This is a genomic window from uncultured Frigoribacterium sp. (assembly GCF_963515265.1).
Taxonomy (GTDB): Bacteria; Actinomycetota; Actinomycetes; order Actinomycetales; family Microbacteriaceae; genus Frigoribacterium.
In genome coordinates, this window is sequence record NZ_CAUPYL010000007.1 from 1 (window position 1) to 44,116 (window position 44,116).

Annotated in this window: 30 protein-coding genes and 1 tRNA gene; 13 read left to right on the forward strand and 18 right to left on the reverse strand. The window is 67.7% G+C overall.

Annotated features, from left to right (window positions below; translation table 11 throughout):
- Together RWM17_RS01750 and RWM17_RS01755 are read left to right on the forward strand one after the other, a co-directional pair.
- Positions 1-594: methyltransferase (locus RWM17_RS01750; protein ID WP_314100839.1), on the forward strand; the 594-nt coding region annotated here is incomplete at its 5' end.
- A 13-nt stretch (positions 595-607) separates the two neighbouring features.
- On the forward strand, positions 608-1,582 hold the full coding sequence (locus tag RWM17_RS01755) for a hydroxyacid dehydrogenase (protein ID WP_314100840.1): 975 nt from the start codon (positions 608-610) through the stop codon (positions 1,580-1,582).
- Positions 1,583-1,936: 354 nt separating this feature from the next.
- On the opposite strand, the gene RWM17_RS01760 is transcribed toward RWM17_RS01755, so the two are convergent.
- The 7 genes from RWM17_RS01760 to RWM17_RS01790 form a co-directional block, all read right to left on the reverse strand.
- Positions 1,937-2,671, reverse strand: a complete 735-nt coding sequence (locus tag RWM17_RS01760; protein WP_314100841.1) for a small multidrug efflux protein — start codon at positions 2,669-2,671, stop codon at positions 1,937-1,939.
- A 90-nt stretch (positions 2,672-2,761) separates the two neighbouring features.
- A complete protein-coding gene (locus tag RWM17_RS01765; protein ID WP_314100842.1) occupies positions 2,762-3,493 on the reverse strand; it encodes a GPP34 family phosphoprotein in 732 nt (243 codons plus the stop codon).
- Positions 3,490-4,368 carry a MerR family transcriptional regulator gene (locus tag RWM17_RS01770; protein WP_314100843.1) on the reverse strand — a complete coding sequence of 293 codons (879 nt, stop codon included), beginning with the start codon at positions 4,366-4,368 and terminating at the stop codon, positions 3,490-3,492. The genes RWM17_RS01765 and RWM17_RS01770 overlap by 4 nt, the downstream gene beginning before the upstream one ends.
- Before the next feature lie 279 nt (positions 4,369-4,647).
- The gene (locus RWM17_RS01775; RefSeq protein ID WP_314100844.1) at positions 4,648-6,012 is read right to left on the reverse strand and encodes a sugar ABC transporter substrate-binding protein; all 1,365 of its coding nucleotides are present in this window, start codon (positions 6,010-6,012) and stop codon (positions 4,648-4,650) included.
- A gap of 103 nt (positions 6,013-6,115) precedes the next feature.
- Positions 6,116-7,102 carry a carbohydrate ABC transporter permease gene (locus RWM17_RS01780; RefSeq protein ID WP_399539908.1) on the reverse strand — a complete coding sequence of 329 codons (987 nt, stop codon included), beginning with the start codon at positions 7,100-7,102 and terminating at the stop codon, positions 6,116-6,118.
- Positions 7,103-7,109: 7 nt separating this feature from the next.
- Entirely contained in the window at positions 7,110-7,997 is an 888-nt protein-coding gene (locus RWM17_RS01785) for a sugar ABC transporter permease (RefSeq protein WP_314100868.1), read from the reverse strand.
- A 107-nt stretch (positions 7,998-8,104) separates the two neighbouring features.
- Positions 8,105-10,282: an alpha-galactosidase gene (locus tag RWM17_RS01790; RefSeq protein ID WP_314100846.1), complete on the reverse strand. Its 2,178-nt coding sequence runs from the start codon at positions 10,280-10,282 to the stop codon at positions 8,105-8,107.
- A gap of 228 nt (positions 10,283-10,510) precedes the next feature.
- On the opposite strand from RWM17_RS01790, the gene RWM17_RS01795 reads away from it, so the two are divergent.
- Positions 10,511-11,740 (forward strand): ROK family transcriptional regulator, encoded by a 1,230-nt coding sequence (locus tag RWM17_RS01795; protein WP_314100847.1) that lies wholly within the window; start codon positions 10,511-10,513, stop codon positions 11,738-11,740.
- On the opposite strand, the gene RWM17_RS01800 is transcribed toward RWM17_RS01795, so the two are convergent.
- Positions 11,647-13,119, reverse strand: a complete 1,473-nt coding sequence (locus RWM17_RS01800) for a four-carbon acid sugar kinase family protein (protein WP_314100848.1) — start codon at positions 13,117-13,119, stop codon at positions 11,647-11,649. The genes RWM17_RS01795 and RWM17_RS01800 overlap by 94 nt on opposite strands.
- Complete coding sequence (locus RWM17_RS01805; RefSeq protein WP_314100849.1) at positions 13,112-14,140, reverse strand: 4-hydroxythreonine-4-phosphate dehydrogenase PdxA; 1,029 nt, start codon at positions 14,138-14,140, stop codon at positions 13,112-13,114. The genes RWM17_RS01800 and RWM17_RS01805 overlap by 8 nt, the downstream gene beginning before the upstream one ends.
- 172 nt (positions 14,141-14,312) lie before the next feature.
- Between RWM17_RS01805 and RWM17_RS01810 the strand changes: the two genes are divergently transcribed.
- Positions 14,313-16,817 (forward strand): FN3 domain-containing metallophosphoesterase family protein, encoded by a 2,505-nt coding sequence (locus RWM17_RS01810; RefSeq protein WP_314100850.1) that lies wholly within the window; start codon positions 14,313-14,315, stop codon positions 16,815-16,817.
- Positions 16,818-16,985: 168 nt separating this feature from the next.
- Here the strand turns inward: RWM17_RS01810 and RWM17_RS01815 are convergent, their stop codons facing one another.
- The 7 genes from RWM17_RS01815 to RWM17_RS01845 form a co-directional block, all read right to left on the reverse strand.
- Positions 16,986-17,693, reverse strand: a complete 708-nt coding sequence (locus RWM17_RS01815; protein WP_314100851.1) for a TetR family transcriptional regulator — start codon at positions 17,691-17,693, stop codon at positions 16,986-16,988.
- On the reverse strand, positions 17,690-19,762 hold the full coding sequence (locus RWM17_RS01820) for a CocE/NonD family hydrolase (protein ID WP_314100852.1): 2,073 nt from the start codon (positions 19,760-19,762) through the stop codon (positions 17,690-17,692). Before RWM17_RS01820 ends, RWM17_RS01815 begins: the two co-directional genes overlap by 4 nt.
- Entirely contained in the window at positions 19,759-19,905 is a 147-nt protein-coding gene (locus tag RWM17_RS01825) for a hypothetical protein (protein WP_314100853.1), read from the reverse strand. Before RWM17_RS01825 ends, RWM17_RS01820 begins: the two co-directional genes overlap by 4 nt.
- A gap of 119 nt (positions 19,906-20,024) precedes the next feature.
- Entirely contained in the window at positions 20,025-21,899 is a 1,875-nt protein-coding gene (locus RWM17_RS01830; protein ID WP_314100854.1) for an ABC transporter ATP-binding protein, read from the reverse strand.
- A 170-nt stretch (positions 21,900-22,069) separates the two neighbouring features.
- Complete coding sequence (locus RWM17_RS01835; protein WP_314100855.1) at positions 22,070-22,960, reverse strand: ABC transporter permease; 891 nt, start codon at positions 22,958-22,960, stop codon at positions 22,070-22,072.
- Positions 22,852-23,952: an ABC transporter permease gene (locus tag RWM17_RS01840; RefSeq protein WP_314100856.1), complete on the reverse strand. Its 1,101-nt coding sequence runs from the start codon at positions 23,950-23,952 to the stop codon at positions 22,852-22,854. Before RWM17_RS01840 ends, RWM17_RS01835 begins: the two co-directional genes overlap by 109 nt.
- An 8-nt stretch (positions 23,953-23,960) precedes the next feature.
- Positions 23,961-25,565 carry an ABC transporter substrate-binding protein gene (locus tag RWM17_RS01845; RefSeq protein WP_314100857.1) on the reverse strand — a complete coding sequence of 535 codons (1,605 nt, stop codon included), beginning with the start codon at positions 25,563-25,565 and terminating at the stop codon, positions 23,961-23,963.
- Positions 25,566-26,005: 440 nt separating this feature from the next.
- On the opposite strand from RWM17_RS01845, the gene dcm reads away from it, so the two are divergent.
- From dcm to RWM17_RS01865, 4 genes are all read left to right on the forward strand, one after another.
- Positions 26,006-27,373 (forward strand): DNA (cytosine-5-)-methyltransferase, encoded by a 1,368-nt coding sequence (dcm, locus tag RWM17_RS01850; protein ID WP_314100858.1) that lies wholly within the window; start codon positions 26,006-26,008, stop codon positions 27,371-27,373.
- A gap of 33 nt (positions 27,374-27,406) precedes the next feature.
- Complete coding sequence (locus RWM17_RS01855) at positions 27,407-29,308, forward strand: DUF262 domain-containing protein (RefSeq protein WP_314100859.1); 1,902 nt, start codon at positions 27,407-27,409, stop codon at positions 29,306-29,308.
- Between the two features lie 536 nt (positions 29,309-29,844).
- The gene (locus RWM17_RS01860; RefSeq protein ID WP_314100860.1) at positions 29,845-32,139 is read left to right on the forward strand and encodes a Z1 domain-containing protein; all 2,295 of its coding nucleotides are present in this window, start codon (positions 29,845-29,847) and stop codon (positions 32,137-32,139) included.
- Between the two features lie 12 nt (positions 32,140-32,151).
- On the forward strand, positions 32,152-33,222 hold the full coding sequence (locus RWM17_RS01865) for a PD-(D/E)XK motif protein (protein WP_314100861.1): 1,071 nt from the start codon (positions 32,152-32,154) through the stop codon (positions 33,220-33,222).
- A 268-nt stretch (positions 33,223-33,490) separates the two neighbouring features.
- Here RWM17_RS01865 and RWM17_RS01870 read toward each other — a convergent pair whose 3' ends face one another.
- On the reverse strand, positions 33,491-34,726 hold the full coding sequence (locus RWM17_RS01870) for a PIN domain-containing protein (protein WP_314100862.1): 1,236 nt from the start codon (positions 34,724-34,726) through the stop codon (positions 33,491-33,493).
- 958 nt (positions 34,727-35,684) lie between these two features.
- Here RWM17_RS01870 and RWM17_RS01875 point away from each other — a divergent pair.
- Together RWM17_RS01875 and RWM17_RS01880 are read left to right on the forward strand one after the other, a co-directional pair.
- Positions 35,685-36,392: a Hachiman antiphage defense system protein HamA gene (locus tag RWM17_RS01875; RefSeq protein ID WP_314100863.1), complete on the forward strand. Its 708-nt coding sequence runs from the start codon at positions 35,685-35,687 to the stop codon at positions 36,390-36,392.
- The gene (locus RWM17_RS01880; protein WP_314100864.1) at positions 36,376-39,870 is read left to right on the forward strand and encodes a DEAD/DEAH box helicase; all 3,495 of its coding nucleotides are present in this window, start codon (positions 36,376-36,378) and stop codon (positions 39,868-39,870) included. The genes RWM17_RS01875 and RWM17_RS01880 overlap by 17 nt, the downstream gene beginning before the upstream one ends.
- Positions 39,871-40,543: 673 nt before the next feature.
- On the opposite strand, the gene RWM17_RS01885 is transcribed toward RWM17_RS01880, so the two are convergent.
- A tRNA-Pro gene (locus RWM17_RS01885) sits at positions 40,544-40,617 on the reverse strand.
- Positions 40,618-40,825: 208 nt separating this feature from the next.
- On the opposite strand from RWM17_RS01885, the gene RWM17_RS01890 reads away from it, so the two are divergent.
- The 3 genes from RWM17_RS01890 to RWM17_RS01900 all read left to right on the forward strand — a co-directional run bounded on the left by RWM17_RS01890 (position 40,826) and on the right by RWM17_RS01900 (position 43,832).
- Positions 40,826-41,746 (forward strand): ABC transporter ATP-binding protein, encoded by a 921-nt coding sequence (locus RWM17_RS01890; protein ID WP_314100865.1) that lies wholly within the window; start codon positions 40,826-40,828, stop codon positions 41,744-41,746.
- 98 nt (positions 41,747-41,844) lie between these two features.
- A complete protein-coding gene (locus RWM17_RS01895; protein WP_314100866.1) occupies positions 41,845-42,912 on the forward strand; it encodes an aliphatic sulfonate ABC transporter substrate-binding protein in 1,068 nt (355 codons plus the stop codon).
- The gene (locus RWM17_RS01900; protein ID WP_314100867.1) at positions 42,909-43,832 is read left to right on the forward strand and encodes an ABC transporter permease; all 924 of its coding nucleotides are present in this window, start codon (positions 42,909-42,911) and stop codon (positions 43,830-43,832) included. Before RWM17_RS01895 ends, RWM17_RS01900 begins: the two co-directional genes overlap by 4 nt.
- Positions 43,833-44,116 lie beyond the last annotated feature (284 nt).

Consider the following 44,116-nt stretch of genomic DNA (forward strand, 5'->3'; position numbering starts at 1 on the left):
CCCGACCCCCGGCCCGCCGCCTGGCCCGCCGCCGGCGAGCTGCCCGTCGCGACGATCTCGGACGCGATGGAGCGCTTCGGCGTCGCCGACGGCATCCGTCCGCTCTGGCGCGGGGCGGCCCTGTCGGGGCGCGCCTTCACCGTCTGGACCCGCCCCGGCGACAACGCCGGCCTGCACGCCGCGTTCGAGCAGATCAGGAGGGGCGAGATCCTCGTCGTCTCCGGCGGCGGCGACGAGACGCGAGCGCTGATCGGCGAGCTCGTCGCCGAGAAGGCGCTCGCGCTGGGGGTCGGCGGCATCGTGCTCGACGCGGCCGCCCGCGACGTGGTCGAGCTGGAGCGGGTGGGAGTCCCCGTGTTCGCCCGGGCCGTGACGCCGGCAGGCCCGTGGAAGACCGGCCCGTACCGACTCGGCGAGACCGTGGCCGTCGGCGGCGTCGCCGTGGCTCCGGGCGACTGGGTCGTCGGCGACGACGACGGTGTGGCGATCGTGCCCGCGGGTCGCGTCGACGACGTGGTCGCGGCGACGCACGAGCTGCTGCGCGGCGAGGGCGAGCGACGCGAGGCGAACCGGCGGCTGGTGCCGCGTGGCTGAGGGCGGGGCTGACGTGAGCGCGGGCGGCGCCGCCCGGCCCGTCGTCTGGGTGCCGCGTCCGATCCACGACGCGGTGGTCGACTCACTGGCGGAGTGGGCCGACGTGCGCCTCGGCTGGGGCGTGACCGCCGCCTCCTGGGCTGACGTCGCCCCGGAGGTGCAGGGCGTCCTGCTCCGCACCGCCCGCGTCGACGGAGCGATGATGCGCGAGGCCCCGCAGCTGCGGATCGTCGCCCGTCACGGGGTCGGCCTCGACACCGTCGACGTGGCCGCCGCCGCCGAGCTCGGCATCGAGGTCACGACGACGCCCGCGGCAAACAGCCGGTCGGTCGCCGAGCTCGCCGTCGCCCTCCTCATGATCACGCGCCGAGGGCTCGGCCCGGCACTCGCGAGTGCCGATGCGGGAGCCGGAGCCGATCCCCGCGCGGCCGCACCCGGCGACCGCGCGTCGATGACCGGTCGTGAGCTCTCCGGAGCCACCCTCGGCCTCCTCGGCTACGGCCGCATCGCGCAGCTCGTCGCCGGCATCGCCCGCGACGGACTCGGCATGCGCGTCGTCGCGCACGACCCGCATCTCGATGACGAGGCGATCCGCGAGGCCGGAGCCGAGCCGGCTGGTCTCGACGACCTGCTCCGCGCCTCCGACGCCCTCAGCGTCCACGTGCCCCTCACCGACGCGACCCGAGGCCTGATCTCGGCGCGCGAGCTGGCGCTGCTCCCCGCGGGAGCGGTCGTGGTCAACACCTCGCGCGGTGGCGTCGTCGACGAGGAGGCGCTGGTCGCCGCCCTGGAGTCCGGTCACCTCGCGGGAGCCGGCCTCGACGTCACCTCGGTGGAGCCCCTGCCCGGCGACCACCCCCTGCGGCACCGCCCCGACGTCGTGCTCACGCCGCACGTCGGCGGCCAGACCCGCGAGGCGATGTCCCGCGTCGGCCACGAGGCCGCCGCCCACCTCCGCCGGGCCCTCCTCCCTCTCCCCCAGGAGTGAAGCGGCAGGAAGTGCTGCCCGCCGCCTCCTCGAGAGCACTCCTTGTCGGCTCACCGACCGACTGGACAGATACTGCTGACCTCGACCCTATGAGGAGCACTTCCCGACCACTCGACCCCAGCGCGGATGACCGGCGCTGGACGAGAGTCCCTGAATCGACCTCCCCGCACCTCCCGAGGTCGATCTGGGGCCTCTGATCCACCACGCCCCGCGCGTGGTCCGGATCAGGTTCCCCGGCAGCCCTCCCAGAGCGCTTCCTGCCGGCCCACGACCGAGTGGTCAGAAACCGTCCTCCAGGACCCCCGAACAACAGTTCCTGACCACTCGACCCCATGCGACGGCGAGCGACGCCGGCTAGCCGACGGCCGAGATCAGGCCCGTGGCGAGCAGAGTGATCAGCGTGGTCCAGACGACGATGGCGACGGCCTGCCACAGGATCACCCACCCCTTCGGCACTCCCGACCCGACGAACGTCGCCGCCGTGAACATGGTGGGCAGTGCCAGCGGGGCCAGGAGGCTCGCCCCGGGCACCCCGAACTTCACCAGCCAGCGTCGCAGCCGCGCCTTGCCCTTCTTCTCCGGCACCGCCTCCGTCGGCTCGACCGACCCGGCCGCGACCGGGTCGGGAGCAGCGCCGGGAGCCGGAGTCGACACGGTCGCCCCGGCCGACCCAGGAGCGGCGGCGTAGGCGACCGAACCGCCACCGGTCGCAGCGGTGCCGACACCGACGCCCGCGGCCGACGGCCTCGCATCCGAGGCTCCGGCCGACGCTGCACCGCGACCGGAACGCCTCCGCACGAGCGCCTCCCTGATCCGCGACCCCAGCAGCACCACGATCACGACGCACATCAGGTTGCCGACGATCCCGGCGAGCGCCGCGACGACAGGGTGCACGCCGCCGATGATGCCGAGCGCGGCCGACCCTTCGCCCTCGATGAACGGGACGGCTCCGGCGAGCGCGATGACGAGCGGCTGGACGACCTCGGGCACCTGGCCGACGAGGTCCTGGAACCAGGCGAACGGTCCGCCGGAGTTCGTTGCGGCCGAGGTGCCGGCAGCCGAGGAGGCGGTGTGGATGAAGCGGGACATGGCGGTCTCCAGAGGTGGGGGTCGTCAGGACGAGAAGAGGGGGAAGAGGGGTGAGGAAGGGGGACGGGAGCGGGAAGCAGGAGCGGCGGCTCAGTCGCGCAGCGACGGCAGCACGACGCTGACGAACAGCGAGTTCGAGAGCACGGCGGCGGCGACTGCGGCAGCCGACGCAGCCACGGCCTCGCCGGTGGCGGCGGCGCCCCACTCCCCGCGCTGCAGCTGCTGCCCGCGCGTGTAGAGGGCACCGGACCACGGCAGGTCGCGATGCAGCGCCGGCAACGCGCCGCTCGCCGAGAGCAGGGCGGCGAGCGCGCCCGACCTCGGCGACGGCTCCTGGTCGTCAAGCAGCACGGGCCGCACGAGGTCGAGCAACTCGTCGCGTCGCCCGGTGCCGCCGTCCATGAGAGCCGTGGTCGGGATGAACCCGAGCGTCTTGCGGTTCTCGCGGCGCAGCGCTCCGCGCTCGACGACGCGGTCGATCACCGGCCCGCGCAGTCGCGGGCCGATCTCGAGCAGCAGCGACCGCAGGTCGGTCGGCTTGTCGGCGAGGCGCTGCCAGGTGGTCGCGAGCAGCGGGTCAGCCGGCTCATGCCCTTCGACGGCGTGGACGAGTCGCCCGCGCAGCCCCGACCCGTGCTCGTCGATCGTGACCGCCCCGTCGAGGGCCAGCTCGGTGATCACGGCTCCGGCGAGGGTGTGCAGCAACGGCGTGCCCTCCGAGCGGATCGTGCCCGACTCCGGGTCGAAGAGCAGCACGAGCACGTCCTCGGCGAGCAGGGGCGCGGTGTCGAGGGAGGTGCGGGTGGGGTCGGTCTCGGTCATGGTCGTGTCCTCGGGTCGAGTTCGGGTGCGGTGTCGAGTGCAGGTGAAGGCGCAGGCGCAGGCCCGGGGGCAGGTGAAGACGCGGGCGCAGGTGAAGGCGCTGGCGCAGCGCCCTCCGCCGCGTCCAACGCGGTCTCCAGCGCCTCCAGGTCGTCGGACTTGCCTGCCGACACGAGGTACGCGCGGTAGAGCACCTCGAGCTGGGCCTGGTTGTAGAGCTCGGTGACGGCGGCGCCCACGGTGGCCGTCGAGGTCGCGGAACCGTGTTCGGCGTGCCCGTCCGGGTCGGCCAGCCACGGGTACTGCTCGAAGAGCCGGCCCATGCCCGGCGCCAGCGCCGCGCCGAGGCGACGTCGGGTCGCCCGGTCGGCGTCGGCGGGCAGCGCGTCGAAGGCGTCGTCGTCGGAGGTGCGGGGCTCGTCCCGCAGGATCGTCCGGAGGTCGTCCATCGCCGGCTCGTCGAAGACCCGCGACCAGATCATGACGAGTGCCCGGTCGGCCTCGCTGAGGTGGCCGCCGACCTCGCCGAACCCGGCGGGCAGGTCGACAGGCGCACGGTGCTGCAGGATCAGCGCGAGCTCGCCGCGGACGCGCTGCAGCCGCTCGATCGTGGCCTCGAGCTCGGAGTCGAGCACCCGCAGTGCCGCATCGGGGTCCTCCCCCGCACCGCTGACGGCCTGGATCTGCGCCAACGGCACGCCGAGGTCGGTCAGCCGGGTGATCTGCAGCAGGCGGACGAGGTGCCGCACCTCGTACTGCTTGTAGCCGTTGCTCAGCCGCGACGGCTCCTCGAGCAGGCCGAGCTGATGGTAGTAGCGGACGCTCTTGACCGTGGTCCCGGCCATCTCGGCCAGTTGGCGGGTGCTCCAGGCCACGGGCGCCTCCTCGGCGGTCTCGTCGTTCGCAGTGTCGTCGTCGGCGCTCGTCGCCGACTACCCACAAGTAGAGACCGTGCCCCTGGGGCAGGGTCAAGCGATCCCCCGAGAAGTCGCCGACCGGTCGAGCCCGCCCTCAGCCGAGTGGTCGAGAACGGTCCTCCGCCGACCGAAGGAGAACCGTTCCCGACCACTCGACGACGCCGCTCGACGAACGAGAGGAGGCGCGGTGCAGCAGCTGCACCGCGCCTCCCCGACTCGTCGCGTCGGCCCCGTGGCTCAGTCGTTCGCGAAGAGCTGGTCGACCTGCTCGGAGGCGTCCGCCAGCGAATCCGGCTCGGACTGCCCGATCAGCACGGACTCCATGGCGGGCTCCATCACGGCGAGCACGTCGAGCCAGTGGTTCGCGATCGGTGCCAGCTCCGTCTCGCCCGCGGCGACGGCGTCGTAGTAGGTCGAGACGTCGATGCCGGCGTCGGCGAACGCGGTGGCGGCCTTCTCGCTGGAGCTGTTCAGGGCGGGGAACACCACGGCAGCCTCGGCGACGACGTCCTGGCAGGCCGCCGACGAGAGGTAGCCGACCCACTTCTTCGACAGCTCGGGCTGCTCGGTGGTGGACAGCACCGAGTCGGCCAGGCCGTTCAGCACGCCGGCGCGCTCGCCGTCCGGGCCCTTCGGCAGCGGGGCGATGCCCGCCTCGACGCCCTCGAAGCTGAAGTACGTCTTGGCGTTCCAGCTGCCGTCCGTGGCGAGCGCGTAGCGACCGGCGCCGAACGCCTCCTGGATGCCGACGCCCGACGAGGCCGCCTGGTAGCTGGGCATGTAGCCCTTCTCGATCAGGCCCTGCCACCACTCGATCGACTCGGTGAACTTCTCGTCGTCGTAGTTGAAGTCGGTGCCGAACGGGTTCTTGTCGGCGTAGGTCCAGTCGTTGCTGAGCGCGTACGGGCTCCACTGCGTCTGCCCGAAGGCGCCGATGCCCGACTTGGACTTGAGGCCGAGGCCGTAGACCGCGACGTTCGAGGCGTCGAAGCCGGGCTCGTCGCCCCGCACGCCGTTCGCGTCGACCGACAGGTGCGCGATGGTCTGCTCCCAGGTGCCGCCGTCCTCCGGGTTCCAGCTGAGGTCCTGCAGCGACTCGGGCGTCAGCCCGGCGTCGGCGAGGTACTGGGCGTTGTAGATCGTCGCGACGGTGTCCCAGTCCTTGGGCAGGCCGTAGCGCTGGCCGTCCTCGCCGACCCAGAGCTCGGGGATGCCGGCCTGGTAGTCGTCGAAGTCGATGCCCTCGCTCTCGACGACGTCGTCGAGGGGCAGCAGCTGGCCGGTGCTCGCGAGCTGCGGGAAGAACGACGCGTGGTTCGTGATGACGTCGGGGGCGTCGCCGCCCACGAGGCTCGTCGTCAGGGTCTGGAAGTAGTCGTCCCAGCCGAACTGCTGGATGTTCACGGTGCTGCCGGGGTTGGCCGCGGCGAAGTCGGTCGCGCACTGCTCGTAGGCGGGCTGCTGGTTCGAGTCCCAGAGCCAGTAGGTGATCTCTCCCCCGGCGGAGTCGCCCCCGCCGCTGCCCCCTGCGCAGGCGGTGACGGCGAGCATCGGGAGCACCGCGATCGCGGCGGCGAGGCTCCTCTTCTTCGTGGTCTTCATTGCTGTCCCTTCGTCGTTGATGTGGATCAGTCGTGTCGGTGGTCGGGTGGTGTCGTGGGGTCTGGTGCGGGCGGCCCGCGTCGGCGGGCCGCCCGACGGGCGGCTACTTCGTGCCCGAGTAGCCGATGTTGTTGATCACGCGGCGCCCCAGGATCGTGAAGAGGACGAGGATCGGCAGCGCGGCGATCAGGGTCGCGGCCATGAGGCCCGCCCAGTCAGGCCCGCCCTGCGGCGTCTGCGAGCGGAACACGCCGAGCGCGACCGTCAGCACGCGCACCTCCTCGGTCCGCCCCACCAGCTGCGGCCAGAAGTACTCGTTCCAGGCGGTGATGTAGGTGAGGATCGCGAGGGTCGTGATCGGCGCGGCGCCGAGGGGCAGGATCACCTGGAAGAAGCGCCGGAACGGGCCGGCGCCGTCGATGACGGCCGCCTCCTCGACCTCCCGGCTGATGCCGAGGAAGAACTGCCGCAGGAAGAACACGGCGAACGGCGTCATCAGCAGCGTCGGCAGGATGATGCCGGCGTACGTGTTGAGCAGGCCCAGCTCGCGGATCGTCACGAAGTTCGGGATCGTCGTGAAGATCGGCGGCACCATCAGCGCGCTGATGAAGGCCGAGAACACGAGGTTGCGACCGCGCCAGCGCAGCCGTGCGAAGGCGTAGGCCGCCATCGAGCAGAAGAGCACCTGCCCGATCGTGGTGACGGTCGCGACGATCAGCGAGTTGCGCAGGTACGACCAGAAGTTGATCGAGGCCCCCGAGCCGCCCTCGGCGAGCGCCTCCTGGGTCGTGGCGAGGCCGAGCACCCGCTGGTAGGCGCCGAGGGTGAAGTCGACGGGCAGCAGGGAGCCGGGGTCGCTGCCCAGCGACACGGTGGTCGAGAAGGAGGTGCGGAGCATCCAGTAGAAGGGGAACAGCGTGACCAGCATCACGAGGCCGAGCACGGCCCAGCCGAGTGCCTTGCGGGCTCGTCCGCCGCTGTGGCCGCGGGGGCGACGACCGCGCGGCGGCCGCGGCGTGCGCCCGGCGCGGGTGCTGGTGGCGGGCTCGACCGAGGCGAGCTGGCTGGGGGGCGGTGTCATGGTCGTCATGGTCGGGTCATCCCAGGTCGGACTTGTCGGCGCGGGTGAGGCGCAGCTGGACGAAGGTGAACACGGCGAGCAGCAGGAACAGCGCGAGCGCCATCGCCGAGCCGTAGCCGAAGTCGAAGCGGTTGAACGCCATGTCGAAGATGTAGTAGTTGATGACGCGGGTGGAGTTGACCGGTCCGCCCTGCGTCGTCACCGCGATGGTGTCGAAGATCTGGAACGAGCCGGTGACCGTGACGACGAGCACCATCGCGAGCACCGGCCGGAGCAGCGGCAGCGTGATGCTGCGGAACATCCGCGCCTCCGAGCCGCCGTCGATCACGCCGGCCTCGTAGACCTCCTTGGGGATGGTCTGCAGGCCGGCGAAGATCAGCAGTGCCGTGTAGCCCATGTGCCGCCAGACGTTGATGAGCGCGACCGTGGGGATGGCCCAGGCGCTCTCGCCGAAGAAGGCGACCCGGTCGAGCCCGGTCCAGTCGATGATCTCGTTCACGATGCCGAGCTGGAAGTCGAACATGTAGAACCAGACCAGCGCGGCGACCACGTTGGCGATGAGGTACGGCAGGATCACGATGCCGCGCACGATCATCGACTGGGTCAGCCGGTGCATCAGCACCGCGATGCCGAGGGCGAGCACGGTCTGCAGCCCGATGTTGATGGCGACGTAGTAGCTCGTCGTGCCGATGGCGTTCCAGAACAGCGGGTCCTGCACCAGGCGCACGTAGTTGTCGAGGCCGATGAACTCGGGCGGCGTCAGCAGGTCGAAGTCGGTGAAGCTGTAGGCGAGTCCGCTGATGGCGGGCCAGACGAAGAACGCGAGGAACCCGATCAGCGCGGGGGCGACGAACACCCAGCCGGCGATCGCTTCCTGCTTCTTCATGCCGAAGGGCTTGCCCATGCCGAACGCGGCAGGGCGGCGACGAGGAGGCGCGGGTCGCGTGCCGCGTCCGGCGCCGGTCCCCGAGGCGCCTGCCCCCGCCTCCTCGCGGGTGGTGGTCGGTGCGGTCATCGTGCCGTTCCTTCCGTCTCGACGGCGGTCGCCCGGACGACGACGAGGTGCTCGGGGGCGAGCCCCGGCGCCTGCAGCCCGACGACGGCGAGTGCCGCGCCGCTCAGCTGGGCGCCCGTGGTCCACCACGCGGGGCCCGCGTGGTGGTTGTAGGCCTTGATGCGGTGGCCGGGCTCGACCACCTCGACCCGGTAGGTGCGCTCGGGGTCGAGACCCGGCAGGCGGACGGCGCCCGGCGGGTTCTGCACGGTCGTCGCGACGGCGACGAACGAGAACAGCGCGTGCGACGCGTCGGCGGACACGACGCCGCGGACCCAGTAGGCCGGGTCGGGGTGGTCGCCGCGCACGACCGTGCCGCGGTGCATCCACGCTCGCTCGGCCTTGTAGAGCTCGATCCAGCGGCTGAGCTCGGCCAGCTCGTCGGCGTCGACCGTCGTGAGGTCGAGCTCGAGTCCGAAGTGGCCGAAGAGCGCCGTGCCGGCCCGGAACGCCATCTCGTGACGTCGGTCGGTCGAGTGGGCGGGCGACGACCCGACGTGCGAGCCGATCAGCTCGGGCGGGACGACGACGCCGGTCCAGCGCTCGATGCGCTGGCGCTCGAGGGCGTCGATGCAGTCGCTGGCCCAGATGCGGTCGCTGCGCTCGAGCACCTCGAGGTCGGCGCGGGCGCCGCCCGACGAGCACGCCTCGATCTCGAGCGCGGGGAACCGGCGGCGCAGCTCGTCGACGAGGCGGTAGAAGGCGAGCGTCTGGTCGTGCACGCCGGCCCGGCCCGAGGCGGAGTGGCCGGCGTCGACGAGGTCGCGGTTGTGGTCCCACTTGACGAAGTCGACGTGGTGGCGGCCGATCAGCTCGCTCATGCTCTCGAGCACGTGCTCCCACGCGCCGGGGGCGGTGAGGTCGAGCACCTGCTGGAACCGCTGGGTCGGCGGCTGCCGGTGGCCGGGCGACATGACCCAGTCGGGGTGCGCGCGGGCGGCGTCCGAGTCGGGGTTGATCATCTCGGGCTCGAACCAGAGGCCGAACTGCATGCCGTGGCTGCGGACGCGAGCGACCAGGGGGTCGAGGCCGTCGGGCCAGACGGACTCGTCGACGGTCCAGTCGCCGAGTCCGGCCGACTTGTCGCGTCGGCCCTTGAACCAGCCGTCGTCGAGCACGAAGCGCTCGACGCCGACCTCGGCGGCGCGGTCGGCGAGCGCGAGCAGCGTGTCGAGCTGCTGGTCGAAGTAGACGGCCTCCCAGGTGTTGAGCACGACGGGACGCGGTGCCGTCGGGTAGCCGTCACGCCCGCGGAGGAAGCCGTGCAGGCGTCCGCCGAGGTCGTCCAGGCCGTCCCCCCACGAGGCGTAGAGCCACGGGCTGGCGTACTGCTCGTCGCGGCCGAGGCGCACCTCGCCGGGCAGCAGCAGCTCGCCGCCGCCGACGACGGCTCGTCCGGTCGGCAGGCGCTCGGCGTAGCTGCGGTGGTTGCCGCTCCACGCGACCTGCACGCCCCAGACCTCGCCCGAGCGGAAGCCGAATCCCCGGCGTCCCACCGCGTAGAGCAGCGAGGCGTCGTGCCCGGTCCGACCGTGACGCCCCTCCGAGGCGTGAGTGCCCACAGTGAAGTCATGGCGCTGCGGGCTCATCTCGCGCATGTGGCGACCGGTGAAGTCGAGGATCTCCTGCGCCTCCGCGGGCACCGGCAGGGCGAGGACGAGGCCGTCGAGCGTGTAGATGCCGTCGCCCGTGCTGGTGACGGTCGCCCGGGTCCGCAGCACGCCGCTCTCGGCGAGCTCGACCTCGATCGCGAGGTCGAGGGCGGCCGCGTCGTCGGCGAGCTCGACGACGACGCGGCGGTCGCCGACGCGCGGGTCGGAGGAGGCGGGGGTCGAGACGCGAGCACCGGTGAACGCGGCCGAGAAGTGGCGGCCGTCGCGGTGTCCGCTGAGGCCGGGGGTGCCGTTCCAGCCCGTGGTCTGGTCGGGCAGCAGCCCGAGCGGCACGGGCAGGTCGATGCTGTTCGAGACGATCTGCGGCACCGAGGTGCGGGCGAGCTCGGAGAGCTCGGAGTCGCTCACGACGCCGAGGTCGCGACCCCAGTGCACGATGCGGGGCACGGCGTCGCCGGCGGCGTCGAGGACGACGCTGACACCTCCCGATCGGAGGTGGAACAGGCGGCTGTCTTGTGTCACGGTGGCTTCCTTGCCTCGGACCCGGTCGGGTGATCGACGATGATCGCGGTGCGTCATTATTGCTACGGAAAACACTTGGCGTCAAGTTCGTCTGGTCCGAGCGATGAGACCGCCTCCGCTGCACGGATGTCGCCGCTATGGTTACCAGCAGGGAAACGACACTGTCCGACCGTGGCCAGTCAGCCGCGATGAGTCAGCCGCCACCCGTCAGCACAGAGGAGCACCACCATGGGGACACGCGAGACGACGCCGTCGACCATCGCCGTCGAGTCGGCCAGGAACGTCGCCCGGGAGGTCGTCAAGCACGGACCGCTGTCGCGCAGCGAGACGGCTCGTCGCCTCGACCTCTCCCCCGCGAGCCTCACCCGCCTCACCAAGCCGCTCGTCGAGACGGGCCTGCTGATCGAGGGCGAGGACAGAGCAGACCCGCAGCACGGCCGCGTGATCCGCCCGATCGACGTGTCCGCCGACCTGCGCTTCATCGGCGTCAAGGTCACCCTCGACGCCGTGCACGGAGTCGTCACGACCGCGCGGGCCGTGGTGACCGAGCGCCTGGAGGCGCCCCTCGAGGCCACGGACCCGGCGACGGTCACCGAGGCGGTCGCCGACGTCGTCCGCCTCCTGCTGGCCCGCGAGCCCCGCGCGGTCGCCGTCGGGGTCGCTCTCGGCGGCCACTCGAGCGACGGCCGGGTGGTCGACGTCTCGCGCTCCCTCGACTGGAACGGCGTGCCGCTCGGCGACGACCTCGCTCGCGCCACGGGCCTGCCGACCGTCGTCGAGAACGACGTGCTCGCCCTGACGCAGGCGCAGCACTGGTTCGGCACCGCGAGGGGCCTCCGCGACTTCGCGCTCGTCACGGTCGGCGTCGGGGTCGGCTGCTCGCTCGTCATCGCCGACCAAGTCGTCCGCCGGGAGGACCCGGACACCCCCACCGTCGGCCACTACGTGATCGACCGCAGCGGCCCCGTCTGCCCCGACGGCCACCGCGGCTGCGCGATCGCGTACCTCTCGTCGCCGGCGATGTGCTCGGCCGTGTCGCTCGGCCTCGGCCGCCCGGTGGGCTACGACGAGCTGCTGCAGCTCGCAGCGGACGGCGACGTCGTCGCGAGCCGCGTCGTCCGCGAGTCGGCCGAGGCCCTCGGCCGGCTCATCTCGGCGGTCTCGACGCTGACGGGCATCCAGAACGTGCAGCTCTCCGGCGAGGGCATCGGCCTCGCGTCGATCGCCCCCGACGCGGTCGAGGCCGGCATCGCCGTCGACCGCCCGGCCTGGGCCCGCCCCCTCACGACCACCATCCAGCCCATGGGCTTCGACGAGTGGGCACGAGGAGGCGCGGTGGTCGCCCTGCAGGCCTGGCTCGACCGCTACCCGGTCGCCTTCACGGCGGCGGCGCGGAACGCCGAGAGCGCCGCCCAGAGCGAGTCGTCGGTGCCCACGTTGCCCGGGAACACCGCGTAGGGCGTCCGCGAGGCGGGCGGGTCCGCACTCCTCTCGCGCGCCTCCTCGTCGGCCGAGAGCCAGACGGAGACCGCGCCGGGCAGGAGCGTGCCGAGCACGACCGCGCGGCGCAGCCCGAGGGCCTCGGTCGCGAGGTCGCTCGACGTGATGCCGCCCTTGCCGACGACGAACGACGGCCGGGCCCGGGCGTCGACCGCGCGGGTGAGCTCGACCAGCGCGCGCGACACCTCCCGGGCGATGCGGAGGCTGTCACCCCCGTCGTGACCGTCGACGCGCACGCGAGACGTGGTCACGACAACGTCGCGGTCGGCCATGGCCGAGACCGCCGCCGCCACGACCCGCGTGACCTCCGTGTCCCGCCGGTCGGCCCGCAGCAGGGCAGGCACGTCGACGACCACCAGCTCGATGCTCGGCCCGGCCTGCTCGTCCAGCCGCTCGACCTGCCGGGTCGTCAAGGGCACGTGCGAGCCGACGACGATCAGGCCGTGCGGCGTCGCCGGCCCGGCGGCGGCCACGTGGCCGGCCAGGTCGGAAGCGGCGAGCGCAGGCTGCGCGACCTGCCCGACGAGGGGCCGCAGGAGGCCCGGCCCGATCCGCCAGAGCAGGTTCCGCCCGGCTCTCTCGGCGAGCTCGCCTGCCTCCACGATCCGGGCGAGGTCGTCGTCCGTCTCGGCGTCGACGGCGACGTGGCGTCCGCCGCGCACGGCGAGCAGGGCGTCGGCGAGGGCCCGCACGGGCCCGCGGACGACCTCGAGGTCGATCGTCGCGACGTCGACCACCGCGATGCGACCTCCCGACCGCTCCTCGAGCCAGTCGGCGAGGTGCGACGACGAGTATCCGAAGGTCGGGTCGCCGGCGAAGCTCGACCGCCCGGCGGGCACGAGCTCGTCGCCCTCACGGACGAGGTGCACGCCGTCGACCGTCGTGCGGCCGGCGGAGGGGAAGGCAGGCACCATGACGACGGCGTCCACCGGTGCCACGGCCGCGAGCTCGGCGACGATCGTCTCGACCTCGTCGACGTGATGCCCGCGCAGCGTCGAGTCGCCTCGGCTGACGAAGCGGAGGCGGGAGGCGTCGTCACCGGCGGCGGCGAGCACGGCTCGGACCACCTCGGCGGTGCGGGCCCGGGCCTCGGCGCGGTCGAGGCTACGGGTGTTCGTCAGCACGGCGAAGGCGGGCGCCCCTCGGTCGAGCGCCCAGCGCACGTCGTCCGGCTCCCACCGTGTGATGATCGGCAGGTCGGTCACGGTCTGCGTGCCGGTGGGGTCGTCGTCGAGGACGACCAACGTGCCGAGGGAGGCGTGCCTGTCGAGGGGGCCGGGCTCGTCGAGTGGGCTCGACGTTCCGGGCGGGTGGCCCGGCACGACCCGCTCAGCCACGTGAGGCAGCGGCGACGGCCAGGCTGCGCGCCAGGTCGTAGGCGTTGCGGGTCGACGCGAGCGCCGCGGTGCCCGTCCCGACGCGGTCGAAGGCCGTGCCGTGGGCCGGGGTGCAGACGGGCAGCGGCAGGCCGCCCTCGATGGTCACGCCGCCCTCGAAGCCGATCATCTTCATCGCGATCTGGCCCTGGTCGTGGTACATCGTGACGACGCCGTCGAACTGGCCGTCGCGGGCGCGGAGGAACAGCGTGTCGGCCGGGAACGGCCCGCCGGCGTCGATGCCGGCCTCGCGGGCGAGGGCGACGCCGGGCGCGATCTCGTCGATCTCCTCCCGGCCGAACGAGCCGTTCTCCCCGCCGTGCGGGTTGAGCGCGCACACGGCGAGGCGCGGTGCGACGACGCCGGTGCCCACGAGGGCGTCGTGCAGGAGGCGCGTGGCCGCGAGCACGGAGGAGGCGGTGATCAGGTCGGGCGCGTCCCGGTGCGCCACGTGAGACGTGACCCTCGAGGTCCAGAGCCCGGCCATGGCGTTGAGCTCGGTCACCGTGCCGGCGACCTCGAGCCGGTTCTCGAACCAGCGCATCTCGTCCTGCTCGGCCATCCCGGCGAGGTGCAGCGACGACTTGTTGAGCGGTGCGAACACGAGCGCGTCGACCTCGCCCCGAGCGTGGGCGGCGAGGGCCAGCTCGAGGTGGTCGAGCGCCCAGCGCCCGCCCGCCTCCGATGCCTCGGCGACGGGCACGTCCGTCAGGTCGAGGCCCGTGTCGACGACCGAGACGTGACCGGCCCGGTCGACGGCGGCACGGTCGGCGGCCGCGCCGGCGTGCGCGAACCCGCGGTCGAACTCGTCGGGCGTCGTGAAGACGACGACGTCGTGGCCGTCGTCGGCGGCGAGCTCGGTGAGCAGGCGGGCGAGGAGCTCCGGGCCGATGCCCGCCGGGTCGCCCGTGGTGAGGGCGATGCGCGGCCGGTCGCCGCGGGCGGCAGGAGTGTCGAGCTGGTCGGGTGCGGTGGACGTCATCGTCGGTTCTTCCGTTCGGGAGCGAGCTGTCGCCGTCAGCTTATGCTTTCCGTCGCGGAAAACATAGTGATCCCGTCACCCCCGCTACACCTGTCGTCCACATCGCCCTGCTCTGATGCCCGAGGCCCGCCCTGAACGAGGGGCGGCGCCTCCACGATCACGAAGGACCAGGATGACCACCACCCCCACCGCCGCACGACGCCCGCGCCACCGCGCCCGCGTCGCCGCGGCGCTCCTGCTCGTCACGGCCACCGCCGTCGGAGCCACGAGCACCGTCGCGTCGGCCCGCGCCGACGACGCCGTCCCGCTGCTGACCACCGAGTCGACGGCGTGGAGCTACCTCGAGACCGGCGCCGACCCGTCCGCCGGCAGCACCGACCCGCTCAGCTGGACCGGCGCCTCCTACGACGACTCGGACTGGAAGACCGCCCAGGGCAGCTTTGGTGCCAAGAGCGGCAAGGCGACCGGCATGGGCGGCGGCTACGCCGTCGACACCCTGCTGCAGCAGTACCTGCCGGGCGGCACCGTCGACGTGCCGACCTACTTCTTCCGCAGCTCCCTCGACCTCACCGCCGACCAGCTCGCGGGCTGGAAGTCACTGACCGCCGACGTCGTCTACGACGATGCGCTCGTCGTCTACGTGAACGGCACGAAGGTCGTCGGCTACGAGGACTCCCGCGTCGCCGAGCACGACGGCAACGTCGGCTACGCGGGCGACGGCGGCGGCGATCCCGACCGCTCGACGTTCACCATCGACCCGGCCCTGCTGCACGCCGGCGAGAACACCGTGTCGGTCGCGCTCTACCAGGACCGCTCGACCAGCTCGGACATCTACTTCGACTTCCTCTCGCTGACGCCCGTCTCGGCGAGCGCCGAGGCCACCATCAGCGACGTGTTCCTCAACATCGGGGCCGACGAGTCGCAGCGTGCCGTGTCGTGGTACTCCGACTCGACGAGCGCCGAGGAGGCGCAGCTCGCGCTGACGAAGGACGTGACGGACGGCGCCTTCCCGGCCCGCGCCTCCTCGTTCCCCTCGACCAGCGGAACCGCGACCGACGGGCAGAACTGGCACCACGCGACGCTGACCGGCCTCGTGCCGAGCACCTCGTACAGCTACCGCGTCGGCAGCGAGGCCGACGGCTGGTCGGACACCTGGACCTTCGAGACGCAGGCGACCGGCGACTACGGGTTCCTGTTCATCGGCGACGCGCAGATCGGCGCCGGCGAGACCGCACGCGACACGGCCGGCTGGGTCGAGACGATGGGCACCGCGTCGGGGGCGTTCCCGAACACGAGCTTCGTGCTGAGCGCGGGCGACCAGGTCAACACGGCGTCGAACGAGCTGCAGTACGACGGGTTCCTCGCGCCGTCGCAGACGAAGACGCTGCCGTTCGCGACGAACATCGGCAACCACGACGTCGCGAGCAAGGCCTACGAGCAGCACTTCGCGATGCCGAACGTCAGCGAGACGGCGGGCCGGCCGGACGCGAACCGGGCCGGCGGCGACTACTGGTTCCTCTACCAGGACACGCTCTACATCTCGTTCAACTCGAACGACCGTGACGACGCCGGCCACGCCGACTTCGCGCGGAAGGTCATCGCCGAGCACGGCGACGAGGCCCGCTGGACCATCGTCACGTTCCACCACTCGGTCTACAGCGTCGCGTCGCACGCGACCGACAGCGACATCGTCACGCGTCGAGCCGAGCTGCCCCCGGTGATGAGCGAGCTCGACGTCGACCTGGTGCTGATGGGCCACGACCACGTGTACGTCCGCAGCTACCTGATGAGCGGCACGACGCCGGTGCACGCCGACGAGCCGGTCGACGGCACCGTCACGCCCGAGGGCGACGAGGTGCTCTACGTCACGGCGAACTCGTCGAGCGGCAGCAAGTACTACGACATCCAGTCGCAGGACTTCGCCTTCAGCGCCGTGCAGAACCAGGAGTACACGCCGAACTTCACGAACGTCGAGGTGACGGCTGACTCCATCGCGATGACGACGTACCGTACGGCGGACATGACCGTCGTCGACGAGGTGACGCTGTCGCGTCCGGCCGACCCGACGGAGCCTCCCGTCGACCCGACCGACCCGACGACGCCTCCGGTAGACCCGACGACGCCGCCCGTCGACCCGGGCACCGGTGACGAGGAGCCCACGGCGGTGGCGCTCTCCGAGCTGACGGAGGCGACGCACACGCTGGTCGTGACCGCCGTCGACGAGGCGGAGGGCACGCTCACCGCGACCGTCCCGCGTCGTCTCGCCGGTGCGGCGCTCGACTGGTTCGTCCACTCGGAGCCCGTCTACCTCGGTGACGACCCCAGTGACGACGACGGGGTGCTCACGCTGCGCCTCCCCGAGGGCCTCGGAGCCGGCACCCACACCCTCGTCGGCCAGACCGACGCCACGGGAGCCGAGACCTGGGGCACCTTCGAGCTTACGGCCGTCTCCGACCCGCTCCCGGGCACGCCCGGTGCCGGTGGCGCTGGTTCAGGCGCCGGTGCGGGCACAGGTGCAGGTGCGGGCACGTCGGCCGGAGGCTCGACCACCACGGCGCAGGCCGACGGCGTGCTCGCCTTCACCGGCAGCGACCCCCTCCCCCTCGCCGCAGGAGCGCTGCTCGTCCTGCTCGCCGGCCTCGCCCTGGTCATCCGGGCCCGCCGCCGCCGCGCGTAGCGTCGGTGCCCCTCACGAGAGGCCCCGAATCGACCTCCGAGCCCCTCGGAAGGTCGATTCGGGGCCTCTCACCCGTCCAGGCGGCGACGAACCGGCAGAAACGGTTCTCCAGGGGCGCTGAGACAGCACTTTCTGCCGGTTCAGCACCGGACGCCGAGGCAGAACAGGTCAGGCGAAGGAGGCGCCCGTCTCGTGCCCGAGGAACGTCCACATCCACGCCAGCGCCAGCTCCGACGTCAGCCCCGGAGCCTTCTGCGCGAGCTGCGTCGCGACTCCGTCGCTGTAGGCGGCGAGCTTGAGCGCCACCTCCGACGCGCGATCGGCGCCGTCCGGCCCAGTGGCTCCGGCCCCGGCCAGTCCAGCAGCCCCAGCCCCGGCCCCGGCCCCGAGCGCCGGGAACGCACCCGACTCGGCCCCACGCCGGAGCGTCCGTGTGAGGCACGCCTCCCAGACGCGGATCCGCTCGACGTACTCCGCGGCGACCGCGGGCTTCCGCGCGACGGCCGTCCAGTAGTCCGACCAGAGCCGCCAGTGCTCGTCGCTCGCGTCCGTCGCGGCGAAGAGCGGCTCGACGAGCATCCGCACGCCGGCGACCGGGTCGGGCTCGGCGTCAACCGCCTCGATGATCGACGAGTAGAAGCGGGCGGTCTCGAGCACGACGACCTCGTTGAGGATCTCCGCGACGCTCTCGAAGTGGTAGGTCACCGTGCCCACCGAGACGCCCGCCTCCCCCGCGATGTCGCGCAGCCGCGTGCCGCCGAGCCCCTCGCGCAGGATCACGCCGCGCGCCGCCTCCACGATCAGCGCCCGCCGCACGGCAGGCTTCTGCCGCGCCCCCGCAGCACCAGCACCAGTTGCACCCCCTACCCCGCTCACGCCGACGTCCTCGGCACCCGGTCCTCGAACTGCCGCGAGGCGACGACGACGACCGGCGCCTCCGGCCCGCCGTCGCGAGCCCAGGCCTGGACCGTGTTGACGACGACGAACTCGTCCCGCGTCGCCGTGAGCCGTGACGTCGTCTCGAGCCACGCCCTCCAGGACGGCTTCTCGAGCCCGATGGCCCAGCGCGATTCCGCGGAGGCCGACAGCGGGTCGACGTCGGTGATCCGGTAGGTCTCGCGGCTGTCCTCGGTGAAGACGAGTCCATCGGGGTACTCGCGTCCGCCGCCGTAGCCGGGGTCGACGTCGAGCACCCACTCGCCCGTGCCGACGTCGTGCGAGACGCTGCGCTGCGGCAGGTCCGACGCGGGCGGAAGAGCGCGCACGGCGAGCGGGGTCGCGCGGGTCGGTTCCTCGAAGCGCACGCCGTCGTCGTCGCGCCGCGTCCAGACGGGCAGCGTCACCGAGCTGTGCCGCGGGTCGATCGTGAGGGTCGCCTCGTCGGGGTGCGGCCAGATCCAGGGCCAGTAGGCGGACGAGACGGCCACCCGGAGGCGGTGGCCGACCGGGAAGGAGTGTCCGGTCGAGACCAGCGCGACCTGCACCTCCTCCTCGACCCCCGCCTCCATCGGGACGTTCTGGTCACGCCCGTGGCGCTTGTTGAGATTGAGCACGCCGCGGGTGACCAGCGTCGAGCTGCCGTCGGGGGCGACGTCACAGAGCCGCACGATCACGGTGGCCTGGGGCCGGTCGCTCGTCAGCGCGAGGTCGACGTCGACGTTCCCCAACAGGTCGAGCGGCCGGCCGACTACCAGCAGGTCGAAGCAGGCCGATCGGCCGTCCTCGCCGCGCTGGTCGGGCGGCAGGTCGGTGGCGTTGCCGAAGGGGAAGAAGCGTCCGGCGTCGAGGCCGGTGCTCTGCGGCGAGCGCACCGAGACCGCTCCGTGCTCGCCGCCGGTGAGCAGCTCGAGCGACTCGACCCGAGCCGAGGTCGCCTCCGACGGCCACGCCTCGGCGGCGACCCAGCGGCCGGTCCGCTCGGCGTAGAACGTCGCGGGAGGCTCGGAGTCGTTGATCCACGCCCGCAGCGCCGGCTCGTCGTCGACGCCGTTCGGGTCGTCGAGCAGCCAGCGGTCCCACCAGCGCAGCGTCTCCTGCAGGAACCCGATGCCCCGCCCGGGAGCCAGCCCGCGGTCCGGGTACTGGTGCGACCAGGGTCCGACGATCCCCTTGACGGGTGCGTCGAGGTTCGACACGAGCCGCAGCACGGCGTCGCGGTACGGGTCGGCCCAGCCGCCGACGGCGAGCACCGCGGCCGTGATCGACGAGTAGTCCTCGCAGACGCTGCCGTGCCGCCAGTAGTCGTCGCGCTCCTGGTGGGCGAGCCAGGTCGGCGTCATCGGCCGGTTGTGCTCGAGCCGCTCGCGCCACTGTGCGATCCAGTCGGCGCCGACGACCTCGGGCCGCGGCGGACGGGAGTTGAACGCGAACATCGTCCCTCCCCAGGCCGCCATGTCGATGCCGAGCACCGCGCCGCCCAGGTAGTGGACGTCGTTGTCGTACCGGTCGTCGGTCGAGCACACGGTGACGATCGCCTTGAGCGCGGACGGTGCGCGACCCGCCAGCTGGAGCGCGTTGAACCCGCCCCACGAGATCCCGAACATGCCGACCGCGCCGGTCGACCACGCCTGGGCGGCGAGCCACTCGATCAGGGCGATCCCGTCGTCGAGCTCCTGCACGGAGTACTCGTCGTCGAACAGCCCGTCGCTCGACCCCGTGCCCCGGATGTCCACCCGCACCGACGCGTACCCCCGCGCCGCGTACCAGGGGTGCCGCTCGCTGTCGCGCGGAGCCGTCCAGTCGTCGAGCCGGTACGGCAGGTACTCGAGCAGCACCGGCACCGGGTGCGCGACCCGAGGCGCCCAGATCCGCGCGTGCAGCCGCGTGCCGTCCGGCAGCGGCACCCACTCGTCGCGCACGTCGATCTCGTGCAGCACGTCGGGGTCGCGAAGGAGGCGCGGGTCGCGGCCGGCGGACCGGTCGCCCTGGGCGTCTTGGCCGCTCACGACGCGCTCCCGTCACGGCCGCGGCTCTGCTCGCGCTCACGCAGGCGACGCAGGAGGTGCGCCTCCGCAGCGATGCCGCCTTCCGCCTCCTCGTCGCCGGCACGGTCGTGCAGCTGCACCCCGCCGTGGACGGTGGTCCGCACCGCACTCCTCGGGGCGCTGATCCGTTCCGTGCCGGATCGCTCCGTGCTGATCCGTCCCGTGCCGGATCGCTCTGCGCCGGGCGTCTCCGCCACAGCTCTCCTGGTCCCGTCGTCTGCCCTCACGTCGCCTCCCAGTGCTTGATCCGGTGTCCGTTCCCGTGGTCGTCCCAGCCGTCGGCGTTGCGCCAGCGCGGTCGGCCGTCGCCGACGCTCGGCAGCTCGGTGGTGCCCGGGTCGAGCGTCGCGTCGAGCAGCGTCTGCGTGTACGGATGGTTCGGGCCGGAGAACACGGCGTCGGCCGGGCCGACCTCCACGATCTGGCCGCCCGTCATGACGGCGACGCGGTCGGCCACCCCGCGCACGACGGCGAGGTCGTGGCTGATGAAGAGGCAGCTCAGCCCCTTCTCGTCGCGGAGCCCCGTCAGCAGGTCGAGCACCCCCGCCTGCACCCGCACGTCGAGCGCGGTCGTGATCTCGTCGGCGATGATCAGCTCGGGGCCGGCGGCGAGCGCGCGGGCGATGCCGACACGCTGGCGCTGACCGCCCGAGAGCTGGGCCGGGAGCCGTGCGGCGAAGTCCGGCGACAGGCCGACCTCGACCAACAGCTCGGCGACGCGATCGGCGCGCGCGGAGCCGGTCAGCCCCGTGAACAGCGTCAGCGGCCTCGCGATCGCGGCGCCGACGGTGCGTCGCGGGTTGAGCGACGTGTCCGCGTTCTGGAACACCAGCTGCACCGACCGCCGCAGATCGGCGGTGCGACCGGCGACGGGCTGGGTGAGGTCGCCCTCGACGCCGTCCGCACCACGGAACGTGAACGACCCCGACTCCGCCGGGATCAGCCCCGCCATCGCCGTCGCGAGCGTCGACTTGCCGGAGCCCGACTCCCCCACCACGGCCAACGTCTCCCGCCGCCCGATCTCGAGCGAAACCCGGTCGACGGCCGCGGGCAGCCCGCGCCCGTACCGCACGACCAGCTCGCGAGCGACGACGACCGCCTCCGCGCCTCCTCCGAACCCCGTTCCGGACAAAGTGTCGCGCTGTGCCGCGTCATTTTGTCCGGAACGCGTCAGCTCGGCCGCAGACTCACCCGCAGGAGGCGCGGCGCCGTCCCCGGCACCGCCCACCACGCGACTCACCCGCGCCAAGAACCGCGTCCCGAGCGATCGACCACGTGTCGTCCCGGTTCCCGGTTCGGAACCCGGTTCACGGTCAGCCGAAGCCGCCGCGCCGCCCACGCGCGGGATGCTCGCGAGCAGCTCCCGTGTGTACGGATCACGCGGGTCGGCGAACAGCTCGGCGGTAGCCCGGTGCTCGACCACGACCCCGTCGCGCATCACGGCGATCTCGTCGGCCATGCTCGACACGACGCCGAGGTCGTGGCTCACGAGCAGGATCGCCATGTCGAGCTCGACGGCGAGGTCGCGGATCAGCTCCAGCACGGCCGACTGCGTGACGACGTCGAGTGCGGTCGTCGGCTCGTCGAGCACGAGCAGCTTGGGCCGCGCCGCGACGGCCATCGCGATCGCGATCCGCTGCTGCTGCCCGCCGGAGAGCTGGTGCGGATACCGCCGCACGATCCCCTCGGGGTCGGGCAGCCGCACGTGCCGGACGAGCTCGAGCACGCGCTCGTGTCCGCCGGGCAGCCCGTGGCTCTCGAGCGCCTCGCGCAGCTGTCGTCCGACGCGCATCGACGGAGTCAGCGCCTGCCCGGCGTTCTGGGCGACGAGTGCGGCGGTGCCGCCGCGCAGTGCCCGCCGTGCCCGCTCGTCGAGCGCAAAGACGTCCGAGCCGGCCACGGTGACGCTGCCGCCGACGATCCGCGAGCCCCGCCGGAGGTGCGCCAGCAACGTCCGCGCCACGGTCGACTTGCCGCTGCCGCTCTCGCCGACGAGGCCGAGTGCACGGCCGGCGGCGATGTCGAAGCTGACGCCGCGCACCACGGGCACCTCGCGGCGTCCGGCGGCGTACGAGATCGAGAGGTCGTCGACGCGCACGACGAGGTCGCGGACGGTCTCGCCGACCGCACCCGCGCCTCCTCGTGTCGCACCTGCAGCAGCACTCGATGCGACCGCAGGAGGTGCGGCTGAGCGCCCCTGCCCTGATCCGTCACGAGACGGATCAGCCCCTGCAGGAGTGTGCCCCGCTGTTCCAGTGCGAGCGCTCATCAGATCGCCCCCTTCTGCGCGCGGTCCACGCCGAGCGTCTTGCTGAGTCCGTCGGCGCTGAGGTTGAGGCCGATGACGAGGGTGGCGAGCGCGACGACGGGGGCAAGGGTCCCGAGCGGCACGACGGTGAGGGCGGTGCGGTTCTCCTGCACCATGAGCCCCCAGTCGGGAGTCGGCGGGTTCGCGCCGAACCCCAGGAACGACAGCGTCGAGATCAGCAGCACGATCCAGGAGGCGCGCATCGCGAACTCGACGAGCACCACGTCGGTGACGTTCGGCAGGATCTCGCGGAACACGATGCTGAGCGCTCCCTCGCCGCGGGCGCGGGCGGCGGTGACGTAGTCCTGGGTGATGACGGTGCGGGCGGCGCCGCGCACGACGCGCGTCACGGCCGGTGCGTAGACGACGGTGACGGCGAGCACGATGACCCACAGCCCCGAGTCGAACACCGTCACGACGACGAGCAGCGCGAGGATCGACGGCACGCTGAGCAGCGCGTCCACGATCCGCATGACGACCTCGTCGAACCAGTTGTCGGCGTAGGCGGTGACGCAGCCGAGCACCGTGCCGATGCCGACGGCGATCGTCGTCGCGAGGAACGTGACGAGCAGCGCGTACTGCCCGCCGTGCAGGGTGCGCGAGAGGATGTCGCGGCCGTACTGGTCCGTGCCGAGCCAGTGCGACCAGCTCGCGCCGCTGAGCGCTGCGGTCGAGTCGGTCATCACGGGGTCGTGTCCCGAGATCAGCGGGGCGAGCACGGCGAGCAGCACGTGCAGCGCGATCAGCCCCAGCCCGATGCCGAGGGCCGAGGAGGCGCTGATGCTGCTGCCGAGACCGGTCCAGACCGAGCGCAGCCGCGTCGCGACCGGGGCAGGCCCTGCAGGCGACACAGCCCCTGAGGCAGGAGGAGGCGTGATCGTGCTCCTGAGCGGGCCTTCCGTCGGGTGCGCAGCCGCGGGTCGAGCGCGAGGGCGATCAGGTCGGCCGCGAGGTTGCAGACGACGTAGACGAGCGCGCTGACGACGGCGATCGCCTGGATGGTGGGCAGGTCCCGGTTGAAGACCGACTCGAGCATGAGCTTGCCCATGCCCGGGTAGTTGAAGACGTTCTCGACGACGACCACTCCCCCGAGCAGCCACGCCACGTTGAGGGCGACGACGTTGAGCGTCGGCAGCAGTGCGCTCGGCACGGCGTGGCGCCAGACGACCTGGCGGGTCGAGAGGCCCTTGAGCTCGGCGGTGGTGACGAATTCCGACGCCATCACGTCGATGGTCGACGAGCGTGCCGTCCGGACGATGTACGCCGCCATGGCGAGGGTCAGCACGATGGCGGGCAACCAGACGCTCGGCAGCAGCTCGGTCACGGTGGCGCTGTCGCCGCGCAGCACGACGGCCGGGAAGATCGGGATCGCGACCGCGAACAGCAGCACGAGGATCGTGGCGACCATGAACTCCGGCACGCTCATCACGATCAGGCTGATCAGCGAGATGGCGTGGTCGCTCGGGCGGCCGCGGCGCACTCCGGCGACGACGCCGAGGGTCAGCGACAGCGTGACGCCGACGAGCAGAGCCGGCACGGCGATCAGCATGCTGTTGCGGAACGCGACGAGCAGGTCGGGCCCGACCGGGGCCCCGCTGACCAGCGAGTTGCCGAAGTCGCCGTGGCTGGCGCCCACGAGCCACTGGCCGTAGCGGGCCCAGACGTTCTGGTCGAGGCCGAGCGTCTCGCGCAGGGCGGCGACCGCGTCGGGCGTCGCGTCCTGGCCGAGGAGCTGCTGCGCGACGTCGCCGGGCAGCGCCTGCACCGCGAAGAACACGAAGAAGGAGGCGAGCAGCACGGTGAGCAGGGCGGTGCCCACCCGGCGCAGCACGAGCAGAGCCATTCCGCCCTTCATGCGCGCAGTCCGATCTGCAGGTAGTCGAACTCGAAGCCGTACTCGCTGTAGTTGACGACGTTCCGGCCGAGGCCGACGAGGCGGTCGCCGAACATCGGGGTCATGTCGGCGGAGTCCTCGACGATGACGCGTTGGGCGTCCTGGTAGAGCATCCGGCGACGGTCGTCGTTCATCTCGGCGCGGGCGGAGTCGAGCAGCCCGTCGAAGGTCGGGTTCGACCAGGCGCTCTCGTTGTACGACGAGCCGGTGCGGAAGATCTGGTTGAGCAGCTGGTCGATCGGCCGACCGGTGAACCAGTAGCTGACCATCAGCGGCTTCTGCATCCAGATCTGCGTGTAATAGGAATCCGAGGAGGCGTTGCGCACGACGAGATCGATGCCCGCCTCCTTGACCTGGTCGCGGTACGCGACGGCCATCGGGGTGAAGACCGACTCGTAGCTGGACGTGTAGATCTCGGTGCGGAACCCTTCGCGACCGGCCTGCTTGAGCAGTGCCCGGGCCTTGTCGGGGTCGTGCTGGCGCTGCTCGTCGAGCCAGACGGCCTGGGTGGGAGGCACGGGGTTGTCCCACCCCGGCGAGCCGGTGCCCTGCAGGGCGGTGTCGACGATGGCCTGGGGGTCGTAGGCGAGCTTCATGGCCTGGCGGACCAGCGGGTCGCTGAACTCGGCGGAGGTGAAGAGCATCGGGATCGTGTACCACTGGGCGTTGGCCGAGCGGGCGACGGTGGCGGTGCTCGAGGCGCTGACGACCTGGGCGGTGGCGAAGTCGAGGTTGGTCTGCGAGATGAGGTCGATCTGGCCGGCGAGCAGGGCGTTGACGCGGGCCGTCGTGTCCTGGATCGAGTAGAAGTCGATGCCGTCGAGCACCGGACGTCCGGCGAAGTGGTCCTCGAACGCCTCGATGCTGCCCGTCCCGGCGGGCTCGAAGCTGCTGAGCTTGAACGGCCCGGTGCCGATGCCGGTCGTGCCGATCCCCTTCGGGTCGCCGGGCTCGGCGCTGCCCTCGGGGACGATGTAGCACTGGTACGCCGTCAGCAGCGAGGGGAACTCGGCGTTGGCGGTGAGGAGCTCGAAGCGGAGGGTGAGCGGGTCGGGGGCGCTCATGCTGCCCGGGCCGATCATGGCGGCGAGCACCTCGCCCTGGGGCGAGCCGGTGTCAGGGTCGAGGATGTGCTCGATCGAGTAGATGGCGTCCGCGGCGGTGAAGCGCCGTCCGTCGTGGAACGTGACGCCCTGGCGCAGGCGGAAGGTCCAGGTGACGCCGTCGGGGGTGGCGGACCACTCCTCGGCGAGGTCGGGCACGGTGACGCCCTGTTCGTCGAGCTTGACGAGGCGGTTGTAGAGAGCGCCGAGGTACTCGTAGGCCGAGAGGGAGCTGGCCGAGTCGAGGGTCTCCGCGGCGGAGGCGGCGGGCCGGGCGATGCGCAGGCGTCCGCCGCTCTTCGCTGTGCCGACGGCGGCGGCCTCGGGGATGGTCGGGTTGCTCCGTGCCGGGGTGCAGCCCGACAGGGTGAGCAGGCCCAGCCCGGCGAGCCCGGCGGCGCCGGCCAGCACGGTGCGCCGGCTCAGGCCGGATCGGTGTTCAGGGACGATCGGTGTCATGCGGGGATGGCCTTCCGTTTATCGTTCCGCTGAACGATAAGGGACTTACGCCTCTACCGCGAGGCCGTCAGACCGTAGGAGGCGGCACTTGCGTGCGCACTCTGCACCCCGCGATCCCCGCAGCTACGGGCCTCGGGCGGGGCTCGCGCCCTTCCCCTCCCGCCCCCGAAGCTTCACGCACTCGTTACACGATGCGGCAACTGCATGCGCTGTGCGCGTTCGCACCGCGCAAGCAAACCTCCACTCAACCAGCAGGCCACGTTCAGGCCCCGGCATTACCCACCCCGGTCTTAGTCCAGCAGAGTGAGACTTAGGGCAGCCACGACAGCCGCCCTTCCGAAAGCGACTATTCTTCAATCAACTAGCTGATCGCGGCGCGGCGCTGACTGATGTCACCCGTCACTACTACGGTAATTTCGTCAGCGTGAAAGGGAGGCCGAGTGTCCAGCGTTGTTCCGAAATTTCGATTTATTGACCTCTTTGCTGGCCTTGGAGGCTTCCACGTAGCGTTGGCGGGCCTGGGTGGTAAGGCCGTATTCGCTGCTGAATGGGAACCCACGCTGAATTCGCTCTACGAGCGAAACTTCCACATCAAACCTTGGGGCGATGTCAGCAAACTCGCTACACCACAACTCATCGCCGAAGCTATTCCCGATCACGATGTCCTCACAGCAGGATTTCCGTGCCAACCATTTTCCAAAGCTGGCGAGCAACTCGGGTTCGAACACACCCTTCAGGGACAACTTTTCTTCAAGGTCTTCGACATCCTGAAGGTCAAGCGGCCCCGAAACTTCATCCTCGAAAACGTTCCCAACATCTTGAAACACAGGGGCGGCCTCACCAGAGACACGATGGTGCGAATGCTCGAGGACGAGCTTGGCTACTCCGTTGCCATTCGCCGCCTGTCACCCCACCAATTTGGCGTCCCACAGATAAGAGATCGCGCGTACTTCGTCGGGTCGCTGGATGGCCTCAGTGATTTCGCCTGGCCGTCAGAAGACACCGAGGCGACCGATATCGCTTCTGTGATCGACGTCGGCACCCCTATCGTGCGCCCGATTCTTTCTCAGACACAAAGAGCAATTGACATGTGGGATGACTTCCTCCGCAGGTCCGGTGAGGTGAAGCTGCCTTCGTTCCCCATCTGGTCTATGGAATTCGGAGCCACTTATCCGTACGAGGGGGCCACCCCAGCGGCGCTGTGGGACGAATTAGGAGCCGTCGGCCTGGCCGGTAAACGCGGCAGCTTCGGTCTAAAATTGGATGGTCTGGCGATAGAAAAGCAATACCTTCGTATACCGAGCCACGCCCGCCGAGTGGGAGACTTGGCGTTCCCAACATGGAAACGCACCTTCATCAGGCAGAACCGGGACTTCTTCAATTCCAATCGAAACTGGTTGCAGCCATGGATGGATAAGTGGCACCCCTGGGACATGCCATCAAGCCTGCAAAAGTTTGAATGGAACGCCCAAGGAGAAGAGCGCTCGATCGACAATTTCGTTATTCAGGTCCGCGCCTCTGGCATTCGGGTAAAGCGCACAAATACAGCCCCAAGCCTCATAGCTATGACCCACACGCAAGTACCCATCCTTGGCTCGGCTATCGCGGGAAATAGGCGGTACATGACACCACGGGAATGTGCGGCGTTGCAGAGCCTTGATGGCATTGAGTTGCCCGAAAGCGACCTCAGTGCTTACAAGGCACTCGGCAACGCTGTCAATGCTCACGTCGTGCGCGTCATAGCCGAGCCACTTCTAGCCGCCCTCACCAACAACGAAGTGCAGCCAGACCAGAGCCTTGCCGCTTAGGTTTAACCGTCCGCAGAGAAGAAAACAACTCTTATGACTAACGAAAATGACAACCTAACCGAGGACGTCCTCGAGGACGAGGACCCACGTACGCAACTCCAATCTCGTATTGCCGATTCGTTGGCCGAATTATCCGAAGCCGTCGAGACGCCGAACGGCTTTGCAGGCAACCTTTCACCCTTCGGAGTCGATGACATCAACTTCCAAACCAATTCTTGGATGATGCGGCTCGCCGATGTTCAACAATGGCTGAACTTCGACCGAGACGTGTCTTTGTCAACGCCGGCCACATTTCTCAGTGATCTCGTCCTCGCCCTAGGTCTCGATGGTGATGACATACAGGACCAGCACTCAGGCGGTCACCTCTCAGAACGGGCTCTTGAGCGCCTCAGCGACAGGGCCGAGATAGGCGCAAGGCTTCAGCAGGCGTTCGCGGCAGAAATGGACGCTGAGGGTGGTAATAGGACCACGGCGTCAAGTTCTTGGCGCGAGGCCTGGGAAACTGAAGACGAAAACGCGCAGGACACATCCCCTGAGCCGGTAACTGCAAAAGCCGATGTGTGGCACATATTTCAGTTGACAAAGAAAAAACTGAACTTGACACCGTCTTACCAGCGTGGCGACGTATGGCGAACGGGCGACCGGCAGGCACTCATCGAGTCGATCCTGCGAGGCATCCCGCTGCCCTCAATTATCCTGCTTCGCACTGGAGGCACCAAGCCTCACGATGTCGTTGACGGCAAACAGCGCCTGACCGCCATCCTTCGCTTCGTGGGGCAACACCCTGTCGCCGTATCTAAAGTCGACGAAGCTCACACCAAGCACCCCGAGGCAGACTTCAAGGCTCTCTTTACCAGTGACTACCCAACGTTCCGAAAAGCGTGGAAGCAGTACTTTGGCGAACCCCTGTCGGCAAAACTTGAGGATGAATACTACTTCCCATTCAAGCTGCGAACAGATGCCAATGGAGGCCTAGTCGGTGAAGACTTGGGCCCGCTCCGTGGAAAGTATTTCACGCAAATTAGGCGAAACACGATCATGGTGGCGGACCAGGAAGTCACGGTCGAGGAACTGTTCGAAGGTGCACCGGACTACAAAGTGCCGGTGATTGAGTATACCAAGGCAAGTCAGAAACAGATCCACGAAGTCTTCAAGTTGTATAATAAACAAGGAATGCACCTCAATGCCGAGGAAATTCGCAACGCAATCTATCATGAGGTTGAACTGACGCGTGCCATTCTCGTAGCAGCAGGAGACGCGAGCACACGCAGTCGCATCGAGGAAATAGCGCCTTCTCTTGCCGGTCGTTCAAATGTTTTGGACCTTGGTAAGACGCTGCGCGACTATGGTTTCGGGGACGCGCGCTATCGCAGAACAAAGGTACTGGCTTGGATCATCGCGACTCTGCTCAATGATCCCGGTGACAAGGACCTACCCTCAACAGCTCGACACATTGATGTGCTTCTTCAAGGCATCCAAGAGCAAAGTGGCCACCCCATGCGCAACGGAACTCGAATTGCGGAACTCTTCGACTGGCTTTCCGAAGCTACTGACCTACACGCTTCGCACGACGAGTTGTGGTCTGACAGTTTCAAGGATGGCGGTCCCGGCACCAAGTGGCAGGAATTGCAACTCGTCGGATCGATTGTGGGAATAGCAATGGCGCTGGCTGGAGACCCGCATAACCTCGAGTCACGCATCGAAGCTGCCAGTGAACGGATCCGGACCCTATCCGCTTCTAAGGGATGGAAGCGGCCGGAGAAAACGCAGACTCGCTCGCAATGGGAGTTCATTGCACACATCAGTATCGGACTCCTCGATGAAATTGGCATTGATAGGGCAACGGCGTCTAGCACTGTTCGGAGCAAATTCGGATCGTCCGGCGTCGATGCCCTTTCTCGCCTGAGCCCTCCCGCCGAAGTCGGTAGTGCGTAATGGTTGCCAACGTTGACCGGGTGTACCTGTCGCCCGTTAAGCCACCAGGACCGGATGAACGGACCTGGTGGGATAGGTATTCCGCTCAGCTTGGGTCGCTATCCGATACATCTCGACTTGCACTCGAGGAGGACAGCCGTTACGTCCTGGACAAGGGAATCTTGTCCGCAGGGCAACCAGATGCAGCGACTTGGCCAGCGTCCCGAAGTCGCTCGGGTCTAGTTATGGGATCGGTTCAATCCGGTAAAACTGCGTCGATGCTCGGCGTCTCGGCCATGGCGCTAGACGCGGGAATTGATCTTCTCATCGTTCTTGCCGGTACGAGACTGTCGCTTTGGCGCCAAACCTACGAGCGGTTGACTGAACAACTAGATGCTGGTCTGGAGGATGCGTCCAAAGCATCCCGGAGGATTCTTCGTCCTCGAGCTGGTGTCGGTATGGGAGACACTGCTCTCTCTGTCTCAGACACGTACAAGCTGTCATCAGCGCAGGTTCGTCGTCAACTCAAGCTAAGGCGGCCAATCATTCTGGTGGCCATGAAGCAAACGAACCATCTCCAGGCCCTGGGCGCGTCGCTCCGCGATAGTTTTTTTGAACCGGCAAACGATGTCGGCCGCCCCGTCCACATGCTCGTCCTCGACGACGAAGCGGACGATGGCTCTGTCTTGGACGCGGCGGTTGAGGCAGGCCAGGACCCCGTGTTCGGCAACCTAAAGCAAATTCCCCGAGCGATTGCTGATCTATGGGATCCTCGTTCGGCGGCCACACCTCCAAACATCTATTCGACCTACGTGGGATACACTGCCACGCCGCAAGCGAATATTTTGCAGGCGGATCATAACCCGCTTGCACCACGAGATTTCGTAATATCTCTTCGGACGCCGCTCGACATTGGGAAGCCAATTGATCTTTCTCGGCCGTCATCTGTGCGCTCAACCTCTTATCCTGAACCGGCTGGCTTGGACAGGTTTTACACCGGTGGTGAGGTGTTCTACAAGAGGGCGAACAAGGCCAAACTATGCGTCGCATTGGAAGAGGACGCGGACGCTCTGCCGGATGCTGTACGTGCGTTCTTGGTTGCTGGTGCTATAAAACTCTGGAGAGGTCAAGACGGGACCCCCGGACCCAAAAGTCTGCAATTGAGGCAATTCGAGAGTCCGGCAGATGCTTCTGAGGTTTCGCCAGCACCACACTCTATGCTCATCCACCCTTCATCTGGAATTGAAGACCATTTCCAGACAGCTGAGGATGTTCTCCTATGGGCGACCTATGGACACACAAAGGTCAGCAAGGAGGACAGAGAGTCAGTCCGACTTGCGCTCGAAGGTGGCTCGGCATTTCTCCCAGTCAACCTAGGTCATAGGTTGCTTCAGGAGGAGGACCAATGGGCACCGTGGGTTGACCACTACGCAGCCTCCCAAGCGGCCCTAGCTGTTGAATTTAACGTTCTCCACCCGCGAGGTATGCCAACTTGGTCTCAAATTCGTGATCTCTTGGTGGACGAGGTGATACCGGGTACCCGAGTTTCCGTCGTCAATAGCAGCCCATCGGCTGATGATCGTCCCCGGTACAAACCCGTTTTTGACGAGGGATCCTCATCATGGAAGTCAGCTCCGGACCTGTCGACCATTTTCGTGGCCGGAAATGTTATGGCCAGGGGTCTCACCCTCGAAGGACTCACGACATCGCTTTTCCGACGCGGCTCCTCGGTGCCATTGGCCGATACTCAAATGCAGATGCAGAGATGGTTTGGGTATAGAGGAAAAGAACTCGAACTTTGCCGTCTGTTCGCAACTAAGAAACAGTTGGACCTTTTCCGCTCTTACCACGAAATTGACGAGGCAATCCGCGTCGTCGTGTCGCAGGCGATGGGTGACGGTGCCCCACTGCCCACCATGCTTCACGGCGCCCAATTTTTAGCAACAGGCAAAATTGCAAATCTTGCGCGAAAGCCCCTAGGTCCCGGGGGCCGCCCCTTCATTTCTATGCCCAATATGGGAGACGAGCCCGATCCAAACGTTCAGTTTGTTTCTGACCTGTTTAGTAAACTTCCGTCCGCAGACGTGAGTGCTGGAGGCGTTGTCAGAGGTCGCTACCTCGAGGACATGTTGAGCATGAACGAGACCGCCGAGTTGTTGGATCGGCTAGTTTTTCCTAATTATCAGCCGGGCGACGACAACCAAATCGGCGAACTCTGGCGCCAGATGCAAAGCCGCGTGGCCGCCATCAGTCCACTCGATAATGTAGGCACACTTTACCGTCCCCCGAAGCCTTTGTCTGGTGCCCCGTCGCCGGTTCTGCAGGACTGCCCATACACAATTCCAGCATACCTTCGGCTTTGGAGCGCTTGCTTGTCCCGTTCAGTCCGGGGCCTGTTCGTCACTGGAACTTCAGCCGAAGTCTGGTCCATGGCAAATCTGTCAGCCAAAGCTACCTACCAACCAAAGTTTACGGTAGGTATTCGATTTGGTGGCGGGTCCTCAGTCGCCACCGGCCCCCTTTCCGCACTGAAATTTCCGGTTTCGACTACGGAGAAGAGGGTTGGAGACACCGGTCGCTTAGAGACTCGGTGGGGTAGTAATGATCCCTCAGCCACCGCCGACGAGTACCGAGGTGATGTGTACTTTGACTACTACGCTCGGGGAATCGATGTGCCTGTTGGCCCCAATGATACTTATTGGCGCCCCGAAGGTGCGCCTGGTCAAATACTGTTCTATATAAATCAGGTCCCGGGTCAGACACACCCAGTCGTGTCTCTAGGCATTTGCATCCCCGCGGGTGGCCCAGAACAGTTTGCAGCTCTCCGACTCGACCATGCCTTCTCCGACTGAAACGAGGAAGCGTTGTTTTCCTACGAAGAACTACTCGGCAAGATCTCCTCGTTGCCTAGGGCTGCTTCTGACCGGTTCCGAGACATTCTTTGGATAACCGATACCTTCTCGGTTGGCGTCGCCAGGGACACCGAAGGCCGGGTCGAACTCTTCCTCACGACTGAGGATTTGAGGCCGACATTTTCGCTCGTCGCTGATGCCCTGGAATATCGAGTGTGGCACCGAGTGACGGGCGAGGGCCTCAGCGCCTACCGCTTACAGTTCGCTTCAGCAGATCACTTCGACCAGGTAGTCGCCTTCTTAGCCGCAGAGCTACTTCGCACGGGCGCTACTGACGATGTGTCAGTAGCTTTCCGCGAGACGGAACCCCTCATTGAATTGGCTCTGCAGCGCTCGCGTCTTGCCTCGGAATTCGTATTGGGGCTCATGGGCGAACTACTAGTCCTTGACGCACTCCTGCGTAACGTCCCTGCGGAGTCAATTCAGGATGCAGCTGACTCATGGCAAGGATGGGGCAAGTCTGCCCGGGATTTCGTTTGGGGCCCGACGGCGACGGGTATTGAGGTAAAAACCACGACTAGGAGCACTTCGGCTCACCCAGTCCAGGGTGTTCACCAGGTCGAGGTTGGACTTGTGAGTGGAGAAAGTACGGCTGCGGAGAACCGTCTCTTCTTCGTCAGCGTCGGTTTGACGCCGGCAGTTCCAGGGGCGAATTCCGTGAGTCTGGCCGGCCTCGTTGACCGCATAGCTTCGTTCCTTTCCACAAACGTAGGCACCTCGAGTGCCGACAAGTTCGTGATGCGTGTTCGCGAATATGGGTCCGAACTTGGGCGGGGGTATAATCACGCCACTATGGCCGAAGATACCCGCTTCCTCGCGACTTATGCCGTTAACTTCTTCCGCGCGTACAACATGAGCGACCCGGGTGTTCATGTCCTGGGCAGCGATGACATTGCTCAGAAGCAACACGTAGACGTCAAATCGGTCCGCTTTTCCATCCGGCTGCCCGAAATTGTGACTGGCGCCAATCCCGTCCTCGGAGCCAATCAGATCGCCCAGGCCATTCTCGGCCTGGCCTACTGAACATGCATCAGTGCACACTTGGGGCGTTCCAAACCGGCTTGAGGTAAGCCGCTGGGTTGTCGAAGCGAGCCGAGGCCTGATCGAGTGTTCTCAGAACCATTCCGCCGGTTCTGCTCTTCCGTAAACGCTTGCGGTCTTTCGGACGTCGGTTCATTGGTGAATCTGACCGACCGATTCTTGGCGCATGACCACATCAGCAAACAAAGTCAACTCAACTAGCGGATTACGGATAATACTGCGACCGCATCCGCGGCGAAGCCAGTCAGCGTCACGATGGTCTCCCGGGTTCTGAACCGAGTTGGATTTCTCCGGGATCAGGGTCAAGCTGAGCGCCGGCTGGGTCGGATTCGAACTCGAAGTCGAGTTGCACGCTGGTCGGATCAGCCGGTCGCGGCGGGCTCGGGTTGCCCTCAATTACGATGTAGGTGACCTCGAACGCCACAGGATTTTCGATATCAATGTCGACGATGACTCGCGCTCGGACGTCGTCGGACGCGCCGAACAGATCCCCAGCTTCGATCGAGAGGACCACGTCTGCACGGCCTGTGACGCTGTCGCCTTGCGGTGCATTGAACTCGAAGTCAGACTCGAGGTCGTACCCGTAAATCGAGAGGTCCCCTCCAATTGGAGGAAGCTCGAACTGCACCCAGTCCGGCAGTCCGTAGTCGCCACCATAGGTCAGTACTTCGTTCATCGGCTGGCCAACCAGCTCATCAAGAGCTTCAGTCGCCACGCGGACCAGTTCCGCTCGACGAGAAGCGTCGAACGCGTACCCGCGGAGCAAAGTCGCCAACCCATGTGCCTCGTCATCGGGTGGCGTCGACGCGGCTCGTGCTTCGGCGGCCAGTGCCTCGGCTTCGGCGGCCGCCGCACGGACGTCCTCGACGACGTTTGCGACCCTCTCAACCAGTACCACGCGATGCCGGGCGATGCCTCGTGCGTCGAGATCCTCAAGTAGATGCCGATGCAACTCCTTCGGAGCATCGTCGTTGATAAACCCGTTGTCCGCCGAAACGAAGAAGACCGTGTCCGCGATCGCGTCCCTGTCCGCTTCCAACACGTCCAGGACAATCTCCCAGATCACGGCGTCGCGGAAGCCGTAGGACTTCTTGCCGCCGGGGGTCTCCGTGAACGGTCGGCGCGCTGCGAGATCGCGCTCGACAAGCGCCCGAGTTCGATCCTCAGGGACTTGCGTTATGGTCACGCCGCTTATTGCGAGCAGCCTGTCGCGCGAAGCAGACGTCTTCGCACCAAGGCGGTCGAACGCCTCGTCGATCCTGGTCGCGGTGATGTCGTCGCCGACCTCGCTCAGCGCGCCTTTGGCCTTGTCACGCTTCGATCTGAGGGTCTTGCGGTCCTGCCGATCGAGCTCGTCCACGACCACCTGAGGCAGCACCACCCGGCACTCGCCCGACTTCACGAGATCGACGAGGTTTCTGCCCGCGACCGACGTCATCCACGCGTGCCCGAAGAGCGCGTTCGTGTCCGGGACGACGGTGATCATCGCTCAATCATGCCGGAGTATCCACGGCAGGTCGGCTCGACGCGCGATTCCGGCAGGTCGACCGCCCTCGTGACGCACTCCTACCGCGGCTTCCTCGCATGTGCGCTGCACCAATGACGCAACGCCTGGTTGCTGAGGAACGCCTGCGGAGCACGTCTGACGAGCAGTGGGTGCTCCCTGCCTGCCCTGACGAGAGGTTGTGAGAGGCCGTTCGGCGGAACTACCCCTCGGCGCAGACCGTCGCTCTACGGCCGCTTCATCGCGACATAAAACCTCGCGGTTACATTGCCCTTGCGAAAGCCGATGCCCTGGTGAGTGAGCGCTTCTCACCAGGGCATCTGTGGGCTGTCTCAAGAACTCCACGAGAGCAACGAAGGAGCCCACGGAGAATCTCAGTGGGCTTCTTCGTTGTGAACAGTTCCTAAGACGATTGCTAACTCGCCCCTGCGGTCGGGCTGACAGGATTTAAACCTGCGACCCCTTGACCCCCAGGCGGCCCGAATCGAGCTAAATTCGCGTCGTTCCGCGCATCACATCATGCAGGACACCTCATGTGATGCATGATTTGCATGATTCTGGTCCCCTTTTAGTCGCCCTAACCAGGCGTTGTAGCAAGAAAACTATTGTGCTGCGCGTCGTCCGTCCCGAAGTTGAACCGACTCCGGAGGACGGTCAGGACGGCGGCGGCGTTCGAGGTGGGAGTGTTTAGATCCAGCCCGTACGACGGCAGCGCGAGCAAGGCAGTGAATGTAGGCACCACTGCGTCGAGAAGCGCGACTCCCGGCTGGGGTGGTGAACGCTACGCTCCACCAAGGCAACTCGAATGAGCAATCCGGGCTATCACAGGCCGGACGAGTCGTTTTGAGTTGGCCAATCTTGGAGGACTGTTCGAATGGCTCGGATTAAGACGTGGGTAACCACCACCCGGGAGAACGTTGGTTCTCATCAGGTTGTGCGGATGATGCCAGCCGACGAGATCGCGGTCGATGCTGGGGTGAAATGGGCCGCTGCCGCTGTGCCTCGTCACTATGTGTCTGCGGATGAGATCGCGGCAGTGTTACGCGAGCTCGGCAAGCCGCAGGCGGCGGAGGTTCTCAGCGGAAAGCTGCCGATCAGCAAGCGGACCCGGTCGGGTGAACTCGGAGAGGTTCTCGCCACCCAGTATGTAGCGCGCGAACTCGGATACCGCATGATTGCACGCCTGCGGTGGAAGGACAGCCGCGAGATGCCCATGCGCGGCGACGATCTCCTCGGCGTTCGGCTCGTGGACGACGACAAGCTCGAGGTCCTCAAGGGCGAGGCCAAAAGTCGCGCGAGCCTCTCGACTTCGACACTGGACGAGGCTGAAACAGCCTTGCTGAGCGAGCACGGCCTGCCGACACCTCATGCGCTGATGTTCGTCGCCGCGCGTCTCCGCGAAATGGGTGAGACGACGCTGCACGTCAAGATCCTCTCCGCTCAGCTTCGCGGAAGTATCCGACCCGGCGACGTACTGCACCTGCTGTTCACGTTGTCTGGCAACAACCCTCTCGGGTTGCTCCGCAATCACACCAAGGCCTATAGAGGCAAAATCCGGCGACTCGGTGTGGGACTGCAGATCCCGGAACACCAGTCGTTCATCCGTCGAGTCTTCGAGAAGGTGATCCGCGATGCCCGCACGCGTTGAGGATCTCGAAACGGCGATCGGTCGAGCAACGACGTCAGGATTTCGCGGGCGGCTTCTTGCGCGCGGAGAGGCACGCGCAATGGTATGGCGCGAAGGTGTACTCCCAGAGGACGCTCCCCCATTCGACGTTTTACTGAGCCACGACCTCCTCTCCTATGGGTATGCGCTTCTGGAGCATGGACTGGAGCTGAGCGATCTAGAGGGATCTGCCGAGGCATCTCGACGGGCATTCGAGAACGCGGCGACAGCGATCGAATCAGTCATTGCGCGAGGCGAGGTAACACCAGAATCGGGCTTTCACAGGGTGGTGGCCGCAGCTAGCTTTCATCTCGCTCGATTCTCAGCGCGGGCCTATTCGCTTCTGGCGGCGACGCGCAACGATCGGAACATCTCCCCCACCGAGAGATGCCTGGTGCTACTCATGCTCCGGGACCTGGATGGCCTGACGATGCTCGTCTCCGAGAGCCGTGCGGACGAGCGGGCCGCGGACGCGAGCCTTGCCGAGGAGTTGCGTTCTGCAATTGCCCCGGGTGACGGCAACGACGACCTCGACGACGGGGCAGATGTCCTGGATATCGTCAATGCCGCATTGACGGATGCGTTCATGGGTGCGATCAGCGTGGCCATACTGGCGTTCGAGCGTGGCGAGCCGACTCTCCTCACTGACGCCGTTGCACGACTCGAGGTGGGTATCCGCGGTGCGGCAGCCTTGAGCATGGTGCCGCAGTGGTGGTGCCATCGGCTGGCGATTCACCTGCTGCGGGGCCTCTGGGATGCCAGCTTCCATGTGGTGCTGCCGACGGGTCCGGAAAGCGAGGACGCTGGCGACTGGGATCGCCTACGTGCTACATTCATCGCCTCACTCTTCCGACGACGACGCTCCGAGATCGACCTCTGGCCCTCCCAATTGGAAGCCGCGTCTCGAGTGCTCAATACGCATGACAACCTCGTGCTCTCCTTGCCCACGAGCGCAGGCAAGACTCGCATCGCAGAACTGTGCATCCTCGCGACCCTGGCCGAAGGAAAAAGGGTGGTGTTTGTCACCCCGCTCCGCGCGCTCTCGGCGCAGACCGAGACGGCTCTGGAACGTACCTTCGTCCCGCTCGGCAAGACCATCTCATCCTTGTACGGCACCATCGGGGTCAGCGATGTCGACGAGAGCATCCTCCAGGACCGCGACATCGTGGTCTCGACTCCCGAGAAGCTCGACTTCGCCTTGCGCAACGATCCAGATCTACTCGATGACGTCGGACTTATCGTGCTCGACGAAGGACACATGATCGGAGCAAACGAGCGGGAAGTGCGATACGAAGTCCAGGTTCAGCGGCTCCTTCGCCGCCCCGACGCAAAGACTCGGCGCATCATCTGTCTCTCAGCGATCCTGCCCGAGGGTGATGAGGTAAAGAATTTTGTTGATTGGCTCACCGACGACGAACCCAATGGGCTGATCAGCAGTGACTGGCGTCCCACCGTTCTTCGATACGGAGAAGTCGTCTGGCGCGACAACAACGCGAGGCTCACCATCACTGTCGGTGGTGAAGATCCGTATGTCCCCCGGTTCCTCATAGCGAAGACAGTCCCGAGCAAGCAACGCAAGCTCCCATTCCCGAAAGACGCTCAAGAACTTACGCTGGCCACCGCCTGGGGCCTCGTCGATGACGGCCAGACCGTCCTAGTGTTCTGCCCGCTGAAGAAATCGGTCAACGCATTGGCCAAACTGATCATCAAGCTGGCCCGGCAGGGCGCACTCCGCAGCGTCTTTGACGGCGACCCGACCGTCCTGAACACCGCCCTCAGCATCGGCCAAGAATGGTTCGAGGCCGACCATCCTCTCCTAGCCTGCTTACGCATGGGCGTCGCCATCCATCACGGATCTCTGCCCGGGCCCTACAGGAAAGAAGTCGAGAAGCTCCTGCAACAGGGAGCGCTAAAAATTACCGTCTCCTCCCCCACGCTGGCGCAGGGATTGAACCTGTCGGCGAGTTCGCTGGTGGTCCATAGTCTGTGGCGAAACCGGACGATCATCGACGCCGCCGAGTTCCGTAACATCGTGGGCCGAGCTGGACGAGCGTTCGTTGATTCGTCCGGACTCGTGGTGCATCCGATGTTCGAGCCCACGCGTCGAACACGACAGAACTGGGAGCGGCTGGTCGAAGATTCGCAGTTGCGGAATATGCAAAGCGGACTCGTCCGGCTCCTCACCACTATGCTCCAGCGGATGTCCGACAGTCTTGGCATGGTCGACTGGGACGACTTCACCGAGTACGTCACCGGGGTTGCCGACTGGTCCTTCCCTGCGATTGCCACCGAAGACGAAGAGACCACGAGCGACGCCATGAAGTTCTGGCCGGGCCAGCTCGCGAGCCTGGATTGCGCGATCCTCGGACTGCTCAGTGACTCCTCTGGCACGGAGCAGGATCTCGGCGCCGCGCTCGATGCAGTTCTCGCTTCATCGCTATGGGCACGGACAATTGCTCGCTACCAGGAACCGGTGCGCGACGCTCTGCGGACAGGTCTCGTGGCCCGAGCTGGACTTATCTGGCGGAGCACGACACCCGAACAGCGGCGCGGCTATTACCGGGCCGGTGTTGGACTCGCGACCGGCCGGGAACTCGATTCGAATGCTGAGCAACTCAACCGTCATCTGCAAATCGCCGAAGCGGCCATCCAGCTCGGCATGAACGACGAAGCGACCAACGCCATAGTCCATTTCGCCAAGATCGTGTTCGAGATCTTCCCCTTCACTCCCAAGTCTCAACCCGACAATTGGGAAGAGATCCTGGTCGGGTGGCTGCGAGGGCGTCCAGTCGCGGAACTCGCGGCCGACGACAGCCTCGAAACGGCTGAGTTCATCGAAGACACCCTGGCGTACCGGCTCCCGTGGGCACTCGAAGCCGTCCGTGTCCGAGCTGCAGCGCACCCCAACCCCGATGCATTTCCTTGGGATCTATCCAGTCCGGAGACCGGACTGAGCGTCGCTGCTGTGGAAGCCGGCACACTCAACAGGGCCGCGTCGACACTGATACGAGCAGGCTTCGCCTCTAGGTCGGGAGCGCTCGTCGCGGTGGAGTCAACCGAAGCCGCATTCACGACCCCAGCCGGGCTACACAATTGGATGATCTCCGAGGCAATACAAATCGCAACGGGAGACGCGTCCTGGCCTACACCGACCACCCGCGATCTCTGGATGAGCTTCGCCACCCGCACTGTCGCGCTCCGTCAGCGAACGTGGATTCGTGAAGTGCACCAGACTTCGGTGAGCTGGATGCCTGGCTATCAGCCCACCTCCGGTGAGCCATACCGAGCGATCTCCAACTCCGACGAAACAACCGTGCTCGAGGCAGCAGATGCCCAGCCAGTCGGAGTGCTGACTACGCGCCTGAACCTGCGCCGTCAGGGGCTGCTGAAAGTGACCGCGGTCGGAGCAGGAGACGTCGTCGAACTCGACTACCTGGGGCCGTCTGACCTTCTTGCCTAAACACTCGCTAGGGCTAAGGCCTGAGGCGCGTTGGGTACCTCTTTGAACGGGGCCTCTTCGGGGCAGCCCACGAATACCTCCGCGAGACCCTCGCGGTGACTACTCGGGCGCTCCGAATGGAGCATCTAAGCCGTCCGACGCCTCCGGGGACTGGGGCACGCAGACGACGAAAGGGACGGTTTGCGCTGAACACTGAGCCAGGTCCGGCGCTTGGTCAGGGCTTGGCTTTCCTGATCTCATTCGTCACGGACTCCGCCACACGGGTGCGACATGGATGGCCGACGCTGGCGTGCCGCTGCACGTGCTTTAAGAGCCCCTTGGGCACGCATATGGAAACGACCCGCGGGTACGTACACCCCGATGACTGGCACCTTGCCTCCGCGGCGGAGCAGGCCAACGCGTTCCTCTCCCCCCTCCGGACACAAGAGCCAAGCCTCACGAGGCAGCGCCTCAACGCGAGGCCTTTGATGCCTTGTCAGAAGCCTACGGAGCGGCTGGGAGCAGTTCTGGTCCCCTTTTGGTCCCCTTATCCACAGGAAGGGCATCGCAGCGGATTCTGTAATCCACGGCCCAAGTCCGCCAATAGTTGAAAGGGGGCCAGAGAGGGACAAGAAATCCGGCGTCCGGAAACAACAAAACCCTGATGAAGATATTTCTCATCAGGGTTTTTCGGTCGGGCTGACAGGATTTGAACCTGCGACCCCTTGACCCCCAGTCAAGTGCGCTACCAAGCTGCGCCACAGCCCGAGAAATCCGTTGCTGAGCAACCGACTTCTTGGTGTTGCCCCGACCGAGGCAACTCGAACAGCATAGCGGATCCGGAGACCCGGGACGAACCACGCTGACCAGCCGAGTCCGACGGGCAAGCCCCGGGCGGTCACTAGCCAGCCCACCACTGTTGCGCCCCGTTACACCTCACGCGACAGCACCTGCCACCCCGCCATACCGTCGGGACATGCCCGCCTCCTCGACGACCGCCTCCCGCGCTCTGCCGTTGACCCTGCGCGGTGTAGGCCGACGGTTTGACCGGCCGGTGCTGCACGGAGTGGACCTCGACGTGGCCGCCGGCGAGATCGTCGCCGTGCTCGGGCCGAGTGGGTGCGGCAAGTCGACGCTGCTCCGCCAGCTCGGCGGACTCGACCAGCCCGACACCGGGACCGTCCGGATCGGCGACGAACCCGCCCGCCACGCCGACCAGCGCTGCGCCGTCGCCTTCCAGGAGCCGCGCCTCCTCCCCTGGCGCACCCTTCGCGACAACGTCGCCCTCGGCCTCCCGAAGCCGAGCAAGAGCACCACCACCTCCTCCCCCAAACTCACGAAGTCCGAGCGCGACGCCCGCCTCACCGAACTGCTCGACCTCGTCCACCTCGGCCCAGCCGGAGCCCGCCGCCCCCGCGAGGTCAGCGGCGGCATGGCCCAGCGCGCCAGCCTTGCCCGGGCCCTCGCCCGCCAGCCCGCGGTACTCCTCCTCGACGAGCCGTTCGGCGCCCTCGACGCCCTCACCCGCCTCCGCATGCAGGACCTGCTCCTCGACGTCCACGACGCCCTCCCCACCACGGTCGTCCTCGTCACCCACGACGTCGACGAGGCCCTCTACCTCGCCGACCGCATCGTGCTGCTCGCCGACCTCAGCCAGCAGCCTGCCGACCAGCCCGACACGGCGAGCGCCGACCCGACGTACACCGACACCGCAGGAGGCGCCACCAGCATCCAGCGGATCGTCACGGTCCCCGGAGCACGCCGTCGAGACCGCGACGACCCCGAGCTCGCCGTGCTCCGCCAAGAGTTGCTCGAGGGCCTCGGCGTCCACCGCGTCCCCGCGGGCCACGCCAGCGCCACCGGCCACACCAGCCTCATCAGCCGCGCCAGGGCCTGATCCTTCTCGTGACGGAACAGCCACAGCGGACGACACCTCCCCCGCACCGCACACCTCGAGCACCACGCCATCCCCGACACAGCACCGGAGACGACACCATGACCAGCAGCCGCACCTCCCCCGCCCGCCGCAGCCGCGCCTCCTTCGCCGCCCTGGCGCTGGGTGCAGCAGCAGCCCTCGCGCTCACCGGCTGCGTCGCCGGCGAGGACGCCCAGGGCGAGCCCGCCGAGGCGGCGGGCGGCGACGCGAGCGCGTCCGGCGGCGAGTGGAGCACCGACACCCTGAACATCGACTTCGCGACCTACAACCCGCTCAGCCTGATCGTCAAAGATCAGGGCTTCATCGAGGACGCCCTCGGCGACGACGTCACCGTCACCTGGACCCAGTCCGCCGGCTCGAACAAGGCCAACGAGCTGCTGCGTGCCGGAGCCGTCGACGTCGGCTCCACCGCCGGCTCGGCCGCGCTGCTCGCCCGCTCGAACGGCTCCCCCATCCACACGATCGACATCTACTCGCAGCCCGAGTGGTCGGCGCTCGTCGTCCCCGGCGACAGCGACATCGCCGACGTCGACGACCTCAAGGGCAAGACGATCGCGGCGACCAAGGGCACCGACCCCTACTTCTTCCTGCTGCAGGCGCTCGACGAGGCCGGCCTCAGCGCCAGCGACGTCACCATCGAGAACCTCCAGCACGCCGACGGCCGTGCCGCCCTCGAGAACGGCAGCGTCGACGCCTGGTCCGGGCTCGACCCGATCATGGCCGCCAGCGAGGCCGAGTCGGGCACGAAGCTGCTCTACCGCAACGTCGACTTCAACACCTACGGGTTCCTCAACGCGACGGAGTCGTTCCTGACCGAGTCGCCCGACGTCGCCCAGGTCGTCGTCGACTCGTACGAGAAGGCTCGCGCCTGGGCCGAGGAGAACCCCGACGAGACCGCGACCATCCTCTCCGGGGTCGCCGGCATCGACCCGGCCGTCGCCAGCACGGTGCTCGACCGCACCCACTTCGACGTCGACCCCATCCCCGGAGCCGCGCAGGCCGATGTGCTGAAGACCGTCGGCCCGATCCTCGTCGAGTCCGGCGACGTCGCCTCCCAGGACGCCGTCGACGACGCCCTCGACACCCTCTTCGACGACACCTTCGCCAAGGACGCCGACGCTTCATGACCGACGCGTACCCGCTGAGCGGCAACGAGAAGGAGGCGGACGCCCGCCAGGTCGTCGAGCGCACCCGCGAGGCGGCCGAGCGCCGCAGTGCAGGTAGCAGCGGCAGCGGTGCCAGCGTGAGCAGCGGATCGCAGGAGGCGCGGGTCGGCTCGACCCCCACCTCCCGCGGTCCGCGTCGCGGCCTGGCACTGCTCGGGGCGATCCTGCCCGCGGCCGTCCTGCTCGCGTGGGTGCTCGCGACCGAGGTCGTCGACGTGCCGAGCTACAACCTCCCCTCGCCGTCGGACGTCTGGCTGGCCGGCGTCCAGCTGGCGCAGGCGGGGCTGCTCGGGCAGTACATCGCGATCTCGGTGCAGCGCGTGCTGATCGGCTTCGCGGTCGGGGCCGGCATCGGCATCGTGCTCGGAGCCGTCGTCGGCCTCTCACGGGTCGGCGAGGCGCTGCTCGCCCCGTCGATCGCCGCGGTGCGGGCCGTGCCGTCGCTGGCGTGGGTGCCGCTGCTGATCCTCTACCTCGGCATCGGCGAGGACTCGAAGATCACCCTCATCGCGATCGGCGCCGCGTTCCCCGTCTTCACGACCGTGGCGGGCAGCCTCCGCCACGTCGACCCCCAGCTGGTCGAGGCGGGCCGCGCGTACGGGCTCGGCCCCGTCTCGCTCTTCACGACGGTGCAGCTGCCGGCGGTGATCCCGTCGCTCGTCTCGGGCCTGCGCCTCGCACTCGCCCAGGCGTGGCTGTTCCTGGTCGCGGCGGAGCTGATCGCGTCGTCGATGGGACTCGGCTTCCTGCTCACCGACTCGCAGTACAACGGACGCGTCGACCGCATGTTCCTCAGCATCATCCTGCTCGCGCTGCTCGGCACGCTCACGGACTTCGTCCTCAACGTCGCCCAGCGCGTGCTCCTCCGCCGCTGGCGCTAGCCCGCCCCGCGCCCGGCCTACGCCTCCTGCGCTGCCCGGCCCGCACCTCCTCGCGCTGCAATGCACCGTTCCGGACAAGATGGCGCCGCACGACGCGGCACTTTGTCCGGAACGCGGCATGACGGGACGCGCCCGCGAATCGCGGCCCGGCCCGCGCCTCCTGCACCCTGGTGTGGACGATGCACCCCCCCCCCCCCGGGGGGGAGCGGCCCACCCGGGGGGGGGGAGCCGGGGACCCCCGCGGGCCCGGGGGAGTTAAAACAAAAGCCCGGCCCCCGCCCAAA

Coding starts and splice junctions, on each gene's coding strand:
- RWM17_RS01795 (WP_314100847.1), top strand. CDS start 10,511: ATGGGGACACGCGAGACGACGCCGTCGACCATCGCCGTCGAGTCGGCC.
- RWM17_RS01760 (WP_314100841.1), bottom strand. CDS start 2,671: ATGTCCCGCTTCATCCACACCGCCTCCTCGGCTGCCGGCACCTCGGCC.
- RWM17_RS01900 (WP_314100867.1), top strand. CDS start 42,909: ATGACCGACGCGTACCCGCTGAGCGGCAACGAGAAGGAGGCGGACGCC.
- RWM17_RS01845 (WP_314100857.1), bottom strand. CDS start 25,565: ATGACACCGATCGTCCCTGAACACCGATCCGGCCTGAGCCGGCGCACC.
- RWM17_RS01870 (WP_314100862.1), bottom strand. CDS start 34,726: ATGATCACCGTCGTCCCGGACACGAACGCGCTCTTCGGGCACGCGTGG.
- RWM17_RS01765 (WP_314100842.1), bottom strand. CDS start 3,493: ATGACCGAGACCGACCCCACCCGCACCTCCCTCGACACCGCGCCCCTG.
- RWM17_RS01785 (WP_314100868.1), bottom strand. CDS start 7,997: ATGGGCAAGCCCTTCGGCATGAAGAAGCAGGAAGCGATCGCCGGCTGG.
- RWM17_RS01880 (WP_314100864.1), top strand. CDS start 36,376: ATGCCCGCACGCGTTGAGGATCTCGAAACGGCGATCGGTCGAGCAACG.
- RWM17_RS01875 (WP_314100863.1), top strand. CDS start 35,685: ATGATGCCAGCCGACGAGATCGCGGTCGATGCTGGGGTGAAATGGGCC.
- RWM17_RS01890 (WP_314100865.1), top strand. CDS start 40,826: ATGCCCGCCTCCTCGACGACCGCCTCCCGCGCTCTGCCGTTGACCCTG.
- RWM17_RS01860 (WP_314100860.1), top strand. CDS start 29,845: ATGAAGCAAACGAACCATCTCCAGGCCCTGGGCGCGTCGCTCCGCGAT.
- RWM17_RS01780 (WP_399539908.1), bottom strand. CDS start 7,102: ATGACGACCATGACACCGCCCCCCAGCCAGCTCGCCTCGGTCGAGCCC.
- RWM17_RS01840 (WP_314100856.1), bottom strand. CDS start 23,952: ATGGCTCTGCTCGTGCTGCGCCGGGTGGGCACCGCCCTGCTCACCGTG.
- RWM17_RS01775 (WP_314100844.1), bottom strand. CDS start 6,012: ATGAAGACCACGAAGAAGAGGAGCCTCGCCGCCGCGATCGCGGTGCTC.
- RWM17_RS01810 (WP_314100850.1), top strand. CDS start 14,313: ATGACCACCACCCCCACCGCCGCACGACGCCCGCGCCACCGCGCCCGC.
- RWM17_RS01805 (WP_314100849.1), bottom strand. CDS start 14,140: ATGACGTCCACCGCACCCGACCAGCTCGACACTCCTGCCGCCCGCGGC.
- RWM17_RS01855 (WP_314100859.1), top strand. CDS start 27,407: ATGACTAACGAAAATGACAACCTAACCGAGGACGTCCTCGAGGACGAG.
- RWM17_RS01895 (WP_314100866.1), top strand. CDS start 41,845: ATGACCAGCAGCCGCACCTCCCCCGCCCGCCGCAGCCGCGCCTCCTTC.